At 35.9% G+C, this 57,671-nt stretch carries 50 protein-coding genes (2 of these 50 only partly in view); 29 read left to right on the forward strand and 21 right to left on the reverse strand.

Annotation, left to right across the window (positions count from 1 at the left end; translation table 11 throughout):
* The 9 genes from dnaE to IE155_RS06685 all read left to right on the forward strand — a co-directional run.
* Positions 1–356, forward strand: partial view of a DNA polymerase III subunit alpha gene (dnaE, locus tag IE155_RS06645; protein ID WP_189377451.1) — the 3' portion only. 3,187 nt of this gene lie to the left of the window's left edge; only the last 356 of its 3,543 coding nucleotides appear in the window; its start codon lies off the left edge, out of view; the stop codon is at positions 354–356.
* A gap of 120 nt (positions 357–476) precedes the next feature.
* The gene (gene accA / locus IE155_RS06650; RefSeq protein WP_189377452.1) at positions 477–1,433 is read left to right on the forward strand and encodes an acetyl-CoA carboxylase carboxyl transferase subunit alpha; all 957 of its coding nucleotides are present in this window, start codon (positions 477–479) and stop codon (positions 1,431–1,433) included.
* Positions 1,434–1,454: 21 nt separating this feature from the next.
* On the forward strand, positions 1,455–2,969 hold the full coding sequence (tilS, locus tag IE155_RS06655) for a tRNA lysidine(34) synthetase TilS (RefSeq protein WP_189377453.1): 1,515 nt from the start codon (positions 1,455–1,457) through the stop codon (positions 2,967–2,969).
* Between the two features lie 126 nt (positions 2,970–3,095).
* On the forward strand, positions 3,096–4,268 hold the full coding sequence (locus tag IE155_RS06660; RefSeq protein WP_189377454.1) for a dicarboxylate/amino acid:cation symporter: 1,173 nt from the start codon (positions 3,096–3,098) through the stop codon (positions 4,266–4,268).
* Between the two features lie 150 nt (positions 4,269–4,418).
* The gene (locus tag IE155_RS06665; protein ID WP_189377455.1) at positions 4,419–4,988 is read left to right on the forward strand and encodes a PhnA domain-containing protein; all 570 of its coding nucleotides are present in this window, start codon (positions 4,419–4,421) and stop codon (positions 4,986–4,988) included.
* Positions 4,989–5,695: 707 nt separating this feature from the next.
* Positions 5,696–5,953: a hypothetical protein gene (locus IE155_RS06670; RefSeq protein ID WP_189377456.1), complete on the forward strand. Its 258-nt coding sequence runs from the start codon at positions 5,696–5,698 to the stop codon at positions 5,951–5,953.
* 177 nt (positions 5,954–6,130) lie between these two features.
* Positions 6,131–6,472: a hypothetical protein gene (locus tag IE155_RS06675; RefSeq protein WP_189377457.1), complete on the forward strand. Its 342-nt coding sequence runs from the start codon at positions 6,131–6,133 to the stop codon at positions 6,470–6,472.
* A gap of 280 nt (positions 6,473–6,752) precedes the next feature.
* Positions 6,753–7,157 carry a GFA family protein gene (locus IE155_RS06680; RefSeq protein ID WP_189377458.1) on the forward strand — a complete coding sequence of 135 codons (405 nt, stop codon included), beginning with the start codon at positions 6,753–6,755 and terminating at the stop codon, positions 7,155–7,157.
* Between the two features lie 191 nt (positions 7,158–7,348).
* Positions 7,349–7,714 carry a hypothetical protein gene (locus IE155_RS06685; protein ID WP_189377459.1) on the forward strand — a complete coding sequence of 122 codons (366 nt, stop codon included), beginning with the start codon at positions 7,349–7,351 and terminating at the stop codon, positions 7,712–7,714.
* Between the two features lie 73 nt (positions 7,715–7,787).
* Here the strand turns inward: IE155_RS06685 and IE155_RS06690 are convergent, their stop codons facing one another.
* Both IE155_RS06690 and IE155_RS06695 read right to left on the reverse strand, forming a co-directional pair.
* Complete coding sequence (locus IE155_RS06690) at positions 7,788–8,180, reverse strand: ribosome recycling factor family protein (RefSeq protein WP_229817104.1); 393 nt, start codon at positions 8,178–8,180, stop codon at positions 7,788–7,790.
* A 45-nt stretch (positions 8,181–8,225) separates the two neighbouring features.
* On the reverse strand, positions 8,226–8,990 hold the full coding sequence (locus IE155_RS06695) for a hypothetical protein (protein WP_189377460.1): 765 nt from the start codon (positions 8,988–8,990) through the stop codon (positions 8,226–8,228).
* A 316-nt stretch (positions 8,991–9,306) separates the two neighbouring features.
* Between IE155_RS06695 and cysB the strand changes: the two genes are divergently transcribed.
* Entirely contained in the window at positions 9,307–10,281 is a 975-nt protein-coding gene (gene cysB, locus IE155_RS06700; RefSeq protein WP_189377461.1) for an HTH-type transcriptional regulator CysB, read from the forward strand.
* A 74-nt stretch (positions 10,282–10,355) separates the two neighbouring features.
* On the opposite strand, the gene IE155_RS06705 is transcribed toward cysB, so the two are convergent.
* The 3 genes from IE155_RS06705 to pabB form a co-directional block, all read right to left on the reverse strand.
* Complete coding sequence (locus IE155_RS06705) at positions 10,356–11,732, reverse strand: L-serine ammonia-lyase (RefSeq protein WP_189377462.1); 1,377 nt, start codon at positions 11,730–11,732, stop codon at positions 10,356–10,358.
* A 132-nt stretch (positions 11,733–11,864) separates the two neighbouring features.
* Positions 11,865–12,449 (reverse strand): CoA pyrophosphatase, encoded by a 585-nt coding sequence (locus tag IE155_RS06710; protein ID WP_189377463.1) that lies wholly within the window; start codon positions 12,447–12,449, stop codon positions 11,865–11,867.
* A gap of 1 nt (position 12,450) precedes the next feature.
* Positions 12,451–13,839, reverse strand: a complete 1,389-nt coding sequence (gene pabB / locus IE155_RS06715) for an aminodeoxychorismate synthase component I (protein ID WP_189377546.1) — start codon at positions 13,837–13,839, stop codon at positions 12,451–12,453.
* A gap of 154 nt (positions 13,840–13,993) precedes the next feature.
* Here pabB and IE155_RS06720 point away from each other — a divergent pair, with 154 nt between their 5' ends.
* Positions 13,994–15,508: a fumarate hydratase gene (locus IE155_RS06720; protein WP_189377464.1), complete on the forward strand. Its 1,515-nt coding sequence runs from the start codon at positions 13,994–13,996 to the stop codon at positions 15,506–15,508.
* A gap of 106 nt (positions 15,509–15,614) precedes the next feature.
* On the opposite strand, the gene IE155_RS06725 is transcribed toward IE155_RS06720, so the two are convergent.
* Together IE155_RS06725 and IE155_RS06730 are read right to left on the reverse strand one after the other, a co-directional pair.
* Positions 15,615–16,232 carry a cohesin domain-containing protein gene (locus tag IE155_RS06725; protein WP_189377465.1) on the reverse strand — a complete coding sequence of 206 codons (618 nt, stop codon included), beginning with the start codon at positions 16,230–16,232 and terminating at the stop codon, positions 15,615–15,617.
* 174 nt (positions 16,233–16,406) lie between these two features.
* Positions 16,407–20,420 carry an ExeM/NucH family extracellular endonuclease gene (locus tag IE155_RS06730; protein WP_189377466.1) on the reverse strand — a complete coding sequence of 1,338 codons (4,014 nt, stop codon included), beginning with the start codon at positions 20,418–20,420 and terminating at the stop codon, positions 16,407–16,409.
* 298 nt (positions 20,421–20,718) lie between these two features.
* Between IE155_RS06730 and IE155_RS06735 the strand changes: the two genes are divergently transcribed.
* Positions 20,719–22,173 (forward strand): DNA recombination protein RmuC, encoded by a 1,455-nt coding sequence (locus tag IE155_RS06735; RefSeq protein WP_189377467.1) that lies wholly within the window; start codon positions 20,719–20,721, stop codon positions 22,171–22,173.
* 20 nt (positions 22,174–22,193) lie between these two features.
* Here the strand turns inward: IE155_RS06735 and IE155_RS06740 are convergent, their stop codons facing one another.
* The gene (locus IE155_RS06740) at positions 22,194–22,676 is read right to left on the reverse strand and encodes a DUF1353 domain-containing protein (RefSeq protein WP_189377468.1); all 483 of its coding nucleotides are present in this window, start codon (positions 22,674–22,676) and stop codon (positions 22,194–22,196) included.
* Positions 22,677–22,867: 191 nt separating this feature from the next.
* Here IE155_RS06740 and IE155_RS06745 point away from each other — a divergent pair, with 191 nt between their 5' ends.
* The 4 genes from IE155_RS06745 (at position 22,868) to IE155_RS06760 (ending at position 26,036) form a co-directional block, all read left to right on the forward strand.
* Complete coding sequence (locus IE155_RS06745; RefSeq protein ID WP_189377469.1) at positions 22,868–24,214, forward strand: magnesium transporter; 1,347 nt, start codon at positions 22,868–22,870, stop codon at positions 24,212–24,214.
* Between the two features lie 40 nt (positions 24,215–24,254).
* The gene (locus IE155_RS06750) at positions 24,255–25,217 is read left to right on the forward strand and encodes a zinc transporter ZntB (protein WP_189377470.1); all 963 of its coding nucleotides are present in this window, start codon (positions 24,255–24,257) and stop codon (positions 25,215–25,217) included.
* Positions 25,218–25,500: 283 nt separating this feature from the next.
* Entirely contained in the window at positions 25,501–25,728 is a 228-nt protein-coding gene (locus IE155_RS06755; RefSeq protein ID WP_189377471.1) for a hypothetical protein, read from the forward strand.
* Between the two features lie 59 nt (positions 25,729–25,787).
* Positions 25,788–26,036: a hypothetical protein gene (locus IE155_RS06760; RefSeq protein ID WP_189377472.1), complete on the forward strand. Its 249-nt coding sequence runs from the start codon at positions 25,788–25,790 to the stop codon at positions 26,034–26,036.
* 91 nt (positions 26,037–26,127) lie between these two features.
* Here IE155_RS06760 and IE155_RS06765 read toward each other — a convergent pair whose 3' ends face one another.
* Positions 26,128–26,976 carry a LysR family transcriptional regulator gene (locus IE155_RS06765; protein WP_189377473.1) on the reverse strand — a complete coding sequence of 283 codons (849 nt, stop codon included), beginning with the start codon at positions 26,974–26,976 and terminating at the stop codon, positions 26,128–26,130.
* 158 nt (positions 26,977–27,134) lie between these two features.
* Here IE155_RS06765 and rimK point away from each other — a divergent pair, with 158 nt between their 5' ends.
* The 4 genes from rimK to IE155_RS06785 are packed head-to-tail and all read left to right on the forward strand — an operon-like array spanning position 27,135 to position 30,423.
* On the forward strand, positions 27,135–28,040 hold the full coding sequence (rimK, locus tag IE155_RS06770) for a 30S ribosomal protein S6--L-glutamate ligase (RefSeq protein ID WP_189377474.1): 906 nt from the start codon (positions 27,135–27,137) through the stop codon (positions 28,038–28,040).
* Positions 28,041–28,051: 11 nt separating this feature from the next.
* Positions 28,052–29,071, forward strand: a complete 1,020-nt coding sequence (locus IE155_RS06775) for a succinylglutamate desuccinylase/aspartoacylase family protein (RefSeq protein WP_189377475.1) — start codon at positions 28,052–28,054, stop codon at positions 29,069–29,071.
* A gap of 19 nt (positions 29,072–29,090) precedes the next feature.
* Positions 29,091–29,516: an ATP-dependent zinc protease family protein gene (locus IE155_RS06780; RefSeq protein WP_189377547.1), complete on the forward strand. Its 426-nt coding sequence runs from the start codon at positions 29,091–29,093 to the stop codon at positions 29,514–29,516.
* A 46-nt stretch (positions 29,517–29,562) separates the two neighbouring features.
* Complete coding sequence (locus IE155_RS06785) at positions 29,563–30,423, forward strand: mechanosensitive ion channel family protein (RefSeq protein ID WP_189377476.1); 861 nt, start codon at positions 29,563–29,565, stop codon at positions 30,421–30,423.
* Between the two features lie 66 nt (positions 30,424–30,489).
* Here the strand turns inward: IE155_RS06785 and IE155_RS06790 are convergent, their stop codons facing one another.
* The 3 genes from IE155_RS06790 to rlmD form a co-directional block, all read right to left on the reverse strand.
* Complete coding sequence (locus IE155_RS06790; RefSeq protein ID WP_189377477.1) at positions 30,490–31,344, reverse strand: mechanosensitive ion channel family protein; 855 nt, start codon at positions 31,342–31,344, stop codon at positions 30,490–30,492.
* Between the two features lie 40 nt (positions 31,345–31,384).
* Positions 31,385–32,029, reverse strand: coding sequence for an MlaC/ttg2D family ABC transporter substrate-binding protein (locus IE155_RS06795; RefSeq protein ID WP_189377478.1), 645 nt, complete (start codon positions 32,027–32,029; stop codon positions 31,385–31,387).
* Between the two features lie 147 nt (positions 32,030–32,176).
* On the reverse strand, positions 32,177–33,514 hold the full coding sequence (rlmD, locus tag IE155_RS06800) for a 23S rRNA (uracil(1939)-C(5))-methyltransferase RlmD (protein ID WP_189377479.1): 1,338 nt from the start codon (positions 33,512–33,514) through the stop codon (positions 32,177–32,179).
* 256 nt (positions 33,515–33,770) lie between these two features.
* Here rlmD and IE155_RS06805 point away from each other — a divergent pair, with 256 nt between their 5' ends.
* Positions 33,771–34,961, forward strand: coding sequence for a GGDEF domain-containing protein (locus IE155_RS06805; protein ID WP_229817106.1), 1,191 nt, complete (start codon positions 33,771–33,773; stop codon positions 34,959–34,961).
* Positions 34,962–35,037: 76 nt separating this feature from the next.
* Here the strand turns inward: IE155_RS06805 and IE155_RS06810 are convergent, their stop codons facing one another.
* The 5 genes from IE155_RS06810 to IE155_RS06830 all read right to left on the reverse strand — a co-directional run bounded on the left by IE155_RS06810 (position 35,038) and on the right by IE155_RS06830 (position 40,561).
* Complete coding sequence (locus IE155_RS06810) at positions 35,038–35,640, reverse strand: Yip1 family protein (RefSeq protein WP_189377480.1); 603 nt, start codon at positions 35,638–35,640, stop codon at positions 35,038–35,040.
* Between the two features lie 219 nt (positions 35,641–35,859).
* On the reverse strand, positions 35,860–36,138 hold the full coding sequence (locus tag IE155_RS06815; RefSeq protein ID WP_189377481.1) for a hypothetical protein: 279 nt from the start codon (positions 36,136–36,138) through the stop codon (positions 35,860–35,862).
* Between the two features lie 297 nt (positions 36,139–36,435).
* A complete protein-coding gene (locus IE155_RS06820; protein ID WP_189377482.1) occupies positions 36,436–37,563 on the reverse strand; it encodes a Vgb family protein in 1,128 nt (375 codons plus the stop codon).
* A 201-nt stretch (positions 37,564–37,764) separates the two neighbouring features.
* On the reverse strand, positions 37,765–38,340 hold the full coding sequence (locus IE155_RS06825; RefSeq protein ID WP_189377483.1) for a class GN sortase: 576 nt from the start codon (positions 38,338–38,340) through the stop codon (positions 37,765–37,767).
* Position 38,341: 1 nt separating this feature from the next.
* On the reverse strand, positions 38,342–40,561 hold the full coding sequence (locus IE155_RS06830; RefSeq protein ID WP_189377484.1) for a marine proteobacterial sortase target protein: 2,220 nt from the start codon (positions 40,559–40,561) through the stop codon (positions 38,342–38,344).
* 360 nt (positions 40,562–40,921) lie between these two features.
* Here IE155_RS06830 and IE155_RS06835 point away from each other — a divergent pair, with 360 nt between their 5' ends.
* The 3 genes from IE155_RS06835 to IE155_RS06845 all read left to right on the forward strand — a co-directional run bounded on the left by IE155_RS06835 (position 40,922) and on the right by IE155_RS06845 (position 46,035).
* On the forward strand, positions 40,922–43,135 hold the full coding sequence (locus IE155_RS06835) for a M3 family metallopeptidase (RefSeq protein ID WP_189377485.1): 2,214 nt from the start codon (positions 40,922–40,924) through the stop codon (positions 43,133–43,135).
* A gap of 185 nt (positions 43,136–43,320) precedes the next feature.
* Complete coding sequence (miaE, locus tag IE155_RS06840) at positions 43,321–44,082, forward strand: tRNA isopentenyl-2-thiomethyl-A-37 hydroxylase MiaE (RefSeq protein WP_189377486.1); 762 nt, start codon at positions 43,321–43,323, stop codon at positions 44,080–44,082.
* Between the two features lie 75 nt (positions 44,083–44,157).
* Positions 44,158–46,035, forward strand: coding sequence for a DUF885 domain-containing protein (locus IE155_RS06845; RefSeq protein ID WP_189377487.1), 1,878 nt, complete (start codon positions 44,158–44,160; stop codon positions 46,033–46,035).
* 67 nt (positions 46,036–46,102) lie between these two features.
* On the opposite strand, the gene IE155_RS06850 is transcribed toward IE155_RS06845, so the two are convergent.
* The 3 genes from IE155_RS06850 to nadK form a co-directional block, all read right to left on the reverse strand.
* Positions 46,103–46,450, reverse strand: a complete 348-nt coding sequence (locus IE155_RS06850) for an outer membrane protein assembly factor BamE (protein WP_189377488.1) — start codon at positions 46,448–46,450, stop codon at positions 46,103–46,105.
* 94 nt (positions 46,451–46,544) lie between these two features.
* Positions 46,545–48,209 carry a DNA repair protein RecN gene (gene recN / locus IE155_RS06855; RefSeq protein WP_189377489.1) on the reverse strand — a complete coding sequence of 555 codons (1,665 nt, stop codon included), beginning with the start codon at positions 48,207–48,209 and terminating at the stop codon, positions 46,545–46,547.
* 268 nt (positions 48,210–48,477) lie between these two features.
* Positions 48,478–49,359, reverse strand: coding sequence for an NAD(+) kinase (nadK, locus tag IE155_RS06860; RefSeq protein WP_189377490.1), 882 nt, complete (start codon positions 49,357–49,359; stop codon positions 48,478–48,480).
* Positions 49,360–49,515: 156 nt separating this feature from the next.
* On the opposite strand from nadK, the gene grpE reads away from it, so the two are divergent.
* The 4 genes from grpE (at position 49,516) to IE155_RS06880 (ending at position 54,403) form a co-directional block, all read left to right on the forward strand.
* Positions 49,516–50,154: a nucleotide exchange factor GrpE gene (gene grpE, locus IE155_RS06865; RefSeq protein WP_189377491.1), complete on the forward strand. Its 639-nt coding sequence runs from the start codon at positions 49,516–49,518 to the stop codon at positions 50,152–50,154.
* Between the two features lie 170 nt (positions 50,155–50,324).
* Positions 50,325–52,247 (forward strand): molecular chaperone DnaK, encoded by a 1,923-nt coding sequence (gene dnaK, locus IE155_RS06870; RefSeq protein ID WP_189377492.1) that lies wholly within the window; start codon positions 50,325–50,327, stop codon positions 52,245–52,247.
* 217 nt (positions 52,248–52,464) lie between these two features.
* A complete protein-coding gene (gene dnaJ, locus IE155_RS06875; protein WP_189377493.1) occupies positions 52,465–53,601 on the forward strand; it encodes a molecular chaperone DnaJ in 1,137 nt (378 codons plus the stop codon).
* Positions 53,602–53,734: 133 nt separating this feature from the next.
* The gene (locus IE155_RS06880) at positions 53,735–54,403 is read left to right on the forward strand and encodes a hypothetical protein (RefSeq protein ID WP_189377494.1); all 669 of its coding nucleotides are present in this window, start codon (positions 53,735–53,737) and stop codon (positions 54,401–54,403) included.
* Positions 54,404–54,418: 15 nt separating this feature from the next.
* Here IE155_RS06880 and IE155_RS06885 read toward each other — a convergent pair whose 3' ends face one another.
* Complete coding sequence (locus tag IE155_RS06885) at positions 54,419–54,898, reverse strand: Lrp/AsnC family transcriptional regulator (protein WP_189377495.1); 480 nt, start codon at positions 54,896–54,898, stop codon at positions 54,419–54,421.
* Positions 54,899–55,168: 270 nt separating this feature from the next.
* On the opposite strand from IE155_RS06885, the gene IE155_RS06890 reads away from it, so the two are divergent.
* Positions 55,169–57,671 carry the 5' portion of a monovalent cation/H+ antiporter subunit A gene (locus IE155_RS06890; RefSeq protein WP_189377496.1) on the forward strand. It continues 290 nt past the right edge of the window, so 2,503 of the gene's 2,793 nt are visible here — the first part of the coding sequence; its start codon is at positions 55,169–55,171; the stop codon falls past the right edge of the window.

Genomic DNA, 57,671 nt, shown 5'->3' on the forward strand with positions numbered 1-57,671 from the left:
TAAATGATGCTATTTTAGTCTGTAGTGGACAGGTCAGCTTTGATGATTACTCTGGTGGTATTACAATGACCGGCCGAGATGTTATGACAGTGGCTGACGCAAGGGAAAACTATGTAACATCTTTAGATATTCATGTTGAAAAATCCAGAGTATCGAATGACTTTGTAACACAGTTAGAAAAAATATTAACACCCTATAAAGAAGGCACTTGTCCGGTACGTGTGTATTATCAAACGGACGAAGCTCAAGCTATGTTAGAATTAGGTGTTCAATGGCGGGTGAGCCCAACAGATGCGTTATTACATCAATTAACAGTATTATTGGGTGAAGATAAATTAGCATTACAATTTAAGTAGTTTTGGATATTTTATAAATTTAAACGTAATAAAATATAGCGACTACACAGTTAAAGAATTCATTGATTGTGCGAAAAGCATAATTAACTATAGATATAAGAACCTAGGTAATTAAAAGATATGTCATTAAATTTTTTAGATTTTGAGCAGCCTATTGCTGAACTTGAAGCGAAAATTGAAGAGCTACGTTTGGTTGATACAGGCCAAGAGCTTAATTTAGATTTAGAAGAACAAATTACTCAACTTCGCGAGAAAAATAATGAATTAACTAAGAAAATTTTTTCGAACTTAGATCCATGGCAAACGGCTAGAGTAGCCCGTCACCCATTACGTCCATACACGCACGACTATCTTGAGCGAATTTTTACTGATTTTGATGAATTAGCCGGCGATAGAGGATATGCGGATGATAAAGCAATTGTAGGTGGTACTGCTTATATTGATGATAAGCCTGTGATGATCATAGGACATCAAAAAGGTCGTACTACTCATGAAAAAGTAAAACGTAATTTTGGTATGCCTCGCCCAGAAGGCTATCGAAAAGCTTTACGTTTAATGAAAATGGCTGAACGATTTAACATGCCTATTATCACTTTTATTGACACACCAGGTGCATACCCAGGGATAGGGGCAGAAGAGCGTGGACAAAGTGAAGCGATCGCAATGAACCTGAAAGTTATGTCACGATTAAATGTACCTATTATTTGTACTGTTATAGGTGAAGGTGGCTCTGGTGGTGCTTTAGCTATTGGTGTAGGCGACCGAGTCAATATGTTGCAATACTCTACTTATTCAGTTATTTCACCGGAAGGCTGTGCATCAATCTTATGGAAAACGGCTGAAAAAGCTTCTACCGCGGCAGAAGCTATGGGGATAACAGCTAAGCGTATAAAAGAATTAGGCTTAATCGATAATGTTATTTCTGAGCCATTAGGCGGTGCGCATAGAGATGTTGATACTATGTCTGCTATGCTTAAACAATCAATAAAAGAAAATCTAGCTGAGTTAGAAGGGTTATCTAAAGAAGAGTTAATAGAGCAACGCTATCAACGCTTAATGTCTTACGGTTATTGTTAATTAGATAAGTGACTTGCATTTATGTTCTGCAAGTCACTTAATGCTAAAACCACTATGCATAGCTCATCATTTCAGCAAACATTGCAGGCCCACCTTCGATGTTACCCTAACCAACCATTAGTTATTGCTTGCAGCGGCGGTGTTGATTCTATTGTTTTATTACATGAGATCGCTAACCTGGTTAATTTTCATAAAAACATAAATAAGAATGAGGGTGTCGCTCTGAATAATAGAGTGATGGTGTGTTATGTTGATCATGGGTTAAGTCATAATGCAGTGCAGTGGCATAATTTCGTTAAAAATCAATGTATAAAACTTGAGTTAGCTTTTGTTGGTAAAAAAGTAAAACTCGATAAAAGTTCAAACCAAAGCCTTGAAGCACAAGCAAGAGAAGCCCGTTATAGTGCTTTAAAAGAAGTGGCAGGCGAAAATGGTGTGGTATTTACAGCTCACCACCAAGACGATCAAGTGGAAACGTTTCTACTGGCGTTAAAACGTGGGTCGGGTATAAAAGGCTTAAGTGCAATGACAGCACATAGCTTATTAATAACAGAAAAAGGCGCATTGCAGGTTGTGAGGCCTTTACTTAATGTTAGTCGCCAAGCAATTGAGTCAAGAGCTAAAACCCTGAAACTTGAATGGATAGAAGATGAATCTAACCTTGATCAACTATTTGATCGTAATTTTTTAAGACAAACCATTGTTCCTTTATTAGAGTCACGCTGGTCAGGAATCAGTAAAGCTATTGCACGTACTGCTTCGCATTGCCAAGATGCCCAAGCATTGATTGACGAAGTCGCAAGCGTCGATTTACAACAATGTCTAGTTGATGACAACACTTTAAATATTGATGCTCTTTTGAGTCTGTCTAACAGTCGATTTAATTATGTGCTGCGCTATTATCTTGCTCAAAATGGTGAGTTAATGCCAAGTAGTCATGTACTAAGGCAAATTAAACAGCAATTGTCTGCAGACGGCGATAAAACACCTCAGGTAAAAATAGGTCATAAATGGTTTAGACGTTTTAAAAATAAACTTGTTCTTACTGATAATTTTGCTGATATTTCAAACTGGCAACAAATTATTAAATTAACTACTTTGAACGAAAAGCCAGTGACAATAGTATTACCAGATAATCTTGGGCAGTTAGTTTTTGCATCTGAAATTTGTGATTTATTAGCAACAAATATAACTAATGAAGACATTGGAAGTATTTCTGATGGTTTAACCTGTTTATGGTTACCAGAAAAAATTTCAGAATTAAGGCTTACTTTTACTCATGTGAACCCAACGTGTTTACCTGATTATAGAAATCATTCCAGAGCGCTGAAAAAAATATTACAAGAGTTGGAAATAGAACCTTGGCAACGCAAGCGAATTCCGTTGTTGTTCCATGGGGAAAACTTAATCAGTGCTTTAGGCTATTTTGTTTGTCAGCCTTTTAGCATTAAAAATAAGCAACTGAAAGAAACGGGTAAACTAGATCGCATAAGAAAAGTTAATGTTCGCTGGCTTGCGAGTAATAACTCGGGTTAAACTTGACGTCAAATTGATAATAATGACATATAAGCTAAGTCGCTGTTCAAGTTCAATACCTTAAGTCACTTATTCATTATCTTAGAACCAGTAGCATCCAAAACTATTATAACAAACGGAGAAATTATGAATTTAGTATTAAAATTAATTGCTGGCATTTTAGCGGGTATATTAATTGGTTTATATGCACCAGACTTATTAGTGCAATTTACCTTTACGGTTCAAACATTAATTGGTCAATTAATTAAATTTACCATCCCATTAATCATTCTTTTTTATATTGCAAGTGGTATTGCATCATTGCCTCAAGGCTCGGGTGCACTGCTTGGTAAAACAGTAGGCTTAGCCTACGGTTCTACCATTGTTGCAGGAACTTTAGCTTTTATTATTGCTAGTAATGTTTTACCTGGTTTAACAGCGGGTAATTTAGTTGAAATGGCTGAAGGTGAGAAACTAAAAGGCTTTATTGATATTAGCATTCCGCCGTTATTTGACGTAATGTCTGCGCTGGCTATTGCCTTTATATTAGGTATTGGTATTAGTGCAACCAATGCAACTTATTTACGTACAACACTTAATGAAGCTAAAGACGTAATAGAACTCTTATTAAGTAAAGTCATTATTCCAGCACTACCTTTTTATATTGCAGGTGTGTTTGCTGAAATGACGGTAGATGGAACTGTATTCTCAACCTTAAAAACCTTCGGCGTAGTATTAATATTAGCACTTGTCATGCACTGGGTATGGATCACTGTTCTTTATGTTATAACAGGTAGTGCATTAGGTCGTTCACCAATACAATTATTGAAGAACATGATGCCTGCTTATTTCACCGCCTTGGGGACTATGTCAAGTGCGGCTACTATTCCTGTTTCTTTAAAAGCGACCAAAGCAAACAAAGTTAGTGATGGAGTCGCCAACTTTACCGTTCCTTTATGTGCGTCTATACATTTAAGTGGTTCTACTATTACCATAGTAACTTGTGCTACGGCCGTTATGTTACTGTCACCAGAAATAGCTATGCCAGGCTTTACTGCTATGTTTGGTTTCATTTTAATGCTAGGTATCACCATGATTGCTGCGCCCGGTGCGCCCGGTGGTGCGGTAATGTCAGCCTTAGGTTTATTAGTTAGTATGCTTGGGTTTACTGATGCCGCTGTTGCCTTAATGATTGCACTTTATTTAGCACAAGACAGCTTTGGCACCGCTTGTAATGTGACGGGAGACGGCGCTATTGCATTATGGGTTGATAAATTTGCAGGGGAAGAGGGATTATCGGTGGAAAATAAAAGCGAATAGTCACACCTAATCTATCAATAAACATTATAAAAGGACAAGCAAGCTTGTCCTTTTTTCTTACTTATTTGCTTAATTCCCTTATAAAAATAATGGTTAAATTCCTAAAAAAAGCGCATAATAGCGCGCAAATTTATTGAGGGAATATATTCTATGGCAACTGAACAAGCGTTAAAAACACGCAGTAATAATCAATGTGAGTTATGCTCATCTTCATCCTCTTTATCTGTGTATCAAGTACCACCAACAAGTGACGGTAGTGCTCAGCAGTGTGTTTATGTATGTGATACTTGTTTATCTCAAATATTAGGTGAGACACCACTAGACAATAACCATTGGCGTTGTCTGAATGATAGCATGTGGAACCAAGAGCCTGCTGTGCAAGTTATGTCGTATAGAATGCTACATAAATTATCAACTGAGTCATGGGCGCAAGACGCACTTGATATGATCTACCTAGAAGATGAAGTAAAAACATGGGCTGAGCAGGGGATAGCAGCAGAGCAAACCAATGGACCTACACGCGACAGCAATGGTGCAGAATTGCATGACGGCGATAACGTTACCTTAATTAAAGATTTGAAAGTAAAAGGTGCTAATTTTACTGCGAAACAAGGCACTATGGTGCGAGGTATTTCGTTAACCGATAATCCTGAACATATAGAAGGTAAAGTGAATGGTACTCGTATTGTATTAGTGTCAGCCTATTTGAAAAAAGCTTAAGTTATGATTCTCGCTTTCTGTGCTGAATGCGAGAATTGTTCTCCTTTAACTTGATCTCGATAAGGAAACTAGGCTGCTTATTACTACTCGAAATATTACCCGTATATTAGTGATGTCTGTTGTTATGGCGCCACCTTATTTTTCATGCGAATCTTATAAGCGGAAATAGAATTAACTCTAATTGATATAATACCGTATTTAATGTCTGCTTTGTTTGGAGTGATATCGGTTTTCTTGTATTTATGCGTTTTTCCTAGTCAAAGAAAAGATAAATTTTTTACATTCTTCAACCCAGCTGTAGTATTGATGGTCATATTAATTACCATAGGGCTGTCTAATTTATGGTTAATTGATGAACAAATGTTTATGTTAAGTTTCATCTTTGGTGGTCAAGAAATTTCAAAGCCTATAAATAAAGAATAACAATAAAACAATAACGCCGAGGTTAGATAATATTTTAGGCTTGTTGGCGCTTTATTGTACAACCTAGCAAGCTGTTATTTTGTTGTTTACTATGGTGTTAGATTTTTAACGATGGATTATTTATGGAAAGAATTATTAAATTACTATGGAATTTCGGTGCTGCTATTTTTTGGGGCGTATTAATTTTAGGGGTTCCTTTGTTTTTTTTACCTTTTTCCATGTGATCTGGTTGCGATATAATTGAGCATCAATCGTTCACATCACCTGATAATGAAAAAGAAGCTGTGGTTTTAATTCGCAATTGTGGCGCTACAACTCATTGGGAGACACAAATAGTCGTAAGAGAATTAGCTGATAAAGGAAATCAAAATATATTAGTGAGATTAGATGGGCACCCAGAAAGCATAGAGTATAAAGTGTTATGGAAACCAGATAATACGATTGAAATAACAGGATTTAATTTCAACGACCTACTTAGTTTTCACAGTCGAAATTTGGTAGGTGATATCGCAAAATCCATCATACAACCAAAGCCTCGCTAATAATGTTTTGCGCTTAGTGACTTTCAAATAGACAGGCATTTAAGTGGTGACTTTGCTATTTTATAGTAAATTATTTAGCTTGCTTGTTTAAGATAATGATTCTTGAAAATGGAGTTTCATTTCCAGCTGAAGAATATTTCTCTTACCTAGTGTATAAAATGCAACAGGAGATTGTGCATGAAATCTAAAATAATTTTCTCAATATTTATTCTTTTCATTTTCATATTAGGCCTTGCTATCGGTTTGTATGGTGGAGTTAAAGTTGGCGCTTCACGTTCTGTCACTGAACTTTGGGCAGGGGCTAAAATAATGCAAGGTGCAATCTCGTATATTGATCAACAAAAGCCTGATAAAGCACGCTCACTTTTATGTAATTCTATAAAAACAAGAGTAGAGATTATGGATTTTGTTCAGCCGATAAAAAGTCGTGAATCGTCAAATGAAATTGAAGAGCTGGAGCACTATGTTTTTGGGCTAATAGAAGAAGATAAAAGCATATTGACTGCTACCTGCCCATGACGTTGTAATTATGAGAGATTACAGCTATTTTTAGCCATCTACTAGTTTGGTCTAAGCTTTTAGATACTGGCGTTATCAATTATTTGTGGGTTTGGTTCGTTATAGGACTTATTATGTCTTATTTGATGTGTAGAAGAACAGTGAAAGCATTGAATGAGCTGTTAGTAGATGCTTTTAGGCCGTTTTGCAATAAAAAAGTATCTGTTCAGTAATTAACAAGGCCAATTTCTTGTAGAAAGGGAATTAATGTAAAACAACGTATTAAATTATGGAGGCGTATATGAAATTAACCGGAGAGTGTTTTTGTGGTGAAGTTAAATATGAGATAAATGGCTCATTACGAGATGCTAGGTCGTGTCATTGTTCTCGTTGTCGAAAAGTATTTAGTTCACAAGCATCGGCGTATGCGGTAATTGATGCATCTGAATTTCGTTGGGTTAAGGGAGTTGAGTTGTTAACTACATTTAAAAGTCAAAAAGACTTTGGTTTTCAATTTTGTAAGCGCTGCGGTTCTACGCTTTGTGGTACTTATAAAGATCAGGTTCATGGCATAACGTTAGGCTGTTTAAATGAAGATCCCAACATTGAAATTGGTCGACATATATTTGTAGGTTCAAAAGCAAGTTGGGAGGTTATACCTGACAGTATTGTACAATATGAAAAAAATTCACCGGAAGATTCATAATCAACAGCTTTCATTGAAATACCATTTATTCTGTTAACAAACGTTTATATTTTGGCTTAATGATGTAGATCATAAAACAGCTAAAAAGGAATATCACTTTATTGTTTAACTTATAGGTTGAAGGTAGAGTATTTCGATATTTTGAATATATAAGTTGTATTTGTTTTACCAATTAATGCTGAGTAAATGCGATGAAAATAGTAATAACGTTATTGTTAATGACAGGTTTATTTGCTTGTAGTAAGTCGATAGATATTAAGTTGGAGCCTGAAGTATATTTAGTGCTAAGCCAAGATGCCAAGCAAAGAATTTACATTAATGAAAAAGATGAAGCTTATGTAACACTCTCTCAATGGTTAGATGATAATAAAGATGGGTGGTACGCCACATCGGGTCATTATTCTGGTGGTGTTTATGTTAAATCTGGTGAATATGGTGTGCTGATCACTGATTTGAAAGTTATTATTTATTCAACTTTAGGCAAAGCGCCAAAAGCTATTTATGCTAAAAACATTAACAGGGGAGAACTAGGTACGCTATTAAATTTTTCGAAATAGGCTTTAATTAAGTGCTAGTTTATATTTTTAGTTATAGCTTAGTCATGGCTATAGAACCTATAGAGGCAATAGACTAACTTCCCCATTCTATTTCATCTAGTACTTTTCTTGCTTGGGCTACAGTACAGTCTGTTAAGGCCATTAGTTCGTTTACTGTGGTAAGGTTACGCTTTTTGGCCATTTCAAATAATGTTTGATGGGTAAGGGCTTGACGGTATGATGTTAAATGTTTTGCCAACCACAACCAGCTGTCCTCATTTGCTTCTTCTATTAAATGAATAACGCTACTAATTTGCTCAGGGGTCGCTTTAAGTCGCCAATTACGAGAACGACCAATACGGTTTAATTCACAGCCTTGCGATCTAATTTGCGCTTTTAGCGCGTAAGCTTTAAGTACGCGCCTTAAGAATGACGGTAGGATAATTTGCTCTACTTTGGCCATAATAAAATAAGTTGAGATAATCAAAAAATAAAGCCAGCAAATGCTGGCTTAGTTGAATTATGTAAAGGCTTACCATTTCTTTTTTGGTTGAAAAAGTAAATCCAAGTCGTCTTCTTCTGCTTTGGCTTTTTTGGCCGCGTCTGCTGCATTTGTACTTTTTAATGCTTCGGTAATATCAAGTAACTGCTCTTCTAATTCTGCGGTTTTAGCCGTTGTATATTCACTTTGCTTAGGGTGATCTTTTAACGTCTGTAATGCCTTTTCAAAGTATTGTCGAGCAGAGCCAAGCATTTCTTTTTGGAATGCTTGTTTTCCACGCTTATGTAAACTTTCGATATTAATCTTAAGTTGCATTGCATCAAGTTTAAGGTCTTCAGCCATGAAGTTTTGGGCATCGAGCGCACCTTTACTTTGTTCTGAACGAAGAATAGCACGTAATTTTTTTATTGTTTGCAAAATGAAGACTAGTTGTTGTTCATTGTCGGGTAGGATAAAGGTTTCGGCAGTTTGGGTATTAGCGTTAAGGTCTTTGGTTGCGCTTAAGCGGGCCTGCATTTCTTGAACACGGGTTTTGAAGGCTTTTGTTTCAGGAATAATCGCCAACATTGCCTTGGCGGCATTAAGACTACGCTGATGCAAAATTTCTGTCAGTTTGGGATTAGGTGGTATATGAGCCATATTAACGAGTAGCTCTTCAGTTTCATCGATAATTGCTTTTTGCTTGGCCGCTTTAGCTCTTTTTTCTTGTTCTATTTTTGCTTTGTGTTGTTGAATAGCGTTTACACCAACTACGATAACAATCAACGCAACAACTAAGCTTATAATTATACCCATGTATATATTCCAATTAAGAATTTTAAACTGCATTACCAGTCTACAAAAAATGTAGGACTAAGCAAAGTGTTAACTATATTTTAATTTATTAACTATAGCTTATTCAGTAAACTTAGTACCTGTTGTAATTTAATTACATATTTATAAGTGACAAATAACAAATGTTACTTTTTTTACCATAATTGATGTAATAAACCGCAAATAGGCTTGTTTATTAAACTTAAATGAAATTTTTTTACAAAAAAAGTAAAATTATTATGGAATATATGTTCGATTAAGTATATATTTTTGATATAAGCCATTTTTGTTTACTGCTATGAAACTGCAACAACTCCGTTATATCGTCGAAGTACAAAACAATAACCTTAATGTTTCTGCAACTGCTGAAGCGTTATTTACCTCACAGCCAGGGATAAGCAAGCAAGTTAGAATGCTTGAAGATGAATTAGGCATTCAAATTTTTGGTCGTAGTGGTAAACATTTAACACATGTAACTTCCCCTGGCCAAGAAGTTATAAATATCGCAACTGAAATTTTATCAAAAGTTGAAGCTATTAAAGCGGTTGCTCGGGAGCATACACAACCTGATGAAGGTAAATTGCGCATTGCAACGACTCATACTCAAGCGCGTTATGCATTGCCTGAAATAATTCAAGGCTTTATGAAAAAGTATCCTAAAGTTACTTTGCATATGTCTCAGGGAACACCATCACAAATAAGTGATGCTGCCTCTAAAGGTGAAGCTGACTTTGCTATTGCTACTGAGTCATTTCATTTGTATAACGATTTAATAATGCTGCCGTGTTATCACTGGAATCGCAGTATTATTGTAAGAAAAGATCACCCTTTAGCTGTCAGTAAAAATTTAACCATTGAGGATATCGCAAAATATTCTTTGGTTACTTATGTCTTTGGTTTTACTGGGCGTTCAGAATTAGATAATGCATTCTCTAATGCAGGTGTTACACCAAAAATAGCATTTACAGCAACTGATGCTGACGTAATTAAAACCTATGTGCGATTAGGTGTCGGCATTGGTGTGATTGCCACAATGGCTATGGATAAAGAATTAGATAAAGACTTAGTCACATTAGATGCCAGTCACTTATTTAAAGCCAGCACTACAAAAATAGGTTTTAGGCGTGGTACCTTTTTACGCGGTTACATGTTTGACTTTATTGAACGCTTTGCACCGCATTTAAATCGTGATTTAGTGACTCGCGCAGTATTATTAAAAAACAATACTGAAATTGAAGAAATGTTCGCAAATATAGATTTACCTGTTCGTTAATATATTAGTAATAGTTAATAATGAGTTAAATAAAAACGCCAGCAAGTGCTGGCGTTTTTTGTGGTTATTACAAATTAACATTCAATAATATTTACCGCTAAGCCGCCACGCGATGTTTCTTTATATTTGGTTTTCATATCGTTACCTGTTTCCCACATCGTTTTGATCACTTTGTCTAAAGATACTTTTTGCGTACCCGTTCCACGTAAGGCAAGCCGAGAAGCATTAATTGCTTTAACTGAACCCATGGCATTACGTTCAATACATGGGACTTGTACAAGTCCTCCTACCGGATCGCATGTTAAGCCTAAGTTATGCTCCATGCCTATTTCTGCCGCATTTTCTACTTGTTTTGGGCTACCCCCCATAATTTCAGTAAGTGCCCCCGCTGCCATAGAACAAGCGACACCGACTTCTGCTTGGCAGCCACCTTCAGCGCCAGATATTGTTGCATTGGTTTTATATAAAATACCAATTGCAGCAGCGGTTAATAAATAACGAATACAAGTATCGTCATCTACTTTCTTTATAAATTTGTCGTAATAACACAAAACGGCAGGAATAATTCCCGCAGCACCATTAGTAGGTGCGGTAACCACACGACTACCAGCAGCATTTTCTTCATTTACCGCTAAAGCAAACAAATTAACCCAATCCATCGCTGATAAAGGATCATTATTATTTTCTATAGATAACGAATGAAATAATGCAGGGGCACGACGATTAACTTTTAAGCCGCCGGGTAAGATACCTTCGGTTTTCATGCCTCGACTCACACTTTGATACATAGCTTCCCAGATCGCTACAAGTTGTTTTCTGACTGTAGCTTCATCATTTAGGCACTTTTCGTTATCCATCATAATAGTGCTAATGCGAAGTCCCTTTTCTTTGGTAATACTGAGTAATTCATCTGCAGTTGAAAACTTGTGAGGTCTATCTATATTTGAATGTAGTGATAAAGCCTTGTCTTTTTCTTTTTCAAAGTCACAATCTTGAACAATAAAGCCACCACCAATGCTGTAATAGGTTTCTTCAAATAGTAACTCTTTGCCTTGATAAGCAAATAATGTCATTGCATTAGCATGGGCAGGTAATGTTTTTCGGCGATGATAAACAATAGCATTCTCTTTTGGAAAACCGATTTCTTTTTGATGCATCAAGTTTATTTTTTCACTACTGACCACTTGAGCCAGTATTTGGTCGATTGAATCAACCGCGATATCTTCGGGTGTTTCACCTGACAATCCTAAAATGACGGCTTTACCTGTACCATGGCCGATACCTGTTTGCCCTAAAGAACCAAAAAGCTCACACTTTACTCTATCTGTCTTCGATAATAGATTATTTTCAACCAAATGTTCGGCAAATAACTTTGCCGCTTTCATTGGTCCTACAGTATGAGAGCTGGATGGACCAATACCAATAGAAAACATATCAAATACACTAATCATGGGGTAAACCTGAATTATTGTCAGCTATTAGGTGACTGTTAAAAATTATTTTCGGTAATGGTAACTGAAAGTTATCGAACAGTTAAACAAAATATTTTCATATTATAGTTTGAATTGGTTAAATAACCGAATTTAGGGTTGTAATTGTTCTGCTAATTTTTTTAAGATTGAGGCGGTTACCCCCCAAATGTTGTAATGCTTGTATGGCATGAAGTAGACGGAGTGGGTGGTTAAGTTATGATAAAGATTTAACGCAATATGATTATTGCTATTGAGGAAATGGTTTAAAGGTACATGAAAAATTTCTGCAACTTCATTGGTATTTAAACAATACTGACAAGGGGGATCAATAAAGCCAAGAACAGGAGTTATATGATAACCTGTTGCTGTGTGATAAGTTGGCAATGTACCTACCACTGTGATGTTGTTCTCGCTGACGCCTATTTCTTCTTGGGTTTCTCTAAGCGCAGTGGCTATTTCATTAATATCGTATTCTTCAACTTTACCGCCGGGAAAACTAATTTGTCCGGCATGATGTTTTAAATGACTAGCTCGTAATGTAAGAATAACCTCCAGTTGATCGTTTTGTTCAATAATTGGAATTAACACAGCGGCTCGGGTTAAGTTTTTCCCAAGCACAAAAGGGGGCTTTTGACTCGGCATTAGCGAAGCGGTGTTATTGAATAAAAATTGCGTTAAAAACGTTTCTTTTCTCATTTTATAACTGGGCGAGTATTGGTAGTATTTTATTTACTTTATCTAAACTCTCTTGATATTCAGAGTCTACTTGCGAATCAGCAACAATGCCACCACCCGCCCAGCAATGTATATTTTTTTCGATACACACCAATGTGCGTATGGTAATGCTAGTATCCATATTTCCACAGGCTGAGATATAACCAATAGAACCACAATAAATTGACCTTCGTTGTGGTTCTAATTCATCAATAATTTCCATTGCTCGTATTTTAGGTGCTCCTGTTATTGAGCCTCCAGGAAATGCTGCGCGTAATAAGTCGTGTGCACCGTATTGCTCAGATAAAGTCCCCTCAACTGTACTAACTAAGTGGTGAACGGCAGGGAAGCTTTCTATTTCAAATAGCTTCGGGACTTTGACTGTTCCGGCTTGACAAACTCGGCTGATATCATTTCGCAGTAAATCAACGATCATTAAGTTTTCAGCACGATCTTTCTCTGAGTTTAATAATTTCTCGGCATTTGTTTTATCTTGGCGTGGATCGCTACTACGTACTTGGGTACCTTTTATTGGCTTACTTTCTACTTTATTGTCATTTAATTTTAAAAAGCGCTCAGGTGATACACTTAAAATAGCTCTATTATCAAAACGCATAAATGCCGAAAAAGGTGCTTGATTTTTTTCTCGTAAGGCTAAATAGGCCAAAAACTCATTACCTTGATAAGCAGCCGAAAAGCGCTGTGTTAAATTAATTTGATAACAGTCGCCAGATAATAGATATTGCTGAATCCTATCAAATTTATCATGGTAGTCTTGTTTGCTGATATTAGTTTGCCATGAAGTGTTGAGTGTGAAAGCTTGCTTGTTAGCTGATGTTTTCGTGTCTCTTAGTAAATTATTTATTTGATTCGTTATAACGCTTCTTTCTTGTTCAGGACAAATAAGGTAATAAGTTTTTTCTTTGCGATGATAAATTATCGCTTGGTTATAAATCCCCACTGCCATTTCAGGCATATTAATGTCTTGCACTGCTTGGCTGGGTAGCGTTTCAAAACACCGGCCTAAGTCATATGAAAAATAACCTAAACTGCCACCATAAAAGGGTAAGTCCCCCTGATTTATTTGATACTTTTCAAAGATATTTTGTTGTGTTTGCTCAAGTAAGGTAAGGGGATCATCGTTACTTTGTGTTGTTGAATTTTCCTTAACATGGCTAATCGTTGTCGTGGTTTGCTTACTAATATTGCAAATTTCGGCTACAACCGTAGCAACGGGCTGCCACACCATGATATCGAACTGGCTGTCGATATGATCACTATCGCACGAATCTAACCACATTGCCCACGACTGGTTTTCTAAGAGAGAAAACACTTCACTAGGAAGTAAGCTTTGACTAAAGTGCAAAGGCATCGCACTTATTTTTTGTTTATTATATTCTAACAAGATAGTTACCTTAGGTTTGTACTGGCAGGCTCGTTACAAGCAGGGTATCATATCGGCAAATTTATAACTTTCAACAATAGATTGTTCAATAGAGCAATTCTAACGCGTCCCAAGGGTAGTTATGGCTATTATAAAACAACAAGACTTAATTGAAAGTATTGCAGATGCGCTGCAATACATCTCTTATTATCATCCATTAGATTTTGTTCAAGCATTAGAAAAAGCATATTACAAAGAGCAAAGTAAAGCGGCAAAAGATGCAATAGCACAAATCTTAATTAACTCGCGTATGTCGGCTCATGGCAAACGTCCTATATGTCAAGATACTGGAATTGTTACTTGTTTTGTAAAAGTAGGTATGGGAGTTCAGTGGGATAAAACAGACATGACTGTTCAACAAATGGTTGATGAAGGTACTCGCCGCGCTTACCTTAATCCTGATAATCCTTTAAGAGCGTCTATTGTTGCAGACCCTACTGGGGCCAGAAAAAACACTAAAGATAATACGCCTTCTGTCGTTCATATTGATATGGTTGAAGGTAACGAAATTGAAGTGATGATTGCCGCAAAAGGCGGTGGTAGTGAAAATAAAACTAAAATGGCAATGTTAAATCCAAGCGATTCTATTGCTGATTGGGTAGTGAAAACCTTACCCAGTATGGGAGCAGGTTGGTGTCCACCGGGTATGTTAGGTATAGGTGTTGGTGGAACGGCTGAAAAAGCCGCAGTACTTGCTAAAGAAAGCTTAATGGAGCCCGTAGATATTCAAGAATTACTTGATCGTGGCCCTCAAAATGCAGAAGAAGAGTTACGTTTAGAAATTTATGATCGTGTTAATAAGTTAGGTATTGGTGCACAAGGTCTTGGTGGTTTAACAACGGTAGTTGATGTCAAAATTAATTCAGCGCCAACGCATGCGGCGTCTAAACCAGTAGTTATGATCCCTAACTGTGCAGCAACACGCCATGTACACTTTCATTTAGATGGTTCAGGACCGGCGGATCTTACGCCGCCTAAATTAGAAGATTGGCCTGAAATTACCTGGGAAGTTGGTGAAGATGTTCGTCGTGTGAATGTTGATGGCTTAACTAAAGCCGATATCGCGCAATGGAAAACTGGAGAAACGGTCTTATTAAGCGGCACTATTTTAACGGGTCGAGATGCGGCACATAAACGTATTCAAGAAATGTTAAATAATGGCGAAGAGTTACCGGTAGATTTTACCGATAAATTTATTTATTACGTTGGCCCTGTTGATGCTATAGGTGATGAAGCGGTTGGCCCAGCGGGACCAACAACAGCAACCCGTATGGATAAATTTAGCGAACTTATGCTAGCTAAAACAGGCTTATTAGGTTCTATAGGTAAATCTGAACGTGGTGCGGCAACCTGTGAAAACATTAAAAAACATAAATCTGTTTATTTAATGGCAGTAGGTGGCGCAGCTTATTTAGTGTCTAAAGCAATTAAAAAAGCAAGAGTTGTTGCTTTTGAAGATTTAGGTATGGAAGCTATTTATGAATTTGTTGTTGAAGACATGCCGGTAACGGTAGCCGTTGATTCTACTGGAGAATCGGCTCATGTGACAGGGCCTCAAATTTGGCAGAAAAAAATTGAAGTAATGGACAGTAAATAACGTTTGCCAATTGAAAAATACTATCGTTAACTCATTAAAAAGCCTGCATAGCGCAGGCTTTTTTAATTTTGGAAATGTCCTGTTGAGCCGTTATAAAACCGATATTTTATGAGTCTTGAACTCTGCGGTGATTAACAATTAAGCCACCTAAAAGCATTAATAACAGTAAACTTAATGTGCTAGGCTCAGGGACCGTTGCCACGTTACCTACTGTTAATTGCGTATTTGATGAAGTAATTCGTGAAAAGCTATTACCCAAATCATCGGTCAATTGTATATTACTTAACGTTATATCAGACATGCCAGACATAAGCGCTGTAAAATTAATAGTCACTAAGTTAAATGATGCTAAGCCGTCTTGCGCAAAAAATAAATCATCAAAGAAAGCGAATGAGGTTTCTCCAACATTCAATGTACCTGGTGCAGGTTGGCTAATGTCTTGAAAACTTGCAAAAACAGGATCAACATCTAGCTTGTTGCCAAAGGTAATAGAGTCGAAGGCTAAAACACTTTCATCAAAGTTAATATCAACATTAAATATCGCTAATAATTTTTGAAAGCCAACGTTATCGTATTCAATCTCGTTAATATCAATGATTAAAGCGATGCTATCGCCCACTTGATAATTAGATTGTGCACTTTCAGCAGTAATTAATGTGGCTTGAGCATTAGTGGCGGTTAATGCAATTAAACATAAAAGTGAAGCGAGTAAAACATTTTTCATGGTTATTCCTATTATAAATTTTTAAATGTAGGTCGGTATTTATGCCGACAATAATTTTTAAATCTGATACAAAATTCTCTAATCTAGGTCCGCATTTATGGCGACAATAGTAGCCCTTAATAGTTGATATTTTTAAGGGCTACTTATGATCTAAACGTTACCTACTGATTAACATTAATTAAGCGCACAGCGACTTCTAGTACAAAGTCCCATTAATGCGCGGACATCAGCGGTGTTGACTACTGTGTCATTATTGAAGTCGTATGAACTATCAAAAACAACGCCTTCTCTTAGCTGTTGGTTAAAAAGTCTAATGTCATTCATATCAATGTCATTATCATTATCTAAATCACCAGTTAAGCTTGCTGTATTGGTTAAGTTTAATGACACAATGATCGGGTCATGATCAGAGGCTCTGAACGGGTCAGCACGATAAAAACTCTCTAACTGTGCGTCAGATTTATTTTCAGTGTTGTAGTCAAATGCACGTGGTTCATCTGCATTAATATGCCAAACTGTAACGTCTTCAACTAAAGATGACATTGCTGCATTAGCAATTGCATGATCTAAATAACCAATTTCGCCACCAAAAGAATAAGAATAAGCTGAGTTACCTAAGTAATTAGCTAATAAATTTTGATAGTTATTGTTGGTAAATTCACGAATGGGATCTTCCTGGCCATAAGCGTTTAAATCACCAATTATTAATGTGTTTTGTTCACTTACATTCGTTGGGTTTGACTCAAGCCATGTCATCAGCTTTGCCGCTGCTTGTGTACGTAACTCATTCCAACAGCTTTGTCCGTCATTTAAATCCATGTTATTACCTGTAGCACTGCCACAACTACCTTTTGATTTAAAATGATTTACCGCAACGGTAAATACTTTGTTGTTAGCAATAGAGTTAAATGATTGAACAAGTGGTTGGCGGTTTCCATAATCAAATGGCGCGCTGTCTAATGTTACGGCATTATTAACCAAACTCACTTTACTTGGCTTGTATAATAGGCCGACGGTAATTTCGTCTGAACCTATGTTATTTGTATCCATAGACACATATTGATAGGTATTAGCACCTACTGCTTCATTAAGCTCTTGTGTTAAATTGGCGATAGCTGAAAACTCACTAAAACCATCATTTTCAATTTCCATCAAACCAATAATATCAGCGTCAATTTCAGTTAATGCGGCAACTATTTTACTACTTTGGCGGCTAAACTCTAAGGCAGTTGTTGCGCCTCTTGAAGTAGGAAAACCGCCACCTTGTCCATTACCATTGAAATAGTTAAGTACATTGAAGCTTGCTATTTTAATATCAGCAACGTTGGCTAATTGTGGTTGAAGCTTTCTATCATTGCTCTGCTCAATTAAAGGTGGTGTGCTTGGTAATAATTGGTAATTACTATAACTAAAATCAATAACCCCCATTAAATTACGAACAGTGTCGCCTAGTCGAACTGTATTTTCATGAGCTAATCCATCGCTTGGGAAAAGCACAGGATCAGGATTTTGAGCACTACTTATATCATCTACTAGTAAGCGATTTTTAGCATTTTTTTCTGCTAAAGCAATGGCTTGAGGACTATTTGCCGTAAAGACATTGGTAGGAATGATTAAACGTCCATTAGACACAGTAAACTGGCCAAAACGCGCTAAGTTATAGGTATCGGCAACACTTAACACTTGAGAATTGCTTACTAACATTCCTTCTAGCGATTCAAAGGCGTCTAGTTGCTCAGAAGGTAGTGAAAACTCTGTGGCAATAATAGGGCTAGTTGCACCGCAGTCTAATAGTGCTTCATCTAGTGTAAGCTGTGTGCGTTGATATTCTTCTTTAATCGTGCCTTTAGCTCGAATTAACTGTCCTACACTCGGCATTTGATCTTTATTATTTAATGAAATAAACAGACCTTCTGAAGTGCTACTATCATTGTCAGAATCACTAGCTTCTTCTTGGATAAAAAAGCCAGATAAATTTTCTGCTGTTAAGGTCACAACGGCTTCAACTACCTTGGTTTCACCGACGAATGGTGAGCTTTGTGAATGACCTTGTATCGCGCTAATTAACGTTGCTTCGTCGTAACATGCGCCTAATGTAGAGGTAGGAGGTGTTTCATTACCACCACCTTCACCATCGAATTGATGAGTACCTAGAAAAGTAAATGTGTCGCTTGCATGCTCATCCCATTCAATTGTTCTATCGAAAGTATCATTTACAACAGTATCACCTTGAACAACTGACTCTTTACGAGTTAATGTTACATTTGATCCCCAAGATTGACGGACGCCTTTGGTGCCAAAACTATCAACTACATTGCCATCATAAGTTAATTCAACATAATCATCACCATTGAAGTTAACTGTACTTGAAAATACGTCGATATAGGGTTTTAAAGCACTATTATCAGTAATTTGACTCGAACCTAATACAAGCACATCGTTAGCTAAAATTTCACCTGACAGGGCTAGAGTAGAGTTAGGTTCACTACTTCCATTAGAGTAGAGCTTTAACTCCCAATTAGTTAATGAAATTGTCGCTGAAGTAGGATTAAAAATCTCAATAGCTTTATTGTAACTACTCCCCTCTACATACTCAGAAATAAACAAACCGCCATTGCTTGTTGGAGGTTCAATAGGATCTGTTGGTTCTGTAGGGTCCGTTGGATCAGTTGGATCAGTGGGTTCTGTAGGGTCCGTTGGTTCAGTGGGTTCTCCTGAGCAATTGTCAGAGAAAACGCTATTTACCCATTCTGGGTGATCAATAAATGGATTACGATTACCTTGAAATTCATAAATGGCATTGTTTCTAGATTTTTCAATATTATCAACGGGATCTGCTGCATGCCATGTAAGTAAGGCACATAGTTTACCGAGCTTGGCCTCTCCAGTATTGGTTAAATAATTAACTAACGTTAAATCTGGTGTTTGTGCATCTAAGCCTTGGTACCTAACATCCATATAAAACATCATACGCGCAACATCACCTTTGACCGAATCTCTTGGTTCGAAAGAGTTACTGTCATATTTATTTGCTGGAGCTTCAGGTAATACGTTATCGCTGTAATCAAAATCTAAATTACCGCGTGAAGCGTTAACTGAAATATCTGATGGGCGAAGGTGATGTATATCTGTATAAGCTGTTGTACTTGAACTTGGAAAACCGTGGCTTTTCGCCCATACGTGCTCTCTGTTCCAATTGTCTTGGTTAGTTGATTGTGAGCCACTTCCATTTGAGAATTTAGCGATTGAAGTGCCTTTATATATTAGTAATACATTGTCGCTATTAAATGGATCTTCATCAGTTTGTGTTAATGCAGTCCAAACTTCTGAATACGTTAGGGGTTGATGACCAGTAGAAATAATGTTCGATAAGCTGTCTTTAAGTTGATTTTTGCTATAATTTGCATCTAAGGCTGCATACATATTTGCATAATAGCTTGTATCATCAAATGTTTGCGCGTCAGCAATTTTCGTTAAATCTGGACAGTTATAACACGCATTGGTGATTGTTGTTGGCTCATTATTAGGCTCTTCTATTTCACCTTCACCTTCATCTGGTTCTTCACCACTTAAGGAGCCACTTAACACTAAGTCATCAAAACTAATATACTCATCACCGGCGTTATTAAGCATACTAATTCTTATGGCTAATGTATTACCACTTGGAATGTCGACATTAATTTGTTGTGAGGTAAAATTCCCTGTTAATGGTAATTGTGCTGTACCTGCATTTTGTGCCGCGACGAACTCACCACCATTAATGGAGTATTCAATATTGAAAAAATCTAATCCTTCATGCGTACCATCTTCTGATGCTACAAGACTTAACGATAGTTGTTGATAATTGCTAATATTGATTGTTTCTGTTTGCCAATAGGCGACACCATCTAAATCGCGCCCCTCAAATTTTTGATTGGTGACTTTAAACCAGTCACTTGAAGCCGTTAATTTGGCTGAACTTACATCAATTGACCATTTGGTTATGTTGGACATGTTTAAGGTGGAATTTACTGCACCTTTTCCTTCAACAGCTGGATCATTAAAATTTTCTTGCCAAACGACATCAGCATAGGCTGAAGCTGATAAAAAGCTAGCGATTAAAATACTTGTTATTTTGTTGAATTTATTGGTGTTATGTTGGTTTTCTTTATTTTTATTTACTACAGGTATACGTAAATTGTTTTTCATTTTATTGCATCCATAAGTTTATGATCCTCGCTATAATGGCCCAACACTGTTAAATATATGTGACATTTTTTTAACATATTTAAAAAACATAACCATTTGGTTTGTTTTTGTAAGTAGGTGTATTTTAATGATTGAGATTATCGAAAATGAACAAATAAAAGGCGTAATAAAATTATAAAGTTAGTTACTTAACGATGAAAAAATGATTTAATAGCTGTACAAATACACAGTTCAATGTTTTTAATATACATTTGATGAAAAGTGTCATTTTTAATTACAAACTAGGTTAGATAATGTAATGGATAAACTCACAGCACTGACAACATCTTCGTTAACAAACTCTACTATAAATGAACAGCTTTTTTGGATTCTTACTATCGGTTTGTCGGTTATTGCATTAATAGTGTTAATTATTTTATTTTTATTACTTAAATATAAAAGTCACAATCAGCAGCTTTTACAGCTTTTAAATCAGCAACAAGAATTAACAATACGAGCTAGTCAATCAGAGGCTGGCTTTCAGCAACAATTAATTTCGACACTATCTTCAAATCATCAAGTGATTACTAACCATCAGTTTGAGCTTAAAAACTACTTTGAGCAGCAGTTAGCTGAACTTAAATTAAAACTATTACGACAACAGGCAGACTTATCTGAGAAACAAGGGCAGGGAGTTTCTACCTTAAATGAAAAGCTATTAACTGTATTACACCAGCATCAGCAGCTATTTACTGATAACCAAAATAAAGCGCTTGAGCAATTAATGAAACACCTAAACGATAATCATCAAGTAAATAGAGAAGAACAAAGTAAATCAATGCTTGCTTCTAGCGAGCAAATGACAAAAAAAATTAATGAACTAACACTTTCAACTGACAATCGCTTGAAAGAAATTAGTGAACAAGTAGAAAAACGCTTAGCTGATGGTTTTGAAAAAACCACTAAAACCTTTAACGATATTGTTAAGCGTCTAGCGTTAATAGATGATGCGCAAAAGAAAATAACTGAGTTATCAACAAACGTTGTGAGTTTACAAGAGGTATTATCAGACAAACGCTCTCGAGGGGCTTTTGGTGAAGTACAACTGAATGGCTTAATACGCAATGTTTTGCCTGAGCAAAGTTTTAGCTTACAACATACATTGTCTAATGGAAAAATAGCTGATTGCGCGTTATTTCTGCCTAAGCCAACGGGTACTGTGATTATCGACTCAAAGTTTCCTTTAGAAAGTTATCGTAAAATGACAAATATCCATTTAGGCGATGCTGATAGAAAAGCAGCTGAGCGTCAATTTAAACTCGATATTAAAAAGCATATTAAAGATATTAGTGAAAAATATATTATTGAAAATGAAACCTCTGATGGCGCCATTATGTTTATTCCTGCTGAAGCCATTTTTGCAGAAATACATGGCCACCACAGTGATTTAGTTGAAATAGCTAATCAACAGCGTATTTGGTTAACATCACCAACAACATTAATGGCAATATTAACAACAGCCCGTTCTGTGTTAAAAGATGAAGCGACTAAAGAGCAAATACATATCATTCAAGCGCATTTAGGTGAACTTGCTAATGACTTTAGTCGCTTTAGAACGCGTTTTGATAATTTAGCTAAACATATCGACCAAGCCGCTACAGATGTTAAGCAAATTCATACATCAGCCAATAAAATATCAAATCGCTTTATTAAAATAGAAGAAGTAGATTTAACTTCAACACATAAAGTAAAACCTTTGAAATTGAATGAATAAACAAAATAAAGCGCCATTATTTACTGCTTTATTAATTTAGGTTTTAGATCTTCAGGAACCTTTCTACGTAACATTATCCATAGAGGCCAACCAAATAATATGGTTAATAGCCAAGTAAAGTAGTCAATTAAATAGAGTTCATTACGTTCTATGCCGACTTGGCGTATTAATTTACACCATGCAAAGAAACCAAATTGCGGTTTATATTTATATACTTTGTTATCTTTTATTCCCCATAAGTAATTATATTTAAAACAAAAATCGTGAATAATAACAGGAATTAATAATAGTCCTGTGGGTGAAAAAAATATCCAAACAATTGCAGGGTATGAACTACCATCAAAAATAAAACCTTTAGGAAAGATTATGCTTCTATTATTAGGTAATTGATAATGCCAATTTTCAGTTAATTGCCACTGACGTCTTCTAAAAAGTAACAACCATACTTTGGTTAAAAAGTTGCTCTTTTGGGTTTTTATCGCAAAAGGCTGTAATATAGGCATTTCCATGGCGTTGTTAATTAAATTAATTGTATTTACTGTATTTTATCGTTAAGTCACTAGAGTAATAAAACGCAAAATTTTATTACGTTTGATTGAAATATTTGATTAAAGATTTACAAACGTTAGTGTTATTTTATTAAGTACACACGCTCAGCATTACCATTTATAAAGTATTCAAGAAAGGAAGTACGATGACGTTAGATATACTCTCAGATTACATTGAAAAGTTAGAGCAACACCTTGCTGAGGAGTTGTCTCTAGATTTACTCATTGGAGAGTTAGCTGAGCAACTTCAACCTGAGCAAATAGCAATTTTATTAGAAGCGTTTCCAATTAAATCTCGTTTAATTGTTTGGGAATTATTACCGAGTGATTGCCAAAAAGACGTTTTTCTAGAAATGAAAAATGAGTCTCGGCAGATGCTGTTAAATGTACTTAGCGATGATGCATGCTATTTGTTATTAGATAAATTAGACGCAAGTAGTTTACTTGATTTTACTGATGATTTAAGTGATCGTTTTGTTGAATACGCTGTCGCTCAAATGACCGCGAAACAACGTGAGCACTTTAAAGCGGCCCAAGATTATAAAGACGATGAAGTAGGGCATTGGCAAACGTTTAATGCAAAACAAATTCCTCAGCAAATAAAAGTATCTGCCGCCAAAAAGTTGTGCTCTAAATCATTACCACAGTTGACGGAAACAGTTTACGTTACTGATTCACAATCAAAATTAGTGGGTGAAATTGCGATTAACCGCTTGTTAAGCTTAGATGATGACGCGTTATTAGTTGATGTTATTAACCATGATATCCAGTTTTTACAAGCAAGCAGTGATATGGATGAGGCTGCCGAAATTGTTATCATGTCAGGTAAATCAGCGCTTCCTATTGTCGATGATAATGGTCGTTTAATGGGGAGACTTGATTTGTTTTCTGCTTTTAAACACCAAGAAGAAGAAAGAGACAATCAATTAATGCAATCAGCCGGTTTAGTTGAAGAGGAAGATTTATTTGCTAGTGTGTGGTTAAGTAGTAAAAACCGCGCTATTTGGTTAGGAATTAATTTAATAACGGCCTTTTTAGCTTCTTGGTTTATAGGTTTATTTGAAGCAACATTACAACAAGTGGTCGCATTAGCAGTACTTATGCCCGTAGTAGCTTCTATGGGGGGGATTTCAGGTAGTCAAACCCTTACTTTAATTATTAGGGGGTTAGCGTTAGGGCAAATTACTGATGCTAATAAAAAAGCAATTATTAATAAAGAGCTTAAAGTAGGTGCTATTAATGGCATATTATGGGCACTGGTAATTGGGATAATTACCTATTTTTGGTTTGAAAGTCCCATGCTTTCATTCACTATTTGTATTGCGATTTTAGGAAATATAATTGTGGCATCATTATCAGGTGTTTGGGTGCCTTGGGTGCTTAATAAATTAAATATTGATCCTGCATTATCAGGTTCAGTCATTTTAACAACAGTCACTGATATTTTTGGTTTTATTGCCTTTTTAGGCTGTGGTACTTTATTTCTATTGTAGTCATTAATGCTACTTGGTGTTTTTTAGAAAGGAAAAAATAATGAGTTCGAAAGAGTTTGTCTATGGCTACTATTTCAATAACGATGCTAAGGGTGAGAAAATTCTATCACTAGAAACCCTTGATACATCAAGAAAGTATTGGCTACATTTCGATTATACAAAAGCAACGACTAAAGAATGGTTTGAAAATCATAGTCAGCTTAACCCAGCGGTAATCAACGCATTATTAAATGAGGAAACCCGCCCAAGAGCAACGCCTCTTAATGAAGGCGTATTAATTTCTTTAAGAGGCGTTAATTTAGCACCCGATAGTAACCCTGAAGATATGGTGTCGATCAGAGTATGGTTTACACCAAACTATATTGTCAGTACAAGAAGACGCACTTTATTGTCAACAAAAGATATGGCGGATGACTTAGAACAAGGTATAGGACCTAAAAGTCCTGCTCAGTTTACGGTGTCTTTAACAGGCCGTTTAATCGAACGCATGACTGATACAATTAATGATATTGAAGACAAGGTAGCCGAAATTGAGGAAAGTATCCTCACATCAAGCACCTATGAGCTAAGAAATGATGTTGCTGGTTTACGTCGACAAATTATTTCACTAAGACGCTATCTATCACCTCAGCGAGAGGCAATGTTACAATTACTCAGTGAAAAAATAACGCTATTCTCATCGGATGAAAAAATTCAATTACGTGAAACCACAGATCATTTAACACGTTTTATTGAAGATTTAGATTCTATTAAAGACCGTGCAGCTGTTACCCAAGAAGAGATAAATAATAGACTGGCTGAACAAATGAACAATCGAATGTATGTTCTGTCGATAGTTGCTGCAATATTTTTGCCTCTTGGTTTTTTAACCGGACTTTTAGGAATAAATGTAGGAGGGATACCAGGTGCTGAAAACACAAACGCTTTTATTATTTTTAGCGGTATTCTAGTTGTTATAGTGGCACTTCAAGTGCTTATTTTTAAAAAGAAAAAATGGTTTTAAATTGATTTTTATATTACTTTTAAGTGAGCTCATCTACTTCAAAGTTCTTCAATAAATCCCCTTGAATACTAACCCCAACTTAATTGTTTGCGGTTAGTATTGTTATGCCAATTATTAAACTTCTCACCTTTTATTTATTATTTTCAATAATTAATACTTTCTGTATTAGCCTTGTGTTTAATCAAAAATATTGATTAATAAAACGAAAATATTTCGCTTTTCTTTATTAAATATTGGGAACATTATTTACGAAATCCATTGTTAGTTTTGAAAGGGTGAGTAAATGAACATTGATTTATACGACGATAACGATATCGATATTGATGATGATTTAAACCTTGATTCTGGTATTGCTGGCTTTGAAATTGCCTATGGTACGCCAAAAAAAGCGATGATTAGAAGAACAGTGAAACAAAAACATCGAATTAGAGAGAAGTTAGAGTCGCTTTGTGAAAAACGTCGTTTTGATCGCGAAACAAATACGTTAAGTGATTATTGGGATAGACATTAATCTAGGGAGTTCCTAGGTTTATTTTAGATTTAACAAAAGTAATGAAAGAGAAAATAACTATGAAAAAAACACTTATTGCCTGCATATTGTTAACACTTGTTTCAAGTTCAAGCTTTGCACAAGAAGATGAAGTTGAATTAAAACAAGCATCTAAAGAATATGTCTTGTCATTATTAAAAATGTGTCAAGGTTATGCCGTTGAAGATGAAACACCTAAAGATGAGTTAGATGCATATTTGTTAACATGCATTAATGATGAACTAGAATCTGAAGATTATTATCCAATTAAAGCTTTACCGAAAGCCTAAGGATTAATTGTTAAGTTTAGAGCCAGGTTCAATGTGGATATTTATCTGGCTCTCACTTTTCATGTTAGTTTTAAATAGAATCGGATTAACTTTATGTTTTTAAGTGAGGAAATAATTGTAATGCTTGTTTTATTACTTCTGATTTCTGACTTTTTGCTAAATATATAGCATAAACGTCTCGTGTATATATCGGTGTATTCTCAACCATGTATAACTTTTCACTTTTTAAATAATCAAAGATCATTTGTCGAGGTAAATAAGCGCTGCCACCCGCATCAAGTATAAAATTTAAGGCTACTCTAGGTTGACTCATATAATGCTTAGCTGGTGGGGCATCATGAAATTCACGTAAATGTTGAGCGTTAACAGATTCACCGTAATCAACCATTATATAGTTTTCAAGGTTAAATACTTCATTACTATGACATGGTTCTGTTGATACTAGATGTAGTGGAACAGAAGCAATTTTTTCAGTCACTAACTCTTCCACATAAGGAGGTTCAAATAAAAAAGCAATATCTACAATTCTATTTAATACGCTTTTACGTAATTCAATCGGTGAATAAGTACTGGTGAATAGACTTACATCATCAATGTTTCGGTGAATTTTTTGTAGCCAGCCTTGTAATATAATATCCCAAATAGACATCATAGAACCAACAACAAGTTGTAAAGCATCGGTTTCAGCTATACTGATATCTTGTTTGGTTTTTTGCCACATTAACAGTAACTCATTGGCATGTTTTATTAATCGATGGCCCTCAGGGGTTATTTTTAAATGTTTTTGGCTACGATCAAATAATAAAACACCTAAGTCTTCCTCAAGTAACTTAATACGAGCACTTACAGCTGACTGAGTAATAAACAAGTTCTCGGACGCTAGCCTAAAGTGTAATGTTCTACTAACCTCTAAGAAGGTTTTTAATAACTCTATTTTCATAAAATCTATCTCAATATCTGCTGTAATCAATATTTTTGATTGAACTAAGCAAAATATAGCGTTTTATTGTCTTTAGCGTTGACTATACACTTTACATATATTTTTACATTAATTATTTTATTTCATCATTTAATAGATGAAATTAGGGTTTATCATTTATGAAAATTGCTATTTTATCAAGAAATTCAAACTTATATTCAACGCGTCGCTTAAAAGAAGCCGGAGAAGCGAAAGGACATGAGGTTGATATTATCGATACACTTCATTGTTATATGGATATTACCAGTAGTAGACCAACGGTACGTTATCACGGTGTAGAGTTACCGCAATACGATGCAATTATTCCTCGTATTGGAGCTTCAGTTACTTTTTATGGCACAGCGGTTGCGCGACAATTTGAAATGATGGGCACTTTTAACGTTAACGAATCTGTAGCTATTAGTCGCTCTAGAGATAAATTACGTTCATTACAATTATTATCAAGAAAAGGCATTGGTTTACCTCGTACAGGCTTTGCTAGTAAGCCAGATAACATAAAAGATTTGATTAAAAATGTTGGTGGAGCGCCCGTAGTAATTAAATTACTTGAAGGCACACAGGGTATTGGTGTGGTGTTAGCTGATACAGCAAAAGCTGCGGAAGCAATTATTGAGGCTTTTATGGGCCTTAAAGCTAATATTTTAGTGCAAGAGTTTGTGAAAGAAGCCGGCGGGGCTGATATTCGATGTTTAGTTATTGGTGGTCGTGTTGTTGCTGCTATGAAGCGTCAAGGTGCTGAAGGTGAGTTTCGCTCGAACTTACACCGTGGTGGTAGTGCTGAGGTTGTTAAACTTTCTAAAGCAGAAAGAGAGACTGCGGTAAATGCAGCAAAAGTTATGGGACTACATGTCTGTGGCGTTGACTTATTACGCTCTCAAAATGGCCCTATGGTCATGGAAGTTAATTCGTCTCCTGGTCTTGAAGGCATTGAAAAGGCAACAGGTAAAGATGTCGCTGGTATGGTTTTCGATTTTATAGAAAAAACGGCGAAACCACATAGTTCAAAAACAACAGGCAAAGGATAATAGGAAAATTGATGGCAGCATTACGAATTGGTGAGTTTGATATTTTACCGGGCGAACAGCGAAAAATTAACTTACCTGTAGCAAAGCTTTATACAGATGCTAGTGTTTCTTTACCTGTACATATTATACGCGGTAAAAGGCCCGGACCTACTATTTTTATTAGTGCCGCAGTACATGGCGATGAATTAAATGGTATTGAAATTATTAGACGTTTGATAGGTCAGAAAAAGTTTTCTATCACTAAAGGGACGGTAATTGCTGTACCAATGGTTAATGTATATGGTGTTGTAAACCAAAGTCGCTATATGCCAGACAGACGTGACCTTAACCGTTGTTTCCCAGGCTCAGCAAAAGGGTCTTTGGCAGGACGTGTAGCTCATATTTTTCTTAATGAAATAGTTAAACATTGTGACTATGGCATTGATTTACACACAGGCGCTATTCACCGTTCAAATTTACCACAAATTCGTGCTGATATGGATGATGAAGAAACTAAAAAATTAGCACAAGTTTTTGGTGCGCCAGTAGTGTTAAATTCTAACTTAGTTGATGGTTCGTTAAGAGAAGCTGCTGTTAAGAATCAAACTAAAGTATTGCTGTATGAAGCGGGTGAAGCATTACGTTTTGATGAATTTTCAATACGTGCGGGTATTAAGGGTATTCAAAACATTCTTCGTCACTTAGGAATGATGAGAAAATCAACATCGAAGAAAAAAGTATACGAACCTTATATAGCGAATAGTAGTCAGTGGTTAAGAGCTAATGCGAGTGGCATTTTTCATAGTATGGTTAATTTAGGTGATCAAGTAAACAAAGGCGATATTTTGGCTGAAATTGGCAGCCCTTATGGCGATATTATTGATGTGGTTAAAGCAACACGTTCGGGGATTTTAATTGGGAAACAAAATATTCCATTAGTACAAGAAGGTGAAGCTATGTTTCATGTGGCCTTTTTTAGTGAAGACGATGAAAATATTGCAGAGCAAATAGAGACAGTGCAAGAACTTCTATTACCCGATGTGAATAATTAAAAGAAATAAAGTTATGGAAATGATAAATAAAAAAACAATAGGTCGACTTGAAACCATTGCTTTACCTGATTTAGGTATTGAAGATTTACAGGTAAGAGTTGATACCGGTGCCAAAACATCATCACTACATGTTGATAATATTTGTAAATTTAAAAAAGGCGGTAAACTTTGGGTTAAGTTTGACATTCACCCAGATGTTCATAACGTTAAAACTATTGTCAATTGTAGTGCGCCAATAAGTGATATTCGTAAAATTAAATCATCTAATGGTACGTCTGAGCAGCGTTATGTGATCACAACACCAATCACATTAGGAAGTGACACTTGGCCGATTGAAATTACCTTAACTGATCGTTCTGATATGAATTATTTGATGTTATTTGGAAGAGAAGCCATTGGTTCACGCTTTTTAGTTGATCCTTCAGGTGTGTTTTTAAACTCGTAATGAATATTACCTTTTTGAAATGAAGAGATAGTGAGTTAAATACAATATGGTTGATGAAAATTTTAATAAGTTAATTAATTTCACTGTATTTAGTATAGATAGCCAACCGATAACTGTAGGGGAGATATTACTCATACCTGCTATTTTGTTTGTAGGGATCTTATTAACAAAATGGTTTGTAAGAATAATGACCAAACGTTTGTCAGCTAAACAAATAGATCCTAACGTTATTCAATTGTTACAGCGGGTTTTTTATGTTGTTGCTATCGCGATACTTGTAATTACATTGCTTGATTTAATTAAAGTTCCACTGACAGCATTTGCATTTTTATCAGGTGCTATAGCCATAGGGTTTGGTTTTGGTGCTCAGAATATCATTAATAATTTTATTAGTGGCTGGATTTTAATGTGGGAAAAACCAATACGCATTGGTGATTTTCTAGAAGTTGAAGAAGCGAAGGGGATTGTTGAGCAAATTAATACCAGATCCACTCGTATTCGACGGGTTGATGGTGTTCACATATTAATTCCTAATAGTAAATTACTTGAAAATACTGTAGTAAATTGGACTCTAGTTGATCGTTTAATTAGAACATCTGTGAGGGTAGGGGTTGCTTATGGTTCACCGGCCAAAAAGGTGGCAGATATTATTTTACAGGCCACTGTAGAGCAACCTGAAGTGTTACCTAACCCTAAACCTGTAGTCGTATTTGACGATTTTGGTGATAACTCATTAATCTTTGAAGTTAATTTTTGGATTAACTCTAATGTGGAAGGAGGTTTGCGAGTTACTCGAAGTAACATACGCTTTCGACTAGATGAGCTATTTGAAGAGCATAATATTGTAGTTGCATTTCCGCAACGCGATATTCATGTAGATGGTTCATTGGTTATTAAAAATAGCTGATCTCTAGCGTGTCAATAATTAGAGAGATAATGCCACTGCTTTGGTTTTATCTCTCTATTAATTTTACTAGGCAGGTTTAATTTGCTGACATTTAGCGAACCATAATGTCATAAAATCAGAAGTTAACTTTTGTTCAATTTCTAGTGCACGATCTGTTGGGCAGAATATAGTAAAAAATACTTGAGTATCACCTAAGTTAGAGGTTGCCACTTGGATATGTGGCTCAGGACCCGCAATATTTACATCTAATCGACTTTCAATTAACTGATTATAGCGAATAGCGACATCTCTAAAATCTTCACAATACTGGTTAGCCTTTACGGTTAATTCATCAATAAATTCAAATGGGTTTACACTGGCGTCACGGACAATAGTAAAATGATGCATAGTGTAACGTTTTAAAAAGTTTAAGTTTTTAATGGTGTGCGTAATTAGTTGGCTGTTAGGTAAATAAAGTGTTTTACCTGTGTATTGGTAATCGTCAATATTTACTTCCAGCAGGGTTAGTTTAGCCCAGTCGTTAGAATGTACCTCGCCAAAGTAATTACCTACCTGTACCCAATCGCCAATTCGAAAAGGGCGGTTAGACAATACATACAAAAAGCCAATAAAACATTGTATAAATTCACGAGTGGCTAATACTATTGCCACGATAAAAGCGGCAATTGAAAAAGCAAACTTTTGAATTTCTTCAGACCAGATATTAAAAACGATCACAATAAGCACCAAGGTAAAAATATTATTTACCATATTGATTTTTAGGCGCCTTTCTTGTTTCGATTTACGCTTTATTATTTTAACGAGTAAACGCTTAATTAAAACAAAAAAACCTAAAAGGATTAGCGTGACGATAAACTTATTATTTAAAATAAACTGATAAGAATTGATTATATCTGCCGATATGGTTGACCATATTGTCATAAGAATTGTTGAACCTAGGTTTTAAGTTAGTAGCTAAAAGCTATGAAGTGCTTTGATTAAGTTTTTTCAGTAGTAATAATGTTTCTTCAACCCCGATTTTATTAATACTTGCGTTGATCTCATTTTGTTTACTTTGAAGTAAGCTGATACCTTCTACCACGATATCAAAAAATTGCCAGTTGTCATTTTCTAGTTGTATTAATTTTACTATCGCTTTATTTGTTTTTTCTAGACCAACAATTTCTATATTGACCATTGCCATTTTTCCGCTTTTAGACAACGTACTTTGAGCAACCTTTATCGCTTCATTATTGTATTTACTTAATAATTGGCTATAAGAGTTTATTAATTGTAGAGATAATTCGTTAATAAATTCAGCCTTTAAATTTTCTGATAGTTTAGTTAAATTTTGGCCTAATACTTTATAGGTAAAATAACGTGTATTTACCTCTGGTAATAAGTGTTCAGTGAGTAATATTTTTATTTCAGCTTTGTTGAAACGATCACCTTGTTTTAATGCAATAAGTGATTGTTCTATATGAGTAAATACCTTCGTCACTTTTTTATCTGGTGATAAAGTACCTGAAGTTGCGTTATCAGCCATCGCAAGAGAAGAAATAAGTAGAGTCAGTAAGATAAAGATAAAAATCAGAGAGTTCACTCTATTATCTTTAGAGTTTTTCATAGTAAAACCTAATTCGAACATATATTTAACCTTAAAAGTAACGTTATTCTAACGTTTGAAATTAGTCTGACAACTGTATTAATTTTCTCATACTAATCAAAAAAAGTGATTAGCGTATCAACTCATATTTAATTCACCTATAGCGTACTAAGGTTTAACAAATAATGCCATTGTTTCAATGTGTTTAGTGTGTGGAAACATATTCATTAATGCGACTTTATTTAAAGTAAAACCAGCATCAGTGATCAGTTTACTGTCTCGAGCTAATGTTACAGGATCACATGAAATATACAAAATTCGTTTAAACTTTTTTAAAGGTAATTGCTGTAAAATGTCTAATGCACCAGCTCTCGAGGGATCTAAAACTAAGACATCGTATTCTTGTTGATACCATAACGCTTTTGACATGTTTTCTGTGAGATCTTGACAGTAAAAAGTAGCATTTTCAATTGCATTTAATTGCGCATTACTTCTAGCGACTGCAACGGAACTTTCAACGCCTTCAATTCCAACAACATTTTGAGCCGATATGGCCATAGCTAAGCTAAAGTTGCCTATGCCGCAAAAGAGATCTAATACGTTTTCATTCTCTTTAAGCGCAAGCCATTGAAGTGCTTGAGTGATCATCTTCTGGTTAACGAGATTATTTACTTGAATAAAGTTATTAAAATTAAATTTAAATACTAGGTCTTGTTGGTTAAGTTGATAACGAGGTAAACTCTCTTTTTGTTGATCAATAAAAATAAAGTTTTCTGTTTCACCTTCTAATACCAACTTCCATCCATTTTTTTCGCAAACTTTTTTTAATAATTCAACATCACTGGCAGGTAATGGCTTTATATGACGAACAATAACAAATGCGTGGTTAACACTACATAGTTGAATATGAGTGATGGCTTTGCCATTTTTTAATTGCGGTAATAACTGGCGAAAAGCTGTAAATATATTTTGATAACATTGTTCTAATATCAAACAATGTTCAATATTCACAATCTTTTTAGCGCCTTGCTGGCGAAAACCTAGTTGAAATACTTTTTTTTGTGGTTGGTAAAGTACTGCTATTCTTGCGCTTCTACGATAATGTAAGGTGTCTGATTCAATCGGAGTTTGCCAATTTAATTCATTTAATTGAGCAAATTTAGTAAATAATTGCCCAACCGCTTTTTGTTTCTCAACTAATTGTTGCGGTAGTTGTAAATGCTGTAATTGACAACCACCGCAAAGGTCAAAATGTGGACAAAAAGGTTTTATACGAAAAGAACTTTCATTTATAACTTTATTGGTAGTGAAACGTTCATAGCGTGATTTTTGTTGTACAGAGGTCGCTAATATTGTCTCTTTTGGAAGTGCGCCTTCAACAAAGCACACCTTATTGTCTATACGGGTAATACCAACCCCTTCATGGCTCAGCGAATCTATGGTTAATTTGCGCTGTGATTTATGCTTGGTCGTTTTATTTTTAGGCGGTTTGAAAAATGTAACCAACGTATTAACCTTTCTTTTTATCTATGAGTATTTTCAAATACGATAAGTCATGCATTATTCCTTTTTAAAAGAAAAGTGACTCGTGTTAGAAATCTCTATATTATTGAGTTATATCATTATTATTTTGCCTATCCATAAATGAAACAAAATAGATAATATTGGTAATATTATCTCATATAGATTCTTTTAGTGCTGATTAATTTTTTTTCATTTAAAAAGGTGGTTGTGCATACATGATTAATACAGAGGTCACTTTTTGATTTTTAAGTTAGAAGGTTTTAAAACCACTCTTTGGAGCGCTTTATGCTCATCGTTAGCATTTTTTCTCGCATTTTATTCCTTTAATTATTGGCAGAATAAAGTTTACTTAATAGAGCAAGTATTATTGGGATTATTTCTTGTCTCTGTTGTATTTTCCGCTCAGTTTAGCCGTAGTCGTTTTTCATTACTCACTATTTTATGGTTGATATATTACCTTGTTGAAAGTCAATGGTTACCAGGAAAAGCATATTTTGAAAGTGAAAATGAATGGGTTTACCTCTCAGGTATATTCAGCTTAACGTTACTTGTATTTATCAAAGATAGAGGATTGTTATCACTACATGGTTTATTACGAGTTTTCTCCCTAGTAGTTGTTATTTTAGTAGCTAAAGCATGGCTCTTTATTAGTGTTTGGCTGTTTGCTTATTTACAGCCTCTAACTTTACCTTATTTAGATATTTTATTGATAAAAATAGAGGTTCCCTTATATATTTTAGGCATTGCAATCTTGTATAAAAGCCTGAGCACGCCAAATCTACTTGTTTCTTCAATACTAACCTCGTTTGTTGTTTGGTCACTGTTATATAAGCAGCAAATAGAACTGCCTTTAAGTGTGACAATGACATTGCTATTGTTGCAATATATTTTAGTGGTAGTTATAGACTCTTATTACCTTGCTTATAGAGACGAACTTACTGGATTAGCATCGCGTCGATCTTTAAATCAATTGGCTTTATCATTAAGTCGAAAATATACGGTAGCTATGCTTGATATCGATCATTTCAAAAAATTTAATGATACTTATGGTCATGATATTGGCGATCAGGTATTGAAACTTGTCGCAGCAAAATTAGCGCAAGTAAAGAATGGTGGTCGGGTATTTAGGTACGGCGGTGAAGAATTTACAGTGGTCTTCCCACGTAAAGAGTCGGCAGACACGCTTGGTGAGTTAGAACGTTTACGTCAAGCAATTGCTGATTATAAAATCACCATTCGACATCCCGTAAGAAAAACCAAAAAAGAGCGTGATAGTAAGCAATCTACAACTTATAAAACGGTTAGTGTGACTATTTCAATTGGTGTAGCAACTCGTCAAGCAAAAGAAAGTTTTGAACAAACCTTAAAGCGAGCAGATCAAGCATTATATCGAGCCAAAAAAGCCGGCCGTAACAAAGTCAGTGAGTAATAGGGTAAAATATTTTAAATATAAAAAAGCAGCGATATTCGCTGCTTTTTTTGTATTCTATTACAAATAGAAATGATTAATGAGGGATGTAGTCGGCGTTAAATCCCATACCGAAAAGTACTGCGCTCGTAGCCATCAAGGCAACAATTAGTACTAATCCACAGGTAACAACTGAGCTTGAATATATAAAACCTTTCTCTTCTGGAATATTCATCATTATAGGTACGCCTGAATATAATAGATAAATAGAGTAAGTTAACGCGGCTAGCCCCACTATTGCGACAAACCATAGTACAGGGTATAACGCAGATAAACCTGACATGAGTAATGGTGTTGCCGTGTAGGCTGCTAGTTCCAATGATTGTGTAAAATCAGGTTTAGCATCAAATGTTGTAGCCATCCACTGAATTAAGTAGGCAAGTGCTAATACACCAACTATTAACCCCGCATACATAGCTATAGACATTGTTATTGCACTAGTTTGTGATAACTTGATGACGTCTCCTGCTCCAATTGCCCAACCCAGATGCGCGGTAGCATAATAACTACAAATAGCAGGAATTAATGCGATTACTAATATATGAACCATACTGTACATCAAGCTTTCATGACGTTTTTCGATTGTCTGCCATTCTTCTTTTGGGTGAGCATAAAGCCCCCATATATGATTTAATATCATAGTTTATCCTCTTGCAGTCCCCAATTACGCTAACACTAGAATACTCTAATCATTAGCATTGATTTCAACGTTATTATTTTTTTTGTTGATAATCTATTTATGTAAGATGTTGAAGAGTTCGTCAAGGATTGATTGAAAAAATGATTAATTATAGGGCAAATTGTTTATTTTTATAGCTATAATAACTTAAAATGATAATCAGTAGATTGTTTTTATATATTAAGCGACTTTGATCCTCACCACATTCATAACTTCTATTTCCATTCCAGCAATATTCTCAGTTGCTGGGTAATAAGTCATATTGACGAGGTTACCTGCAAGTGATTGATATTTCTTACGGCGTTTATATTTAAATGGAACGGCAATATTTTCAATCATTATCGTATTAATCAGCCATTCATCATGCTCTCTTTGTACATGAGAGGACACTTTTAAATTTTCGCTATGAATAAGATCTTTGTGTTTTTCAACTAATTTTTTAATGACATTCTTTGACATATTAACCTTATGTTTTCCATTAGGAATATTACTCGGTATTGTTTTTTATATCTGTTATTGGGCTTTGTACTACAAGACTGAACACATTTTATTAAATATTTCTACTCTAAAGCTTAACAGGTGAATAGAAGTGACAAAAGCCTTACTCTGGGATTTTCTTAACACTCTCTGAGCTGGGTTACTAGGAATTTACATAAAACTACTATGATACATATTACTAGCGCCTTGCTCAGACAGTGCTCCAACTGATAACGTTTTAGTACGACAGGCAACAGAGCCTAAGTCATGTTATCATTTTTATTGAATATTAACTCTGATAACTTTATTGGTACTACTTTGATGAATTAACAAATTACCATCTAAGGTTGGGCGCATATGCCTAATGATTCCAGCATAGACCTGATCAGAAGGTATCGCCCAGCTTTGGAAACTCTCGTTAATTGGATTAAATTTAACTAAGGCATCGGGTCTCATACCTGACTCGTTGTACCACACCATATTATCTACAATAGCGATAGCATAAGGGTGTGATTTACTACCACTGGGTGATGGCCATTCTTTAATTTCTCCGTTGTTAGGGTTATATCTTCCTAGTCGCCCTTGTGAAGAGTTGACATACCAAATCATTCCATCATCGGCTATATCTAGCCTACGTACTCTTGTTGCTTCATTAGGTAACATTATATCGGTTAACTCCATGGTTTGAGGGTTAACCTTTACTAAGCAGTTTCTCCCGTTACATGCGACCCAAGGGGTGCCATTAGCATCAATTTTAATACCATAAGGTTTAGATTTTGGGGAGTTCATAGTAACTAACTTTATGTCACCAGTATTAGGGTTTAATCTGCCGATCATATTACTGTGCTGTAAAGTAAACCAAAGTATCCCTTTATCATCAAAAATAGCGCTGTGGGGATCTTTTGCCTCCTTGTTAGGCATCTTAAATTCGGTGATTTTTTCTGTTTTAATGTCTAATTTACCCACACTGCCATTTTTATTACCGGTATACCAAATATTGCCATGACGATCTGTGGTTACAGTATGAGGCATTGAGTTTTCAGGCAATATGTATTCTTTCATTTCACCAGTGTTTGGGTTTATACGACCTATAAGGTTTGCTCGTTGTCCAGCCCACCAAATAGAACCGTCAGCCGCTTCAATAGGATCGCGTGAACGCTGTCCAAGGGTAGGGGTATGCCATTGGGTAAAGCTTATATTGGTTTCGCCAGAAATAAGCGTTGGAGAGCGTAACGTATTTGGTGAGTAGTTTTCAGCAAGATAATTAAAAATATGTTGCTCAACTTCAGGTTGTGTCGATAAGTCTATCATGGTTCTTGTTAAAGTTTTCCAACCATTAGCGGTGTAACCTGAACTACGCGTGATTAAGTTTGTTTGATGGCAAGCTGTACAATATTGTTCTACCAACTTTTTACCTTTGTTATTGTTTTTATCTTCAGTTAGTTCAACGCCTGAACCCTAAGCAAAGCTTGCCGTGGAATGGATGCAGGTAATAATCAAAAGTAATAACTTTATGCAATTATGTTTAATCATTGTCTTATTCCTATTTTTTAAGCTTAAGCCTAATTTCTTTTAGGGAAATTAGAAGAACCTAATATTATTCTCAGGCTATATAAGTTTCGCGGTAATAACATAACGTTCATTTGTGTTATTACCTACACTGCTAAAAGGATAACAAGTAATTAAAATTAAGCTACTATTGTTTGTAACAATAGGTAATTGCCCAGAAGAAGCGTCAATAATATCAATAGCTTCAACTTGATAAAGTTGGCTTTTACCGTATTGGTCCGTCATTGAAATAACATCTTTCATTATTACATCCTCTAAAAAAGAAAAATGACTATCATTATGCCCCGCAACTACAAATGCACTGGTATGGTTAGCTAGATTAAATGGAGCTATAGCTCCTGCTGAAAATGCTAAGGTGGTGGGATCGCCTCCATTTAATACCACAATATCTTTTTCTATACGTTTAAAGGACAATTCAGCAATTGGAAAAGTATCAGCCCAAGGCCATGGTTTTATTGCTACTTTCTTACGATATAGTTTTTGTTGGTCAATAGACTGGTGCCAGCTATAACTAATTAACTGTTGCGAAAGCCAAGCTTTTGCGGGCAACCAACTGGCATGAATGCAAAGTAGCCCTCCTATGACGAATAAAATATATATAAAAATTAATTTCATATTACTTAGATTTTACTCGTAAGATGAGTAACCCTAGTGAAACGAGTATTAGCCCAATTAGAAATTGCTGTTGCCACCCTAATGCAGTTTTAGGAACGGCTACCATAAAACTGTTGTGTGAATTTTTAGCAGTATTCATTTTTTTAAGTGTGGATTCATGCGCCTTCTCCGCTGCTTTTTCTACGGCAATAAAGCTGGTGTAAGGGGAAATTATTTGATGAGCGAGTGAAACCGAGATAACGTGTCCCTTAACCTCGCCTTTATCAACACCCATGACTAAACCATCGAGTAAATCTTCAATTTTATTACGTGCCCAAATACTTGATATTCCTTGAGAAGGATAGGTATCGTCAATAAAAAGTAGTTTTTGCCATGACTTTTTAGCTGTATCTCCCGTTAATTCAATACTAGTAATAGGGTGTTTGGATTTTATTGCGACCTGCATCGGTTCGCCTAAATATAAGTCAGCTATCTTTTTTGGATATATTTCAATGTTCTGATGAATATTATTGTCAACTTTTAGCTCAATATTACTGAGTGCAGGTTGGCTGATTTTGGTCATTAATGCGGATATTTTATTTCGTACCTGATTTATATTTTGGATATAAACAAAACTTCCCCGACCAAACTGTGCGGCTTTTTTCATGAAGTAACCATTGGGTGCCGCACCAATACCAACCGTAAACAAACGAAAGTTATTGTGTGCTCCGGCAAGCAACTTCATTAACTCAAACTCATTTGCAACGGCGCCATCGGTGATAAATACGACTTGACGAATAGCTCGTGTTGATTGAGCCGTATTTTTTGCCATTACTAATGCTTGGCTTAAAGGTCGGTACATTTCGGTACCGCCATCGGCATTTAAGTTGTCTATAAATTGGTGGGCTTGACTAATGGTGGTTTCATTTACCATCTGTGTTTTCGTAAACAATAAATCAACCGTATGATTAAAGGCGATAATATTAAAACTATCGTTGTTATTAAGTAGCGCTATTCCTTGTTGTAAACTATGTTTTGCTTGTGCGATTGAAGCGCCTTGCATTGAACCAGAGGTGTCTATAATAAAAATCACATCACGAGCAAAAATTTCAGTGGCTTTTGTTTGCGGAGGAAAAAAAGTTAACAGTGTATAGTGCTCATCGTCGACCTTTTCTGTATAGCTACTTATTTGTGGTGCTTGCATCGGCTTAAGTTGCCAAGTTAAATTGAAGTTTTTATTAGCCAGTGTTTGTGCTTTAGAGAGGGTAATTAGATATTGTGAGAGCTGATTATTTAACGGTTTGGTGTTAATTTTATGACTGGCACTGTGTATGGTTGAAATTTCCGCTCCTGCATCAAGTTTAATATCAATAGATGCTTGGCTTTTAGCTAGCGTATTTGAAGGTGATGCATTCAACGTGAGAAAAGGGTGCGATAAGCTATATTGCGTAGATTCGTTAAAGTCAGGCACATCTAACTCTACGACTTGATTATCTATTTCGGTTATTTCTGCAGGTGATTGTTGAAATTGGTGCGGGCTATATCGAGTGGTCATAGCTAATGGCAAGTTAATCGCTAGTTCACCGTCAGAATATGCTACCGGCATAATGAAAGTAAGGGTTACTACAACAGTTGAATGAGCAGGAATGTTAGCTATATGGTTAGTAAATAAGTTTGCACGTTGTTGCTGCACTAAGCTGGCTTTTTTACCTTGCTGTTTAGCATGTTGATATCGCTCTTTAGCTATTTTTTTCTCCATAATTTGACCAACAATTTCCTTATCCCCAATTTTTATCACTAAGTGCTTAACTGCAGAGTTTTCAGGTAATGGAAATTGATACTTACCTTCTAACTCAGCAGCATAAGGGTTGATAAATACTTGTTTAATTGTTGTGTATGCAATTAAACCACTAATCTCTACATTGGCATTTATATCAATTGGAAGTCCTATGTGTTGATAATTATTAGGATGATCAAATATTAATTGCGGACTATAAATTAAATTATTATCGTGATTTGTTCCGTTTTGAGAGGGGATTGTTTCTGTTAATGACAAGTTAGCCGCTTGAATATTGATGTGTTGACTTTGTGCTAACGGCACAATGACGGTAATTAAAAAAACTAAAAGTGTCACGAGGATAATCAGCTTCAGCCATTTTCGCCGTTGTTTCTTACGTTTTTGTTGATATATATATGAGTCTTGATAATCAATAAATTGAATTTTTTTATATGAATTAAACACCTGTACTCTCCAATACTTTGTAATAATGTTATTGAAACAAACAAAAAAGTGCTTTGTGGGGTGGAATTAAGGCAATGTAATGAGCAATAGTGGCAAAATTATGGCTCAACTTTGATTAGGTAAATTTATACCGACTTAATTGTTAGCAACAGTATTGATATATGTCGGTTAATTTGAAGCAGCAGATGTGATGTTCACAATAGTTTACTTTTTCAATGAATAGACATGTTTGGATACACCTTTCGTTATTAACACATATTGTATCGTTCAAAGGCATCGTTTATTCTTGAATGAATAGTCTTTGCGCTACACGCGTTTTTTAGGGCCCGCAGTTGGGCCTAATTACTTAGAGAGGTATCAATGCGATTCACTATTTTAAGCCGTAAACTGTTACTTAGCGTTTCAAGCGCTGCGTTAATAGGTGCAGCAGCAACTCCAGCATTGGCTGATGATCATACAAAGAAAATGACCACAGACAAATTAAATAAAGTTAGTGCAATTCATGCAAACAGTGATGTTGCGAAAAAAAATAGCATATTACAAACATGGACAGGACCTTATGACGGCGTACCAGCATGGGATAAAATAAAAATAGCTGATTTCCCTAGTGCTTTTCAATTTATCATGGATAAGGTTAAGTCTGAAATTAATACTATTCGTGATAACCCAGCTCCGGCTACTTTTGACAACTTCACGTTACCTATGGAACTTGCTGGCAATGCTGCGGATGAACTTTTTTCTATTTGGGGCGTTCACTCAAGTAATTTATCTAATGCAGAAATTCGCAAAATTCAAGGGGAATGGATGCCTAAGGTTTCTGCTTTCTTTAACGAGTTAACATTAGATCCTAAGTTGCTAGAAAAAACCAAAACTGTTTATGAAAATAGAATGTCGGCTGGTTTAAATGCACAGCAATTACGTTTAGTTGAACGTAACTATGAACAACTTGTTCGCAATGGTGCTTTGCTAAAAGGTGAAGATAAAGAAAAACTTATCGCGCTAAATACAGAATTGGCAAAGGCTTTTAACGAGTTTTCTAATAAAGTACTTGCTGATGAAGAAACCTATATTTACCTCACTGATAAAGCGGATTTAGCTGGGCTACCTGAGAGCTTTATTGCTTCTATAAAAGCGGCTGCAGAAGCACAAGGGAAAAAGGGCTGGGCATTGAAAAATACACGCTCGGTAATGCAACCATTTCTTCAAAACTCTACGCGTCGTGATTTACGTGAAAAAGTCTATAACGCATACATAAATCGCGGTGATAATGGCGATGCAAATGATACTAATGCCACGATAGCTAAAATTTTAAAATTACGTGCTGATCGCGCTAAAGTATTAGGCTTTAAAACTCACGCCCATTACCGTATGGCAGACACTATGGCGAAAGAGCCAGAAGCTGCTATGGAATTAATGATGAAAGTTTGGCCTGCAGCTATCGGACGTGTAAAAGAAGAAGTTGCTGATATGCAGGCAGTAGCAGATGCAGAAGGTGCAAATATTACCATAGCTCCTTGGGATTATCGTTTTTATGCAGAAAAAGTACGTAAAGCAAAGTATGATCTTGATGAAGCTGAGATCAAGCCTTACTTCAAACTTGATAACATGGTGGATGCCATGTTTGATGCTGCAGGTAAACTCTATGGCATGGATTTCACTGAAAACACAGGTACTGTTCCAGTATTTGATCCTGAAGTGCGAACTTTTGAAGTGAAACGTGGTGATAAAGTTATTGGCTTATTCTATCTTGATAACTTCGCAAGAGAAGGTAAACGTTCTGGTGCATGGATGACTACATATCGTAGCCAGCATGAATTAGGTGGTAAAAACCGTTATGTACTTGCATCAAACAACAATAACTTTGTTAAAGGTGGAGAAGGACAACCTACCTTGATAAGTCTAGATGACGCGTCAACATTATTCCATGAGTTTGGACATGCGTTGCATTATCTTAACTATGATATTACTTATCCTGGTTTAGGCGGAACACCAAGAGATTTTGTAGAATATCCGAGCCAAGTAAACGAAAATTGGTTATTAACTCGCTACATATTAGACAATTATGCAAAACATGCCGAAACAGGTAAACCAATGCCACAAGCATTAGTGGATAAAATTAATAAGTCGAAAACCTTTAATGAAGGTTTCTCTACTGTTGAATATTTATCTTCAGCCATTGTTGACATGATGCTACATAATCGTGAAGAGCCGGTAACTGATCCTGATGCATTTGAGCGTGAAACGCTAAGTAAAATTAAGATGCCAAAAGAAATCGTAATGCGTCATCGTTTGCCACATTTTAATCATTTATTCTCTTCTGATTCATACTCAGCAGGCTATTATAGCTACTTATGGTCTGAAACTATGGATGCAGATACTTGGGCAGCATTTGAAGAGACTGGCAATGTATGGGATAAAGAAACTGCCGAGCGTTTTCGTTCAATTATTCTTGCAACGGGTAATGAAACTGACCGTAAGGAAGCTTATCGTAAGTTCCGAGGTCGTGATCCAGAGGTTAAATATATCCTTAAAAAACGTGGCTTCCCCGTTCCAGGTGAAGGTGATAAAAAATAAAGCTAGCCAATTAATAAGTTAGTTGAATTTTTAATAGGGGAGTGCATCAGCACTCCCTTTTTTATAACCCTTACATACATTTAAGTATGAATGATTTTACGTTAATAAAAATTAGCCAGATCATTATTAAAATGACTATGATAAAATAAACACAATATTTAATGTAATTATTTGTAGTTTTAGCAATGCCCGTTGAAAAATTATTAGCACCTATCAAGTCTTTTCTTCTTTGTGAAACCCCTCAAGCGTGGATAGATAAAGCGGTGAAAAAAGAAAATTTACCGATTATTTTGATTGATCACTTAATTTGTGAATTAAAAGCCGCGCAATCGGCAATGTTTTTAATCCGTAAATATGCAGTTGATAAAGATAGTGGTGATGCTTTGCTTGCATGGTTGCAACCTTTTGAAACCTTTATCTATAAAAGAGAAGGTGATTGGCGCGAACTTCCTACTAAAAACAATTTAACTAAGTCAGTGATACCGCGTTCAGATTCAAAATATGGCCAAGATCTAATTGATAAAATGGTTCTATTGATTAAAGAAGAGCTACACCATTTTTACCAAGTACTTGAAATCATGGATGAGTATGGCGTTGAATATAAAAGTATTACGCCGTGTCGTTATGCAAAAGGGATGTTGCGCCATGTTAAAACTTTCGAGCCTGATGCTTTAGTCGATAAATTAATTGTTGGGGCTTATATTGAAGCTCGCTCATGTGAACGTTTTGCTAAACTTGCTCCACATGTGGATAAACGTTTAGGTGATTTTTATATTTCGTTATTGCGTTCTGAAGCACGGCATTATCAAGATTATTTATCGCTTGCTGAAAACATAGCAGGCAAAGACATTACCGAAAGAGTTAAATTCTTTGGTCAAAAAGAATTTGAGCTTATTTCAACAACAGATACCGACTTTAAGTTTCATAGTGGTATACCTGTTTTATAGCTATTTGACTATTTTCTGTTTATTCTCTTACAGGTAAAAACAATAAATTAAAGAATAAAATTAGGAATTTCTTTTATGAAACTTATACTAACACTTCTTGCAGCGTCGGTTTTGACTGCATGCCAACCTGATTCATCGTCGAGTGAACAAAATAATAATACTGCTAGTACTCAAGCACCAGTAATACAAAAAACAGAGCAAGCTCAACAGTCTGAGACTCAGCGTTTAAATGAATGGTTTGCAATAAAATATGAAGAACAATTGCAAATGAGCCCTATGAGATTGACCTTTTTGGGACGAAAAACTAAGTATGATCAAATTGATGATATGAGTGAAGCGGCTGAGAAAAAGCAGCTAGCATGGCAAAAGCAAACGGTTGATGAGCTTAGTAACAAATTCGATTATCAGTTGCTCGATGTAGAAGGCAAAATATCTTACGACATATGGGTTTATCAATACGAGCAAGCCGCAGCGGGACAAGCTTTTAATAAAAACGCTTATATATTTACTCAGTTTAATGGAATCCAATCTTTTGCAGCTCAATTTTTAATTAACTTTCATAAAGTTGAAGAAGAAAGTGATATGAGTGCATACAACAAGCGAATTACAGGGATAGCTAATGCCATAGACCAGTTACTTGTACGCGCTAAAGAAAATGCTAGTGCTGGTGTTCGTCCGCCAAGGTTTGCCTATCAAGGTGTTATTGCTGAGGCTAAAGGTTTAATTGCTGGCGCACCATTTACTGATAGTGAGATTGATTCACCTCTTTGGTCCGATGCTAAAAGAAAGGTCGCGAGTTTACTTGATAGTAGCAAAATAGATCAAGCTAAAGCAGATGAACTTAAAGCTAATGCAAAAGCCGCATTACTAAATGACTTCCTCCCTAGCTATAAAGCTTTAGCCGCTTGGTTTGAGGCTGACATTGTAAATACTGATGAAATTGCACGAGGCGTATCTAGTCACCCTAACGGTGATGCATTCTATGATCATCAATTAGCAGCATCTACAACAACTGAACTAACTGCAGATGAAATTCATAATATTGGTTTATCAGAAGTGTCTCGCATTACTACTGAGATGCTAAAGATCAAAGATAAAGTGGGTTTTGAAGGTGACTTACAAGATTTTTTCACATTTATCAAAACAGATAAACAGTTTTTCTTTAGTAATACCGATGAAGGTAGACAAGGCTATATTGATGAAACAGAAGCTCATTTAGCTGAGATAAATAAAAAACTACCAGAATTTTTTGGTGTGTTACCTAAAGCTAAATTAGTGGTTAAGCGTGTTGAAGCGTTTAGAGAGCAAGATGGTGCTGCGCAACATTATTTCCCTGGAACGCCAGATGGTTCACGTCCTGGTGTTTATTACGCTCATTTATCTGACATGTCAGCAATGCCGAAAAATGAAATGGAAGGTGTGGCATACCATGAAGGTAATCCGGGTCATCATATGCAAATTTCAATAGCGCAAGAGCTGACTTCTGTTCCTCAGTTTAGAACCCAAGCAAACTTTACAGCATATAGTGAAGGGTGGGGGTTATATGCTGAACTTTTGGCAAAAGAAATGGGCGGTTATCAAAATGATTTTTCTGATTTTGGTCGATTAGTAAATGAAATGTGGCGAGCAGTTCGATTAGTGGTAGATACTGGTTTACATTCTAAAGGTTGGACTGAAGAGGAAGCCATTGCTTATTTCAAAGAAAAAACCCCTATTGCTGAAGAAGCGATAGTTTCCGAAGTTAGACGTTATTTAGTTCTTCCGGGACAAGCTACTGCTTATAAGGTTGGAATGCTTAAAATTATGGAATTACGAGCTACAGCTGAAAAAACTTTAGGTGATAAATTCGATATTAAAGGGTTTCACGATACAGTGCTAGGTGGTGGAGCTATGCCATTATCGATTCTTGAAAGGAGAATTAAAGCCTGGATAGATACTCAGAAAGCTATTTAATTCGAGTCTTTAAATGTAAAAGCCAGCTTGATTGCTGGCTTTTTAATATTTAAGACTAGAACCAAGATTAATTAATCATTGGCGTATTAAAGCTTTCAGGTAACTCGAAGTCACCCTCTGCAGATATTAATTTGTTGTCTTTAAACTTTACAACAAATTTTTTCTCAGCATCAAAGTCTGAATTTCGACCTGATTTAAAACGATAGACATAATGCCATACATCAGAATCAAAACTATCTACAACTACAGGGCTTCCAAGTACGTACTTAACTTGCTCTTTCGTCATTTCTATTTGAAGTTTATCAATATCTCTCTGTTCTAAGTAGTTACCTTGTGGAATGTCAATGCGATAAACCCAGCTTGAACACGCACTGATAGATAAACATAAAACTACGGCAAATAATCGAAATAACATGGTATTAGTAGACACCCTTTAACAAATGAAGTGGGATAATAACTAAGCAGGCCATGAGATACAAAGAAATTTTACAATTTCATGGTATTTAATTTTACCCAGCAAGTAATTCTTGGGCGTTAGCTAAGCTATTATCAGTAATTTTATCACCCGCTAATAAGCGAGCAATTTCTTGGACTCTACCATTTTCAGTAAGTTCCGTAACGGTTGTTTCTGTATGTTCACCATCAGTTAATTTAGCAACAAATAGTTGCTGTCTGCCTTTGCTTGCTACTTGAGGTAAGTGAGTAACACAAATTACTTGTGTACTTTGAGATAACTGTTGAAGTTTTTTTCCAACCATTGAAGCGGTTGGCCCACTAATACCTACGTCTACTTCATCAAAAATAAGCGTGGGAGTGATTACTTTAGCTGACAATATTACTTGCATGGCTAAACTAATGCGTGAAAGTTCACCACCGGAGGCTACTTTATTCATAGCTTCTAATGCTTGGCCAGGATTTAAACTAACAAGAAACTCTACATTGTCAGTGCCGGAGCTGCTGATCTTTTCAGTGCTACTATAGTTTACATTAATTGCAAATTTGCCATGTGGCATATTAAGTTCATTCATACTGGCGCTGATCAACTGACTCAATTTGTTAGCGGATGATTTTCTTGATGTAGATAGTTGTTCTGCTGCTTGTTGATAGGTAATTTTAGTTTGTTCTATTTCATCTGCAACACTAGTTAACCTTGATTCGTCCATGGTCATTTGTTGTAACTCAGTATTCAATTGTTGATGAAGTTCATAAAGTTTGTCAGGTGATATTTGATGCTTTTTAGCTAACTGAATGATTTGAGAATAACGCTCTTCAATGACTTGGTAATTTTGTGGGTCTAATTCTAGTCGCTCGTAATAATGAGTTAGTTCGCTGGCAGCATCTTCAACTTGAATTAATGAACTATTAATTTGCTCGGTAAGCGGTTGTAAGGTTTTATCAAGTAAACTTAAATTTGTTAATTGATCTTCTACCTTGCGAAGTTGATCAACAATATTATAGTTTTCGTCATTACTGAGAATTTGTAATGCTTGTAAGCTTTCGTTAAGGATATGTTGACCGTTACTTTGCTTTTTATATTCGATCTCTAAAGTCTCAAATTCTCCTTGTTGAACAGAAAATTCATTTAATTCATTGACTTGATATTGCAGTAATTGTTGTTTGGCTTCACGTTGTGTTTTGCTTTCAAGTAAAAGGTCGTACTCTTTAGTAAGCTCTTTATACTTATTATAATAATGTTTTACATTTTCTAATAAGTCATCATGATTAGCATATTGATCTAGAATATTTCGTTGCTCAAGTGCTTTAGTGATAAGTTGGTGATCATGTTGGCCATGAATATTAATTAATAATTGCCCCACTTCTTTTAGCTGAGCTAAAGGTACTTGACTACCATTTATATAAGCTTTTGAACGACCTTCAGCAGAAATTACTCGTCGTAAAATGCATTCATTATCTGAATGTAAATCATGTTGATTTAACCAATGAAGTACTTGCGGATTTTTACTCACATCGAAGGTAGCAGCTAACTCTGCTTTTTTGCAATTAGGTCTAACTACATTTGTGATGGCTCTATCGCCTAAACATAAACCTAACGCATCAATGGCTATTGATTTACCTGCACCAGTTTCGCCAGTAATAGTGGTCATGCCTTGCTGCCAGTCAATATCAAGGGAGCGAACGATAGCAAAATTTTGAATATTAAGTTGTAAAAGCATAAGTAAAAACACTGTATATAATATTAGGTGTTAATTTATACAGTGTTTTAAGGTTTTGCAATAGCTAAATAAATTTAATTGTTAATTTTTTTTCAGCTTATCGTTAACCTTAGTTAATAGGCGATATTATTTTATCAAAAGACAAGGGAAAACTTGCCTTTGATAACTACTCGGTTGTTATAACGTAATATTTTTTTAATGTTAGAGATTGCTCATTATCATTAAAAATAAGATATCAGTTAAATTGCGTATAACCTCCATAGTTCCTTTAGTAAAGTTTATTACCCCAACTTAACTTATTTCTTAACACATTAAAGTAATTATGGTCTAAAGGGTGAATTAATCGAAGGGTGTGTTCACTTTTTCTAATAATAACTTCGTCACCAGGTAATACAGCTAATATTACATGGCCATCACAACTTACTTGTAAGTTTTCGTAATTTTCATTAGCTAAGGCGAGTTTTATTTCACTGTTGCCATCAACGACAATAGGGCGGCTAGTGAGTGTATGTGGAAACATAGGCACTAATGATAATGCGTTTAAATTAGGTGTTAAAATAGGGCCACCGGCAGACATTGAATAAGCAGTCGAGCCTGTGGGGGTAGAAATAATTAAACCGTCAGAGCGTTGACTAAACATGAAGCTGTTATCGATATATACTTCAAATTCAATCATGCTGGCAACTTTACCCGCATGGAGCACAGCCTCATTAACAGCGGTATTGCTGCTTTTTAATTTTCCATGGCGATAAACTTCAGCTTCGATCAGAAACCGTTGTTCAGATCGTGATTCTCCCTTTAAAATTTGCTCTAAAGGCGAAATTAAGTCATTAGGTGATATATCAGTTAAAAAGCCTAAATTACCTCTATTGACTCCGATCACGCCAATATTATAACAAGATAGCACTCGTGCTGCGCCTAACATATAACCGTCACCGCCGACAACAATAGCTAAATCAGCAAGTTCACCTATGCTTGTTAAGTTCTGTACATTCATTTCAGGTAGTTTAAGGGAGCTAGCTACAGTGTTTTCAATAAGCACGTTATAATTATGATCGAGTAAATATTGATAAAGTGCAGTTATCGTTGCTTTGGCACCTTTATGATTGGGTTTTCCAATTAAACCTATAGTGGAATATAGTTTGCTCATGCTTAACGTCTTGTTACATTTCGGTAATACTGCCAGTTTCGCTGTATTTTATCTTGATGTAAAGACAGCTTTTTACGAAATGTTATCAATTTGAACTTGAATCGTAATCACTAGCCCCCATAATTAGCATCAGTAGATTTTAAGTTGGAGCTTTTCATGACAACACAGTCAAACGAAAATAAAAATGAACAAGAGTTAACCCCAGAAGAAATAGCGGCTCAAGAAATTATTGATCAAGCGGAAGAGCAAGTAGAATCACAATTAGATTTTTCTGCTAATGCTATTGGTGAAGACCAAGAAAAAATTAATGAATTAGAGCTTGCTCTTGCTGCTGCTCAGTCAACAGTTGCAGATCAGAAAGATTCTGTTATCAGAGCAAAAGCTGAAGTCGATAATGTTCGTCGTCGTGCGGCACAAGATGTTGAAAAAGCACGTAAATTTGCACTGGAAAAATTTGCCAGTGAATTATTACCTGTCGTTGACAATTTAGAGCGTGCTATTGCCAGTGTCAATGCCGAAGATGAAACTCAAAAAGCGATAGCCGAAGGGGTTGAACTTACTTTACAAAGCTTGTTATCGGCATTGGGGAAATTTGGAATTAATCCGGTTGATCCACAAGATCAACCTTTTAACCCTGAATTACACCAAGCTATGTCAATGCAAGAAGTAGAAGGTGTTGAACCTAATACAGTTATTGCAGTGATGCAAAAAGGCTATGAACTTAATGGACGTTTAATTAGACCAGCTATGGTGATGGTGTCAAAAGCTTCACCTTCAGTTGATACCTCTGCGTAAATTAACTGGCATAAATATGGGCCAGCATTGTTGCTGGCCTTTTTATTGGGGAAATATTTTGTAACATTTTAAAATTTTTTTAATTTTCTCTATTGAAAAAGTTTTTACTGCCCCCACTAATTAATCAACAACAGATTTATTATTTATTTTAGTATTCGGAGATCCTCAAGATGGGCAAAATTATAGGTATTGACCTAGGGACAACAAACTCTTGTGTTGCTGTTTTAGATGGCGACAAAGTACGTGTTATTGAAAATGCTGAAGGCGATCGTACAACACCTTCAATTATTGCATATGCAGAAGATGGTGAAACGTTAGTTGGCCAACCAGCTAAACGTCAATCAGTAACTAACCCAAAAAACACATTATTCGCAATTAAGCGTTTAATTGGTCGTCGCTTTGAAGATAAAGAAGTTCAACGCGACATTGATATTATGCCATTTGGTATTGTCAAAGCTGATAACGGTGATGCTTGGGTAACAGCACGTGATAAAAACGTAGCTCCACCACAAGTTTCTGCTGAAGTTTTAAAGAAAATGAAAAAAACTGCAGAAGATTACTTAGGTGAAGAAGTTACTGAAGCGGTAATTACTGTTCCTGCTTACTTTAATGATTCACAACGTCAAGCAACTAAAGATGCTGGTCGTATCGCAGGACTTGAAGTGAAGCGTATTATTAACGAGCCTACGGCTGCTGCGTTAGCATACGGTATGGACAAGCAAGAAGGTGACAAAGTTGTTGCTGTATACGATTTAGGTGGTGGTACATTCGATATCTCAATTATTGAAATTGATGAAGTTGAAGGCGAGCACACATTTGAAGTATTAGCGACTAACGGTGACACTCATTTAGGTGGTGAAGATTTTGATAACCGTTTAATTGATTATTTAGTTGCTGAATTTAAGAAAGACTCAGGTATGGATTTAACAAAAGATCCATTAGCAATGCAACGTTTGAAAGAAGGTGCTGAAAAAGCTAAATGTGAACTTTCTTCTGCACAATCTACAGATGTGAATTTACCTTACATTACTGCTGATGCTTCTGGTCCTAAGCACATGAACATCAAGATCAGCCGTGCTAAATTAGAATCATTAGTAGAAGATATGGTTAAAGCAACATTAGAGCCGCTTAAACAAGCGCTTAAAGATGCGGATTTATCGGTAAGTGATGTTAATGATGTTATTTTAGTGGGTGGTCAAACACGTATGCCACTAGTACAAAAAACTGTTACTGAGTTTTTTGGTAAAGAGCCTCGTAAAGATGTTAACCCTGATGAAGCTGTAGCTGCCGGTGCTGCCATTCAAGGTGGTGTATTATCTGGTGATGTAACTGACGTATTATTGTTAGATGTTACACCTTTATCATTAGGTATTGAGACTATGGGTGGTGTGATGACTAAAGTTATCGAGAAAAACACAACTATCCCAACTAAGCAGTCTCAAACATTCTCAACAGCAGACGATAACCAAGCTGCAGTAACGGTTCATGTTGTACAAGGTGAGCGTAAACAAGCATCAGCGAACAAGTCTTTAGGGCAGTTTAACCTTGAAGGTATTGATCCTGCACCACGTGGTACACCACAAATCGAAGTGACTTTTGATATCGATGCTGATGGTATTTTACATGTAACAGCGAAAGATAAAAATACAGGTAAAGAGCAAAAAATTACTATTAAAGCCTCTTCTGGTTTATCTGATGATGAAGTAGATCAAATGGTACGTGATGCAGAAGCTAACGCTGATGCAGACGCTAAATTTGAAGAGTTAGTTACAGCGCGTAACCAAGCTGACGGTATGATACATGCTACTCGTACGCAAGTTACTGAAGCTGGTGATGACTTACCAAGTGAAGATAAAGAGAAAATTGAAACGGCTATTACTGAATTAGAAACAGCGATCAAAGGCGATAGCAAAGAAGAAATTGATGCTAAATCTCAAGCATTAATGGAAGCTTCAGCTAAGTTAATGGAAATTGCTCAAGCGAAAGCTCAAGCAGGCGCTGCACCAGAAAGTGAAGCTCCAGAAGCTAATGCACAACAGTCAGGCGATGATGTGGTTGATGCTGAGTTTGAAGAAGTAAAAGACGACAAATAGTTGTTTAGTTTAATTCGCGCTAGTTTAATTGTAAATTATCCGGATTAACAATACTGTAAACGAAATATAGAGCGTCGATTTTATCGGCGCTTTACTATATAAAATCTATAGAAATTATAGATACTAATTTTCATAATGGTTTAATTTGTTAGTGAATTAATCATGTAACTAAAGTCATTGAGCAAATTGGTATCATTTGATGTGAAGTATATAAACTATGTCTAAAAGAGATTATTACGAAGTTCTAGAAGTGGCTAAAGATGCCAGTGAACGCGATATTAAAAAAGCTTATAAACGTCTAGCGATGAAATTTCATCCTGACCGTACAAAGGGTGATAAAGCCAAAGAAGAAACTTTTAAAGAAATTAAGGCAGCTTATGAAGTCTTAAGTGATGATCAAAAGCGCGCAGCCTATGACCAATACGGTCATGCAGCCTTTGAGCAAGGTGGCATGGGTGGCGGTGGCTACGGCGGCGGTCAAGACTTTGGTGATATTTTTGGCGATGTTTTTGGTGACATTTTTGGTGGTGGTCGTCGTGGTGGTGGACAATCTCGTGCTCGTAGAGGTTCAGACTTACGCTACAACTTAGATCTTAGCCTCGAAGAAGCCGTTAAAGGTAAAACGTTAGAAATTAAAGTGCCTACTTATGTTAGTTGTGAGCCTTGTGATGGTAGTGGTGCTAAAAAAGGCACTAGTGCTAAAACATGTACGACTTGTCATGGGCATGGCCAAGTACAAATGCGCCAAGGGCTTTTTGCGGTACAACAAACGTGTCCGACTTGTTCTGGTAAAGGTCAAGTTATTAGTGATCCTTGTCCCGTATGTCGTGGTCAGGGCCGAGTTGAAAAAACTAAAACTTTATCAGTTAAAATACCACCTGGTGTAGACACTGGTGATAGAATTCGCCTTTCAGGTGAAGGTGAAGCTGGCGAGCATGGAGCACCAGCGGGTGATTTATATGTACAAGCTAATGTAAGAGAACATAAGATATTTGTTCGAGATGAGAATAATCTATTTTGTGAAGTTCCTATTAGTTTCACTACAGCAGCGTTAGGTGGAGAGATTGAAGTACCGACACTTGAAGGCAAAGTGAAGCTTAAAATACCTAAAGAAACACAAACAGGCAAAATGTTCCGTCTTCGTGGCAAAGGTGTTAAATCAGTTCGTAGTGCAACTGTTGGTGATTTAATGTGTAAGGTCGTGATTGAAACACCGGTTAACTTATCAGGTGATCAAGCGGATCTTCTTCGTCAATTAGATGAAAAAATGGGTAAAAGCTCAAAGAAACATAGCCCAAAAGAAACAGGCTTCTTTGATGGTGTAAAAAAATTCTTTGATGACTTAAAATCTTAAGTATTAGAGCGTTCTTGATTTAAAAGCCTTGCATTGCAAGGCTTTTTTATTGAAGTAATTTTTATTTTCATTGGCTTTTATCTACAAATAGCGCTTAACTTAATGTGTTGCTGGTATTAAATAGGTATTTATAATGTTTAAGAAAATCACCGTATTAGTCGTACTATGTTTATCTGTTGTTTGCAATATAGCTACCGCAGAAGAAGCAGAGTTACCGCCGATAAACGATCAATACAATAGCGTGCATGGTATGGTGCTTTTTACTAAAAGTTCAATGGTCTACGCTTATAACCTTTCTAAGTATCAATTACCGAATAATGTCCAATTATTATACCAACTTGATATTAAAGATGTTGCGCTATTGCAAATGATTAGAGACGCACAATTAGTGACGATAAAGCCTGAAGCTTTTAATATACAGAGATTAGTACGTGGTGAGGAATTAACCATCAATGCCGATATTTATATGGGGAATTATGAGCGCGATGGTATGTTAGTACACAAAAGTAGGCCGTTAATTTTTGCGAAAAAACTCTATTCACGTTATCTGAATGATCTTGATGAGTCGAGCAATATCCAAGAATATGACGTGGTTGATTTAAACAACAATTACAAAATTTATATCCATAAAATTCAACAAGCGCCTAGTTATGATCATGTACTTTACATTGATGTTGAAGCGAGTTGTTTATCAAGATTTAACACTCGTTCACCAGTCCCTAAGCGCAGTGAATTACAATATAAATTTATTAATTGCGGAACCATGACACCGTTGTATTTTGAAACTCAAGATTTTCAGTAAATAGAAATTTTTTTATCAAATGCCATCATCATCTTCAAAACAAGGTAAAACACCACTTCGGCTATATTCGAAGATTAACGATGTTTCAACTGTTTGCACTTCATCGCGTGAAGTGACAGCATTAAAAACAAATTGGCGTAAATGCTCGCTGTCTTTTACCGACATATGGATAAAATAATCATAATTTCCCCCCATATGGTAAAGGCTCACTATCTCAGGCAATTTTAATAAATCATCTCTTAGCTGATTAACTATTTCTTCAGAATAAGGTTGTAGTCTAATAGCTGCAATTGCTTCAATATTACCGCCAATACTTTTAAAGTTAATTGAGATATGTGAGCCTTTGATGATCCCTTTGGATTTCATGCGCTTTACGCGTTCTAAACATGTTGACGGAGCAATGCCAATTTGAGCGGCTAATTCTTTGTTGGTGATATCAGCATCTTTGTATAATATGGTTAAAATTTGTAAATCTATACTATCGAGCTTTTTCATTGGTCACCTATCATTTGATTATTGCTTGATTAATGTAAATACTACACTTAATACAGGTAGTGAAACCAGTATAAAATACGTATAATTTGAATTTTTGACGTAATTAATTTTATTAACCGAATTTTTTCTCTGCCTTTAGATGTATTTAGGTGGTAAAGTCGTTAATAATTTTACTGTGATATAGTTTGCAAGTGATGTGTCATTTGACATATTATGACTATCTATTTTGGTTCAATCGCTTGTCGTTATAAAAATAAAAAGGTTTATTCTATGACTTTGCTTTGGATACCCCTGTTATCCTTAATTGGCAGTATTATTTCTTCGATGACGGGTAAGTTAACGCGTAATCAATCGACTAGTTTATCGTTATTAATGCCATTTATTGCATTATGTATCACGATTAGTTTTGCACCTGCTGTATTCTCCGGTGAAGAAGTTCGTGAAACCATTTCTTGGATACCATTACTCGGTATTAATATTGCCTTTCGTTTAGATGGTTTAGCACTACTGTTTGTGTTCATGATTATCACAATAGGTATTTTAGTTATTTTCTATGCGCGTTATTACTTAAGTAGTAAGGACTCGATGCCCAAGCTCTATTCTTATTTAATGTTATTTATGACAGCAATGCTTGGCATAGTGATGTCAAATAATGTGATTCAACTTTGGTTCTTTTGGGAACTTACTAGTATTAGCTCATTTTTGCTAATTAGTTACTGGTGGTATAAGTCTGAGGCGCGTAAGGGCGCGATAATGGCTTTAACGATCACTGGTGGTGGTGGTTTAGCGTTATTAGCTGGCTTATTGATAATAAGTAATATCGTGGGTAGTTATAGCTTAGATGTGATTTTAGCGAGCAGAGAACTTATTCAATCACATAATTTATATGAAGTCGCATTAATTTTAGTGCTACTGGGAGCTTTTACTAAATCAGCTCAATTTCCTTTTCATTTTTGGTTGCCACATGCTATGGCAGCTCCAACTCCTGTTAGTGCTTACCTGCATTCAGCTACTATGGTAAAAGCAGGGATATTTTTATTAGCGCGTTTTTATCCTGCGTTAGCTGGAACCGATATTTGGTTTATTATCGTTAGTTTAACTGGGATGACTACATTACTATTTGGCGCTTATGTCGCTTTGTTTAAACATGATTTAAAAGGTTTGCTTGCTTATTCAACCATTAGTCACTTGGGGCTTATTACCTTATTATTTGGTTTAAATACGGAACTTGCTACGGTCGCGGCTATTTTTCATATAATCAATCATGCAACCTTTAAGGCGTCATTGTTTATGGCCACGGGGATCATTGATCATGAAACTGGAACCCGCGATATGAGAAAAATTAACGGTATGTGGCGATATATGCCTTATACCGCGACTTTGGCTATGGTTGCAGCTGCCTCCATGGCGGGTGTGCCATTATTAAACGGCTTCTTGTCTAAAGAGATGTTTTTTGCTGAAACGTTACATCAGCAATTACTTGGCTCTATGTCATGGATTATTCCGGTACTTGCAACTATTGCTGGTGCATTCTCTGTCGCTTATTCCGCACGTTTTATTCATGATGTGTTCTTTAATGGTGATCCCATTGACTTGCCAAAAGAGCCGAGTGAGCCGCCGCGTTATATGAGGGTACCCATTGAAATACTGGTGGCTTTGTGTTTATTAGTTGGTATTTTCCCTAATTTTATTGTTGATGATATTTTAACATCAGCGTCTTTCGCTGTTTTAGGTGGCTATGTACCAGAATTTAAAGTGTCTTTATGGCATGGTTTTAATTTACCTTTATTGATGAGTGCTTTTGCGGTTACAGGTGGTTTATTTATGTATACGCAACGACGTCATTTATTTACATTCCAAGCATCACTTCCCCCTTTAAATGCTAAAAAAGCTTTTGATAACAGTATTTATGTCATGATTAAATGGTGTCAACGTAAAATAGGGGCGATAGAAAATGGCTCTTTACAACGTTATTTAATGCTGATGTTTTTAATTGTACTGCTTGGCGCAGGTTGGCCCTTATTTGAAATGCATGAGTTAGTAGGCACCAAAGAGCTTACGCCTGTTAGCATGCATAGTGCAGTTGGCGCTGCATTATTAATGATAGGTGCAATAAGTACTGTTATTTGGTATCGCACCAGAATGGTTTCTTTGTTGATGATTTCTGTGGTGGGTTTGATGGTCTCAGTGGCTTTTACTCGCTTTTCCGCGCCTGATTTAGCATTAACACAATTAACGGTAGAAGTGGTTACTATTGTTTTACTTATGTTAGCGTTGTTTTTCTTACCGCAGCGTTCGCCTAAAGAGTCAAGCTCTATGCGTATTATACGTGATATAAGTATTTCAGCAGGATTAGGTATAGTCGTAGGTAGTATTTGTTATGCACTAATCACTCGCCCATTTGAATCTATCTCCAACTTTTTTATTGCTAACGCTAAAACAGGTGGTGGCGGCACTAATGTTGTTAATGTTATTTTGGTTGATTTTCGTGGGTTTGATACTTTAGGGGAAATTTGTGTATTAGGGATTGCAGCATTAGGTATTTCTAAATTATTGATTAATTTACCACTCTTTATGCCAGGTAGTGACAGTGAAGGGCGACCTTGGGCGAGAGAGCGTTATCCTATTTTGTTAGCAAGTATTTCTCAATCATTATTGCCATTAGCATTATTAGTTTCGGTATATATATTCTTACGTGGCCATAACCTGCCTGGTGGTGGATTTATTGCGGGCTTAATAACGGCTATTGCTTTTATTTTACAATATATCGCTC

It is taken from the genome of Thalassotalea profundi (genome assembly GCF_014653195.1).
GTDB classification, from domain to species: Bacteria; Pseudomonadota; Gammaproteobacteria; order Enterobacterales; family Alteromonadaceae; genus Thalassotalea_B; species Thalassotalea_B profundi.

What these genes read in the sequence shown, in the direction of transcription:
- accA (WP_189377452.1), top strand. Translation starts at nt 477, where the DNA reads ATGTCATTAAATTTTTTAGATTTTGAGCAGCCTATTGCTGAACTTGAA.
- tilS (WP_189377453.1), top strand. Translation starts at nt 1,455, where the DNA reads ATGTTCTGCAAGTCACTTAATGCTAAAACCACTATGCATAGCTCATCA.
- IE155_RS06660 (WP_189377454.1), top strand. Translation starts at nt 3,096, where the DNA reads ATGAATTTAGTATTAAAATTAATTGCTGGCATTTTAGCGGGTATATTA.
- IE155_RS06665 (WP_189377455.1), top strand. Translation starts at nt 4,419, where the DNA reads ATGGCAACTGAACAAGCGTTAAAAACACGCAGTAATAATCAATGTGAG.
- IE155_RS06675 (WP_189377457.1), top strand. Translation starts at nt 6,131, where the DNA reads ATGAAATCTAAAATAATTTTCTCAATATTTATTCTTTTCATTTTCATA.
- IE155_RS06680 (WP_189377458.1), top strand. Translation starts at nt 6,753, where the DNA reads ATGAAATTAACCGGAGAGTGTTTTTGTGGTGAAGTTAAATATGAGATA.
- IE155_RS06685 (WP_189377459.1), top strand. Translation starts at nt 7,349, where the DNA reads ATGAAAATAGTAATAACGTTATTGTTAATGACAGGTTTATTTGCTTGT.
- IE155_RS06695 (WP_189377460.1), bottom strand. Translation starts at nt 8,990, where the DNA reads ATGGGTATAATTATAAGCTTAGTTGTTGCGTTGATTGTTATCGTAGTT.
- cysB (WP_189377461.1), top strand. Translation starts at nt 9,307, where the DNA reads ATGAAACTGCAACAACTCCGTTATATCGTCGAAGTACAAAACAATAAC.
- IE155_RS06705 (WP_189377462.1), bottom strand. Translation starts at nt 11,732, where the DNA reads ATGATTAGTGTATTTGATATGTTTTCTATTGGTATTGGTCCATCCAGC.
- IE155_RS06710 (WP_189377463.1), bottom strand. Translation starts at nt 12,449, where the DNA reads ATGAGAAAAGAAACGTTTTTAACGCAATTTTTATTCAATAACACCGCT.
- pabB (WP_189377546.1), bottom strand. Translation starts at nt 13,839, where the DNA reads ATGCCTTTGCACTTTAGTCAAAGCTTACTTCCTAGTGAAGTGTTTTCT.
- IE155_RS06720 (WP_189377464.1), top strand. Translation starts at nt 13,994, where the DNA reads ATGGCTATTATAAAACAACAAGACTTAATTGAAAGTATTGCAGATGCG.
- IE155_RS06725 (WP_189377465.1), bottom strand. Translation starts at nt 16,232, where the DNA reads ATGAAAAATGTTTTACTCGCTTCACTTTTATGTTTAATTGCATTAACC.
- IE155_RS06730 (WP_189377466.1), bottom strand. Translation starts at nt 20,420, where the DNA reads ATGAAAAACAATTTACGTATACCTGTAGTAAATAAAAATAAAGAAAAC.
- IE155_RS06735 (WP_189377467.1), top strand. Translation starts at nt 20,719, where the DNA reads ATGGATAAACTCACAGCACTGACAACATCTTCGTTAACAAACTCTACT.
- IE155_RS06740 (WP_189377468.1), bottom strand. Translation starts at nt 22,676, where the DNA reads ATGCCTATATTACAGCCTTTTGCGATAAAAACCCAAAAGAGCAACTTT.
- IE155_RS06745 (WP_189377469.1), top strand. Translation starts at nt 22,868, where the DNA reads ATGACGTTAGATATACTCTCAGATTACATTGAAAAGTTAGAGCAACAC.
- IE155_RS06750 (WP_189377470.1), top strand. Translation starts at nt 24,255, where the DNA reads ATGAGTTCGAAAGAGTTTGTCTATGGCTACTATTTCAATAACGATGCT.
- IE155_RS06755 (WP_189377471.1), top strand. Translation starts at nt 25,501, where the DNA reads ATGAACATTGATTTATACGACGATAACGATATCGATATTGATGATGAT.
- IE155_RS06760 (WP_189377472.1), top strand. Translation starts at nt 25,788, where the DNA reads ATGAAAAAAACACTTATTGCCTGCATATTGTTAACACTTGTTTCAAGT.
- IE155_RS06765 (WP_189377473.1), bottom strand. Translation starts at nt 26,976, where the DNA reads ATGAAAATAGAGTTATTAAAAACCTTCTTAGAGGTTAGTAGAACATTA.
- rimK (WP_189377474.1), top strand. Translation starts at nt 27,135, where the DNA reads ATGAAAATTGCTATTTTATCAAGAAATTCAAACTTATATTCAACGCGT.
- IE155_RS06775 (WP_189377475.1), top strand. Translation starts at nt 28,052, where the DNA reads ATGGCAGCATTACGAATTGGTGAGTTTGATATTTTACCGGGCGAACAG.
- IE155_RS06780 (WP_189377547.1), top strand. Translation starts at nt 29,091, where the DNA reads ATGATAAATAAAAAAACAATAGGTCGACTTGAAACCATTGCTTTACCT.
- IE155_RS06785 (WP_189377476.1), top strand. Translation starts at nt 29,563, where the DNA reads ATGGTTGATGAAAATTTTAATAAGTTAATTAATTTCACTGTATTTAGT.
- IE155_RS06790 (WP_189377477.1), bottom strand. Translation starts at nt 31,344, where the DNA reads ATGACAATATGGTCAACCATATCGGCAGATATAATCAATTCTTATCAG.
- IE155_RS06795 (WP_189377478.1), bottom strand. Translation starts at nt 32,029, where the DNA reads ATGAAAAACTCTAAAGATAATAGAGTGAACTCTCTGATTTTTATCTTT.
- IE155_RS06810 (WP_189377480.1), bottom strand. Translation starts at nt 35,640, where the DNA reads ATGATATTAAATCATATATGGGGGCTTTATGCTCACCCAAAAGAAGAA.
- IE155_RS06815 (WP_189377481.1), bottom strand. Translation starts at nt 36,138, where the DNA reads ATGTCAAAGAATGTCATTAAAAAATTAGTTGAAAAACACAAAGATCTT.
- IE155_RS06825 (WP_189377483.1), bottom strand. Translation starts at nt 38,340, where the DNA reads ATGAAATTAATTTTTATATATATTTTATTCGTCATAGGAGGGCTACTT.
- IE155_RS06835 (WP_189377485.1), top strand. Translation starts at nt 40,922, where the DNA reads ATGCGATTCACTATTTTAAGCCGTAAACTGTTACTTAGCGTTTCAAGC.
- miaE (WP_189377486.1), top strand. Translation starts at nt 43,321, where the DNA reads ATGCCCGTTGAAAAATTATTAGCACCTATCAAGTCTTTTCTTCTTTGT.
- IE155_RS06845 (WP_189377487.1), top strand. Translation starts at nt 44,158, where the DNA reads ATGAAACTTATACTAACACTTCTTGCAGCGTCGGTTTTGACTGCATGC.
- IE155_RS06850 (WP_189377488.1), bottom strand. Translation starts at nt 46,450, where the DNA reads ATGTTATTTCGATTATTTGCCGTAGTTTTATGTTTATCTATCAGTGCG.
- recN (WP_189377489.1), bottom strand. Translation starts at nt 48,209, where the DNA reads ATGCTTTTACAACTTAATATTCAAAATTTTGCTATCGTTCGCTCCCTT.
- nadK (WP_189377490.1), bottom strand. Translation starts at nt 49,359, where the DNA reads ATGAGCAAACTATATTCCACTATAGGTTTAATTGGAAAACCCAATCAT.
- grpE (WP_189377491.1), top strand. Translation starts at nt 49,516, where the DNA reads ATGACAACACAGTCAAACGAAAATAAAAATGAACAAGAGTTAACCCCA.
- dnaK (WP_189377492.1), top strand. Translation starts at nt 50,325, where the DNA reads ATGGGCAAAATTATAGGTATTGACCTAGGGACAACAAACTCTTGTGTT.
- dnaJ (WP_189377493.1), top strand. Translation starts at nt 52,465, where the DNA reads ATGTCTAAAAGAGATTATTACGAAGTTCTAGAAGTGGCTAAAGATGCC.
- IE155_RS06880 (WP_189377494.1), top strand. Translation starts at nt 53,735, where the DNA reads ATGTTTAAGAAAATCACCGTATTAGTCGTACTATGTTTATCTGTTGTT.
- IE155_RS06885 (WP_189377495.1), bottom strand. Translation starts at nt 54,898, where the DNA reads ATGAAAAAGCTCGATAGTATAGATTTACAAATTTTAACCATATTATAC.